General features: G+C 41.7%; 38 protein-coding genes and 3 pseudogenes (1 of these 41 running past the window's edge). 32 read left to right on the forward strand and 9 right to left on the reverse strand.

Annotated elements, in window-relative coordinates; genetic code table 11:
* The 18 genes from G496_RS0111170 to gspN all read left to right on the forward strand — a co-directional run.
* A protein-coding gene (locus G496_RS0111170; RefSeq protein ID WP_156900637.1) for a type II secretion system protein GspK crosses the window boundary here: on the forward strand, positions 1-782 show its 3' portion. The gene continues 253 nt to the left of window position 1, outside the view; only the last 782 of its 1035 coding nucleotides appear in the window; the start codon falls outside the window, past its left edge; the stop codon is at positions 780-782.
* 8 nt (positions 783-790) lie between these two features.
* Entirely contained in the window at positions 791-2308 is a 1518-nt protein-coding gene (locus G496_RS0111175) for a PilN domain-containing protein (protein ID WP_027179370.1), read from the forward strand.
* A 2-nt stretch (positions 2309-2310) separates the two neighbouring features.
* Positions 2311-2853: a hypothetical protein gene (locus G496_RS0111180; protein ID WP_027179371.1), complete on the forward strand. Its 543-nt coding sequence runs from the start codon at positions 2311-2313 to the stop codon at positions 2851-2853.
* Between the two features lie 5 nt (positions 2854-2858).
* Positions 2859-4559 (forward strand): ExeA family protein, encoded by a 1701-nt coding sequence (locus G496_RS0111185; RefSeq protein ID WP_027179372.1) that lies wholly within the window; start codon positions 2859-2861, stop codon positions 4557-4559.
* A gap of 26 nt (positions 4560-4585) precedes the next feature.
* Positions 4586-5038 carry a type II secretion system major pseudopilin GspG gene (gene gspG, locus G496_RS0111190; protein WP_027179373.1) on the forward strand — a complete coding sequence of 151 codons (453 nt, stop codon included), beginning with the start codon at positions 4586-4588 and terminating at the stop codon, positions 5036-5038.
* Positions 5022-5501, forward strand: a complete 480-nt coding sequence (locus tag G496_RS0111195; protein ID WP_027179374.1) for a prepilin-type N-terminal cleavage/methylation domain-containing protein — start codon at positions 5022-5024, stop codon at positions 5499-5501. Before gspG ends, G496_RS0111195 begins: the two co-directional genes overlap by 17 nt.
* A 16-nt stretch (positions 5502-5517) precedes the next feature.
* Complete coding sequence (locus tag G496_RS0111200; RefSeq protein ID WP_027179375.1) at positions 5518-6516, forward strand: tetratricopeptide repeat protein; 999 nt, start codon at positions 5518-5520, stop codon at positions 6514-6516.
* A complete protein-coding gene (locus G496_RS0111205) occupies positions 6517-8745 on the forward strand; it encodes a hypothetical protein (RefSeq protein ID WP_027179376.1) in 2229 nt (742 codons plus the stop codon). It abuts the gene before it with no gap.
* A gap of 84 nt (positions 8746-8829) precedes the next feature.
* Positions 8830-10845: an STT3 domain-containing protein gene (locus G496_RS0111210; protein WP_084407549.1), complete on the forward strand. Its 2016-nt coding sequence runs from the start codon at positions 8830-8832 to the stop codon at positions 10843-10845.
* Positions 10845-11534, forward strand: a complete 690-nt coding sequence (locus G496_RS0111215) for a glycosyltransferase family 2 protein (protein ID WP_027179378.1) — start codon at positions 10845-10847, stop codon at positions 11532-11534. Before G496_RS0111210 ends, G496_RS0111215 begins: the two co-directional genes overlap by 1 nt.
* Complete coding sequence (locus G496_RS19460; RefSeq protein WP_051294988.1) at positions 11531-11890, forward strand: DUF2304 domain-containing protein; 360 nt, start codon at positions 11531-11533, stop codon at positions 11888-11890. Before G496_RS0111215 ends, G496_RS19460 begins: the two co-directional genes overlap by 4 nt.
* A 167-nt stretch (positions 11891-12057) precedes the next feature.
* A complete protein-coding gene (locus G496_RS0111225) occupies positions 12058-13044 on the forward strand; it encodes an ABC transporter permease (RefSeq protein ID WP_051294989.1) in 987 nt (328 codons plus the stop codon).
* Positions 13041-13742 carry an ABC transporter ATP-binding protein gene (locus G496_RS19465; RefSeq protein ID WP_034633069.1) on the forward strand — a complete coding sequence of 234 codons (702 nt, stop codon included), beginning with the start codon at positions 13041-13043 and terminating at the stop codon, positions 13740-13742. The genes G496_RS0111225 and G496_RS19465 overlap by 4 nt, the downstream gene beginning before the upstream one ends.
* 146 nt (positions 13743-13888) lie before the next feature.
* Positions 13889-15121, forward strand: a complete 1233-nt coding sequence (locus G496_RS0111235; protein ID WP_027179380.1) for a type II secretion system F family protein — start codon at positions 13889-13891, stop codon at positions 15119-15121.
* 80 nt (positions 15122-15201) lie between these two features.
* The gene (locus G496_RS0111240) at positions 15202-16026 is read left to right on the forward strand and encodes a PDZ domain-containing protein (protein ID WP_027179381.1); all 825 of its coding nucleotides are present in this window, start codon (positions 15202-15204) and stop codon (positions 16024-16026) included.
* On the forward strand, positions 16019-17950 hold the full coding sequence (gspD, locus tag G496_RS19470) for a type II secretion system secretin GspD (RefSeq protein WP_051294990.1): 1932 nt from the start codon (positions 16019-16021) through the stop codon (positions 17948-17950). The genes G496_RS0111240 and gspD overlap by 8 nt, the downstream gene beginning before the upstream one ends.
* A gap of 17 nt (positions 17951-17967) precedes the next feature.
* The gene (gene gspE, locus G496_RS0111250) at positions 17968-19653 is read left to right on the forward strand and encodes a type II secretion system ATPase GspE (RefSeq protein WP_034633070.1); all 1686 of its coding nucleotides are present in this window, start codon (positions 17968-17970) and stop codon (positions 19651-19653) included.
* A gap of 54 nt (positions 19654-19707) precedes the next feature.
* Positions 19708-20670 carry a type II secretion system protein GspN gene (gene gspN / locus G496_RS0111255; protein WP_027179383.1) on the forward strand — a complete coding sequence of 321 codons (963 nt, stop codon included), beginning with the start codon at positions 19708-19710 and terminating at the stop codon, positions 20668-20670.
* 241 nt (positions 20671-20911) lie between these two features.
* Here the strand turns inward: gspN and G496_RS21570 are convergent, their stop codons facing one another.
* The 6 genes from G496_RS21570 to tnpB form a co-directional block, all read right to left on the reverse strand.
* The gene (locus G496_RS21570) at positions 20912-21145 is read right to left on the reverse strand and encodes an IS66 family transposase (RefSeq protein WP_027179384.1); all 234 of its coding nucleotides are present in this window, start codon (positions 21143-21145) and stop codon (positions 20912-20914) included.
* Between the two features lie 74 nt (positions 21146-21219).
* On the reverse strand, positions 21220-21621 hold the full coding sequence (locus G496_RS21575) for an IS66 family transposase (RefSeq protein ID WP_281171277.1): 402 nt from the start codon (positions 21619-21621) through the stop codon (positions 21220-21222).
* Positions 21504-21947: an IS66 family transposase zinc-finger binding domain-containing protein gene (locus G496_RS21450; RefSeq protein WP_245577908.1), complete on the reverse strand. Its 444-nt coding sequence runs from the start codon at positions 21945-21947 to the stop codon at positions 21504-21506. Before G496_RS21450 ends, G496_RS21575 begins: the two co-directional genes overlap by 118 nt.
* A 10-nt stretch (positions 21948-21957) precedes the next feature.
* Positions 21958-22107, reverse strand: coding sequence for a hypothetical protein (locus G496_RS21455; protein WP_245577909.1), 150 nt, complete (start codon positions 22105-22107; stop codon positions 21958-21960).
* Between the two features lie 27 nt (positions 22108-22134).
* Complete coding sequence (locus G496_RS21460) at positions 22135-22302, reverse strand: hypothetical protein (RefSeq protein ID WP_245577905.1); 168 nt, start codon at positions 22300-22302, stop codon at positions 22135-22137.
* Between the two features lie 168 nt (positions 22303-22470).
* Positions 22471-22572 carry an IS66 family insertion sequence element accessory protein TnpB gene (gene tnpB / locus G496_RS21630; protein ID WP_084407551.1) on the reverse strand — a complete coding sequence of 34 codons (102 nt, stop codon included), beginning with the start codon at positions 22570-22572 and terminating at the stop codon, positions 22471-22473.
* Positions 22573-22844: 272 nt separating this feature from the next.
* Here tnpB and G496_RS21130 point away from each other — a divergent pair.
* From G496_RS21130 to G496_RS0111340, 9 genes and pseudogenes are all read left to right on the forward strand, one after another.
* Positions 22845-23976: pseudogene (locus G496_RS21130) on the forward strand (IS630 family transposase).
* 1442 nt (positions 23977-25418) lie between these two features.
* Positions 25419-26471 carry a glycosyltransferase family protein gene (locus tag G496_RS0111305; RefSeq protein WP_027179390.1) on the forward strand — a complete coding sequence of 351 codons (1053 nt, stop codon included), beginning with the start codon at positions 25419-25421 and terminating at the stop codon, positions 26469-26471.
* Positions 26472-26486: 15 nt separating this feature from the next.
* Positions 26487-29252 (forward strand): glycosyltransferase family protein, encoded by a 2766-nt coding sequence (locus G496_RS0111310; protein WP_027179391.1) that lies wholly within the window; start codon positions 26487-26489, stop codon positions 29250-29252.
* A complete protein-coding gene (locus G496_RS20590; protein ID WP_051294992.1) occupies positions 29243-30883 on the forward strand; it encodes a capsular polysaccharide export protein, LipB/KpsS family in 1641 nt (546 codons plus the stop codon). The genes G496_RS0111310 and G496_RS20590 overlap by 10 nt, the downstream gene beginning before the upstream one ends.
* A 34-nt stretch (positions 30884-30917) precedes the next feature.
* Positions 30918-31943 carry a DUF354 domain-containing protein gene (locus G496_RS0111320; RefSeq protein ID WP_211233843.1) on the forward strand — a complete coding sequence of 342 codons (1026 nt, stop codon included), beginning with the start codon at positions 30918-30920 and terminating at the stop codon, positions 31941-31943.
* Positions 31944-32024: 81 nt separating this feature from the next.
* Positions 32025-34460, forward strand: a complete 2436-nt coding sequence (locus G496_RS0111325; RefSeq protein WP_027179393.1) for a hypothetical protein — start codon at positions 32025-32027, stop codon at positions 34458-34460.
* 91 nt (positions 34461-34551) lie between these two features.
* Positions 34552-36204: a capsular polysaccharide export protein, LipB/KpsS family gene (locus tag G496_RS0111330; protein WP_169725749.1), complete on the forward strand. Its 1653-nt coding sequence runs from the start codon at positions 34552-34554 to the stop codon at positions 36202-36204.
* Entirely contained in the window at positions 36201-37214 is a 1014-nt protein-coding gene (locus G496_RS0111335; protein WP_051294993.1) for a glycosyltransferase family 2 protein, read from the forward strand. The genes G496_RS0111330 and G496_RS0111335 overlap by 4 nt, the downstream gene beginning before the upstream one ends.
* Positions 37215-37412: 198 nt before the next feature.
* Positions 37413-37724 carry a hypothetical protein gene (locus G496_RS0111340; protein WP_027179396.1) on the forward strand — a complete coding sequence of 104 codons (312 nt, stop codon included), beginning with the start codon at positions 37413-37415 and terminating at the stop codon, positions 37722-37724.
* 363 nt (positions 37725-38087) lie between these two features.
* Here the strand turns inward: G496_RS0111340 and G496_RS0111350 are convergent, their stop codons facing one another.
* Positions 38088-38297, reverse strand: a complete 210-nt coding sequence (locus G496_RS0111350) for a hypothetical protein (protein ID WP_027179397.1) — start codon at positions 38295-38297, stop codon at positions 38088-38090.
* 554 nt (positions 38298-38851) lie between these two features.
* On the opposite strand from G496_RS0111350, the gene G496_RS0111355 reads away from it, so the two are divergent.
* Complete coding sequence (locus G496_RS0111355) at positions 38852-39673, forward strand: 3-deoxy-manno-octulosonate cytidylyltransferase (protein WP_027179398.1); 822 nt, start codon at positions 38852-38854, stop codon at positions 39671-39673.
* A 50-nt stretch (positions 39674-39723) separates the two neighbouring features.
* Complete coding sequence (locus tag G496_RS0111360) at positions 39724-40374, forward strand: histidine phosphatase family protein (protein ID WP_027179399.1); 651 nt, start codon at positions 39724-39726, stop codon at positions 40372-40374.
* Between the two features lie 229 nt (positions 40375-40603).
* Here the strand turns inward: G496_RS0111360 and G496_RS21580 are convergent, their stop codons facing one another.
* Both G496_RS21580 and G496_RS0111375 read right to left on the reverse strand, forming a co-directional pair.
* Positions 40604-40738 carry a hypothetical protein gene (locus G496_RS21580; protein WP_281171276.1) on the reverse strand — a complete coding sequence of 45 codons (135 nt, stop codon included), beginning with the start codon at positions 40736-40738 and terminating at the stop codon, positions 40604-40606.
* A gap of 50 nt (positions 40739-40788) precedes the next feature.
* The gene (locus G496_RS0111375) at positions 40789-41751 is read right to left on the reverse strand and encodes a KpsF/GutQ family sugar-phosphate isomerase (RefSeq protein ID WP_027179400.1); all 963 of its coding nucleotides are present in this window, start codon (positions 41749-41751) and stop codon (positions 40789-40791) included.
* A gap of 469 nt (positions 41752-42220) precedes the next feature.
* On the opposite strand from G496_RS0111375, the pseudogene G496_RS21635 reads away from it, so the two are divergent.
* From G496_RS21635 to G496_RS20915, 3 genes and pseudogenes are all read left to right on the forward strand, one after another.
* Positions 42221-43440 (forward strand): annotated as a pseudogene (locus G496_RS21635) (IS5 family transposase); the annotation flags it as partial.
* A 236-nt stretch (positions 43441-43676) separates the two neighbouring features.
* Positions 43677-43863: pseudogene (locus tag G496_RS21640) on the forward strand (IS3 family transposase); the annotation flags it as partial.
* Positions 43864-44204: 341 nt separating this feature from the next.
* On the forward strand, positions 44205-44482 hold a 278-nt coding region (locus tag G496_RS20915; RefSeq protein ID WP_169725751.1), incomplete at its 3' end, for a transposase family protein.

Consider the following 44482-nt stretch of genomic DNA (forward strand, 5'->3'; position numbering starts at 1 on the left):
AATTTCGTAAAAACTACAGTAATATTTTAAAAACAATTTCAGGAGTAATGGATGCAGGAGAGCTTTCAGGAAAGATAGAAGATGAATCCAGTCGTCTGCCGATCAATATGCAAAGTAACAGTAACTCCACAAAGATAAAGAAAGTTCTTGTTTCGCTATTGTTTAACCTTTGTGAGGCGCACGATTTCGGGTCAGGTGATGATACACTGGATAATGCCAATGCATATGCCAACTCTATCTTATGCTGGATTGGTAATGGAACCCTGTGTAATAACGATAGAGATTATTATAGATCTCTCGACCCTGAATACGGGCTGTCAGGAAAGCATATTCAAAGTACAGATGAACTGCTTCTTATAAGGCGACCTGATAACTGGCTTGATGATGACGAGTTTATGGAACTTTATAATGGCTCTGGAAATATTCCCGGTCTTAAAGACCTTGTAACTCCATACAGCAAGGGGCCGATGAATATAAATACGTTGAAAAAAGAAATAGTAATGGCCTTGGTCCCTGTAGATCGTTCTCTGGATGAAAAGTTGGATTTTTATAGCGATTTGAACAGCGCAAGGCAGGGAAATAACAAGGCCGGATGGTTTTCTGTCTTTATGCAGAATCAGCCAGCTGAGTATAAAAAGAATTTGCCTGAACTGAGTTATGGCTCGGATACTGTCAGAGTGACAATTCGGTATAATAAAGGTATTTATAATTCTTCCCTTATGGAAATATTCAATGTTTCTTCATCAAGTAATTCTGTAAAGTATAAAAAGTATGGTTATTAGGTATTTGTATGAGCAATGAACGGCTCGCTGTTGATCTGAGTGATGGTGATCTGGTTATACTCGGGTCTGTAGGCAGTGGAAAAAATAAAGAATACAAGGAATCTTATATAAAAAAAATAGATTCCGATGAACCTTCTGTTATTGCAGACGAAGTTGCTGCATACATAGAGAGGGAAGCGATGCCTTCCCCTCAAATTATAATAGTTCTGGATAGCCGTTCAATTCTTATAAAGAGTTTTTTCTTTCCTTTTAAGGGCTCTGCCAGAATTGAATCCGCGCTGGATTTCGAGTTGGAAAATTCAATACCTGTAGATCTGGAGAGCCTTTATGTCGACTGGGGATATGGTGCGTCCAGAGACCGGGGTGCTTTTGTTGTTGCAGGATGCATTGAGAATGAAGTTGTGGAGAATTTTAAGAGCGCTTTTTTGGAAAAGGGGCTCAAGCTTGAAAATATTTATGAGGGAGCTGCTCCGCTTATCGGCTTTCTGGACAACCCGGATATAGAAAAAAATAAGGTTGTAATTGATTTAGGTAAAGAAAGATCGGCTATTTATTCTTTTGATGGTGAATTGCTGCAACATCGTGATGTGCTGTTACATGGTACCAATCTGGTGCTAAGTGATGCTGAAAATTCTGATGCTGCCAGCCGTCTGCTCTGTTCTTCTGATTTTTCCAGTGAAGAGCTTGGGGAAGAAGAAAAAAAGATAGTTGTATCTCTTAATAAGCTGATCTCCAGAATTAAAAGTTACATATACCTTTATTCCGAGAAAACAGGATTCATGCCTGATGTTGCCCTTATCTGCGGTCAGGGGGCAGAGATTACAGGTATAGAAGAACTTATCGGTAAGAGTCTGAATATTCGAACCGTGAGATTTATGCCGCATGATGTTTTGACTTTTTTTGAAGACAACCATGAAGCAGTAAGCTGTCTGAAGGCTTTCGGACTGTTGCAGAAAATTAAAGGTGATCGTCTGGAATTTTTAAATCTTGATTCTTCAGGTGATGACTCGGTTAAAGTCAGAGCTTTAAAATATTACCTTGGGTGGTGTGCGGTTCTGTTAATCAGCCTTTTTGTGTATTTTTCTGCAAATATTTATTATAAAAGCAGGATAGTAAGTAAAACTGAAGATCGTATAAACGCTATACTTTCTGAAAGTATTCCCGGTATTCAGAAAAATTTTTCGCATACTCAGCGGGTAAGTATTCTTACTTCCAGAATGAATAAATTGGAGCGCAAGCTCAAAAATAATTCAGGAGGTTCAGGGTCAGCTATTGAAGTCCTCAGGGTGGTTAATGCTGCTGTTGCTAAATCGCTCAAGGTGACTCTGGACGAATTGACGCTGGATTCCAAGAGACTCGCTCTCTCTGGTTCTGCTAATAATTTTAAGGACGTAGAATTGCTCAGGAATCAGTTAAACAAAACCGGTTTTTTTGATTCAGTAAGCATCAAAGGTGCCACCGCTGAAAAGAAAACCAAAAAAGTCAGATTTACAATTGAAATGCTGCGTAAAACTCTGGGGGTTTAGCTTTGTTTGATTCCTATCTTTCACTTTTTCGCACATATTATGAAAAAGCTGTTGCTTTTCTTAAAGAGAACAGAGTTGCAGGAATAGCACTGGTCGGCCTTTTCTTGATTCTTATCGTTCGTTTTGCGGTGATCCCGGTAATTCAAATGAATAAGGACATCAATTCGCAGGTTGATATAGTCGGCGGACATCTTGAACAGGTCGTCAAGCTTGCGGCGGAATATAAGAATCTGCAGAAAGCTGCCGGAACAGGAAATAAAGTAACTTCAGTGAACTTGTTTGCCCGGCTGGAAGATATAATAAGAACCCTTAAAATAACCAGAAATGTTGATTTTATGCGTCCATCCTCAAAAACGCTTGATGATGGAAGAATCGAAAAAGAGGTTTACGTTCGGTTCAAATCAATGTTGCAGAAGAGTTTTATCCCTTTTCTTTACAGTGCCGAGGTGGAGGGTGGAGTAGTCTCCGTGAAGCATCTACGAATAAAAAAGGATAAAAAAGGTCTCTTTGATATTGATATAATTTTTACCCAGATCAACGGTTGACGATTGTGCGTAAACTCTCTGAACTATTCAACTCATTCGGGGATTCTTCAACTGTTTTTTCTTTCTTCCCCTCAGAGAGTCATAAAAAAGCTGTCCACCGTATTGTTGTAGGCCTTGACTCCATGTGCGGTCTGGTCATGCTGACCGGCGAAATCGGCACCGGTAAAACAACCCTTTTTCGTTTTATACAGCGCCAGAAGACAGATAAATTTATTTATGCGGAGATAGGTAATCCTTTTCTTTCCCCTGTGGAGCAGGTCAGTCATTTTTGTAAAAGTTTCGGATTGGAATCTCCCAAGAGCCATCGGCACGGTCTTGCTCTGCTGACTGATTTTTTTGAAAAAATGCATAAGGAAGGCAAGCGTGTTGTTCTGATTTTTGATGAATCGCATCTGCTGACCAAAACTCATTGGGGCCAGATTCTTGTTTTTTCAAATCTGCGCGAAAACGATAAACCGCTCGTTCAAATTCTTCTTGTCGGGCAGACTGAGCTTGTTGAACGTTTGCGTGAGCCGGGCCTTGAGGCTCTTAACCAGCGTATCGGTATACGATGCCGGTTGTTGCCTCTAAGCCTTGAAGATACAAGTAATTATGTCCGCTTTAAGCTGGAAAAGTCGCAGGAACATGAAATTGAATTTACAAGCCGTGCGCTGACAGAGGTCTGGAAGTTGAGCGGCGGAGTACCGCGGCTGATTAACCATGCCTGCTCTCATCTTCTGGATCAGATTGTTTTTTCCGGGGATACCAGAATTACCCCTGATATGGTTCAGCAACTGGCCTCTGATGGAATGTACAGTAACCTGTTCAATTCAAAACCAAAAAACGAAGAAGAAAAAAAAGTTTCCCTGCTGCCCTGGATTCTGGCTGCTTTTCTGGCTGCCTGTGCTCTATTTGTATTTGTAGATCACCGAACCATAGAAAAGGCTCTTGATTTTTCAGGTGTAAGGGAAAAAGTTGCCAGTAATGAGATTCGCGGGTCTGTTGTAAATTCATCGCAGGCTGTTTCAAGTGCTGGTTCGGCAAATGGTTCGCAGAAAGAAAACAGAGCTTTTGAGGCGCAACAAAGTCTGAATAAAAATGTATCCGCTACTGCTGATGAGGCTTCCGGTGAAACTGGGAGTCTGAAAAGTCGTTCTACCGGGAATAATCAAAAAACTGGCAACGCTTCAACTGTTGAAAAGAAAGGTACTGCATCGAGTTCTGAACGAACTGATCGTAAATCCGAAGGTAATGATTCCGGAGTAAAAGCAGAAGATGGTTTGTCTGTAAAAAATATAGATACAAATATAAATGACCAGCACCTTAAAAATAACAATACTGACGATATGCAAAAGAGTGTTGCCGGAAAATTAAAAAAAAGTAATAAGGAGTCTGTTGATGCCGTAGAAAAAAATAATTTTGACGGCAGAGACATTTCTTCTGATAAGAACCTAACAAATTTAGATAGTGAAGACGGATATACAGATAGCAAAGGTGAAATTCTTGATGGAGAATCCGTGCCGGCAATAGCTTCAATTGCGATAGGTGCTGTTGCCTTCAGTGATAATCCCGGATCGCGTATTGCTGTATTGAATGATTCTGTAATGCATGAAGGCAGCTCGATTGGAAATATCAGGCTTGACCATATAGGCAAAGACGAGTTGATTTTTAGTCTTGGTAATAATAAATATCGGCGTGTATTTGGTGGTCAGGCTGATGATGAATAAACTGTATAATGTATTGGGGATATGCCGTGAATAAAAAAATAGACAGCTCTAAAAAGGGCGGATCAAGAGGTTTTACCCTGCTTGAGATGATGATTGTTATCGTTATTCTTGGAATTCTGGCCGGACTGGTTGCTCCGCAGCTGATGGACGAACCGCAGAAAGCCAGAGTTGTAAAAGCAAGAATTGAAATGGAAAATATTGAGACTGCACTTAAGAAATTTTATCTTGATAACGGTTACTATCCAAGCACTGAACAGGGACTTAAAGCTCTGGTCAGCAGGCCTTCTGTCGGACGTGTACCTAAAAGTTATCCGCCCAACGGATATTTAAATAAGGTTCCCAACGATCCGTGGCAGGGTGATTATATATACATTTCGCCAGGTGCAAACAGTCCTTTTGAACTGTATTCATACGGTGGAGACGGTAAGGAAGGCGGGTCAGGTAATAATGCGGACATCAAGAGTGAGGGAACAAGATAATTTAAAAGCTCAGGCGGGGTTTACCCTGTTTGAGCTTTTGGTTGTTATTTCCATAATGGCTGTTATGCTTGGGCTAACTGCCCCGGCTTTGAATCTTGATTCGGGCAGGGGCGAGTTTTCTGATTTTAAGAGTGTTATTATGGAAGGAGCTTCAGAAGCCCGTTATCTCGCAATGATTACGGGTAAGATGCAGACTCTTACCTTTGATGAAAATGGCAGAATCAGGGTTCGCCCTGCAGGATCTTTTAATGGTGAAATTCCTGATGATTATAGAATAATTTCTATGCAGACATCGGAAGGTGAGCGTTCGGGAGATTACCGTATACGTTTTTATCCAAGCGGGCTGGCAGAGAGCTGTGTTTTACATGTCGGACGTGATACAAAAGAATATTCTATTTATATTCCACCTGTGTCAGGTATTGAAGGACATATAGGCCGCATTAATTTAGCAGGGTTCCATTAAGGACCAATTAATTATTATGATGAATAGATTTTCAAAAGTTTTTGTGGTTATATGCATGGGAATGGTCCTCTGTGGTTGCGTGCACAAGACTAAAACCCTGCAGACCGGAACAGCTGAAACTCTTAGTGAAAAAGAAATACTCAGTCGTTCTGAATCTCAGAGAATTAAAGGTAATTATTCCGAGGCACTTAAAATAATCGATACTGCGATACAAAAAGGTGTTGAAACTCCTGATGTATTGAATGAAAAAGGTGCTTTGCTTCTTAAACAGAATAATCCTGAAGAGGCTCACAACTATTTTAAAAAGGCTTCTGCTGCTGCTCCTGGGCGAGATAAGTATTTGTATAATCAGGCTTATTCAGAAGTCTTGCTTGGTGAATACGATGAGGCTTTGTCAATTTATGAAACGATTCTGAAACAAAACAGAAAAGATGTTAAGGCATACTTCGGAAAGGGAGTTGTTTATACCTATCAAAAGGATTATGCGACTGCCGTGGCCTGCTTTTCTCAGGCGTTGAAACATAATAAAAATTATTTTCCGGCAGTTTATAACAGAGGCATCGCCAGACAGAGGCTTGGAGATTTTCAAGGCTCTCTAGAAGATTTTATGTATTGTATTAAAGGTGGTTATAAGCGGGCTGACTCGTTTTGCCATCTTGGAGTGAGCAGATATCTTATGGGTGATGATAAGTTGGCAATCACCCTGATATCAAAGGCAATCGATTTAAACAATGATCAATATGAGTTTTATTATAATCTTGGTGTTGTTTTTCTGCATAATTTAGATTATAAGCTAGCCATACAGAATTTCACGAAGGCTTTGGTCTTCAATGGAGATTTTGTTGAAGCTTATGTAAATAGAGGCGACGCATATATGCGTCTTGGATCCTATGATGAGGGTTCTCGGGATTTGCAGGTTGCCTGTAATCTAGGATCATGTGTTAAATTTAATCAATATAAGGCACTGGGTTCTCTCGTCGATTCAACTCTAACTCAGTCTGAAATGGGGGATTAAATGTTAAAACGGCATTTAATTATTGCAATTGTTTTTATGTTCCTGCTGGGCCTCTCCGGGTGTGGTTCCAGCGGTGGTAGCAGTTCTTCTGGAAGTGTCAGTGGTGGTACTGGAGGTCATCCCGTTGCAAATGGTACTATTGATGCCCTTAAATCCATCGATCTTGATCCTGAAATTGATGCAAACTGGATCAAAAATGTTGGAACTACCGGAACTGATGGAACTTATACCTTCTCTAAAAGCCAGCTTTCAGGTGCCACCTTCCCTGTAATGCTCAGGGTCAAAAAGGGTACTGGTTACATTCCTAACGATGGTAACGTAGATCAAATATTTCAAAGTGATCTTTTTGCGGTAATCAAAGAAGATTTTTCATCCAATATTACTGTGAACTTCACTTTGTTCTCCAGTCTGGAAACAAAGCTGCTCAAAAGTAAGGTAGATAGTGGTAAAGCAAATGATGATGCAGCAAAAGAAGCAAAAGATCAGACCTTAAACTTAATGAGTTCTTTGGGACTGGATACATCCAAATTTAACGATCCTCAGAAAGTTACAGTTTCCGATCCAGGTGTAATTCTGTCCCAGTCAACTCTCTGGAAAGGTGATGGTTTAGACCTTGATATGGATAAATCCGGAGCTGAATCTTCAAAAGTCTCCGATATTCTAGATAAGCTGGCTACCAAAATTCAGGATGGCGGCTCATCTTATGACGCTCTTAAAGAACTTGGTGCTCTTAGAGAAGCACTTAATAGTGATCCCACTAAAGAAGCAAATGCATTACAGAACTATATAACTGGTACTGTCGCAGATTCTCCAGATTATAAGGATATTCTTAAAATAGCTTATAATGGCATAGTTGAAGATGCTGATACTGCTATTGATGATGCTAAAGATGAAATCAAAGCTGAAGACAATGCAGCAGATACTATTGGATTATTTAAAATTAATTCTATTACTCCATACAACGCATACAGTAAAACTGACGGTTCAAGCCAGTATATGGTACAGAGTAATATGGATACAAGTGTAACTATCAGTTTTGAAGCTACAGCTGCAGACGGAAGCGGCCTTGAAGCAGCTTCCCTTTTTGTAGATAGTTCTGGTGGTGCTGTGGATAAAATTCCCAGTTCGACGGATATCAACAAAAAATCGTTCTCATTTAAAATAGAATATACTCATGATGTTCTTGAACCCGGCTACAATGAGAATATAGAAATTACTCTTACTAGTAAGAGCGGTAGCACTGCAACTCTGTATGTGCCGATGAGCGTTTACAGCGAAGTAGATAATCTTCCTTATAGCTTATCAATTTCCGCTAAGCATGATGGAAAAGATAAACGTCTGATTGACCTTAACTCTGAGGCCATAGCAGAAAGCTATATGATTGAAGCTGATGTTGAATCTACAGGAAGCTCTATTGACAGCGACTACTTTGTTAACTTCTATGCTCCTTCTGGACTGAAGTTTAAACTTGGCGAAGATAAACAGTCTAACTACATGCGTCCCATTGAGTCCGGAAGAGCTGAGTTGGATACGGTTCAGTTTGTTAATGCTACCACACTTAAAAATGGTAAGCGCGGACCTGTTAGAGCTGTAGTTTACAAATACAACGACAGCACAAAAACTTATGAAGCCTATGCTCCTGCAGTAGAAGCCCAGACACTTAAGGACTTCTACTCCACCAACGAGGGTGAAAATACTCTCGAAAAGATGGTCCTTGAAATTCAGCCGTTGGATAAAGATACGTCTACTAATTACAAGGGTTTCATCACCACCGATGTAAATGATACTGAGCTTGATCTGCACAATGATTACCAACTCAGGCTCACATTTGTCACCTGGGGTGGCGATGGCAGTATCGATGATATCCATGGTGAAACCTTTGACAAAACTACAGCCGGTGTAGATGGTAAGCATTTTTGGCTTGTTACCTCCAGTCTTTTAGGCGGATTCCATAAGGACACCCCTACGGTAACATACGACGGAAATGTTGATCTTGGAAATCTTGTTGCCGTATCTAGTGATGAATATGGTAACGGTGTTGCTGAATTCACCGCTGATAGTTCAACCTTCGATAAACTTGACGATGCCAATGCTCTTAAATACATGTTCAAGACCGGAAAAACATCCAACATTGATGAAATCAATGTTGAAATGTACGAAAGCGGTAGCACTAGCACAACTAACAGCTCCAGCCCTGTTATAATCAGGTATGTTGGAACAAATAGCTAGTTAGCTGTTTACCCCATTTAACTGATAATATATTAAGGGCCACACCCGCATGGATGTGGCCCTTAATTTTTAGAGAAAGCTAAATTGTTGAATAGAACAAAAACCGTATTAACATTGGTTGTGCTGGCTTTTATTTTTTTAGGTATTCACTTTTACGCTCTCCCGGGGTTTGACAATAATATAGTTAACCGTGTTGACAGTTACAGATTACCCACCACAGCGGATTCATTTTATTATCTTAGGTTAAGCAGAGATCTTCAAAACGGAGAATATGGCGCAAGCAAAGATCTTGCACCATCATTTTATCCATCATTCCCTCCACTCATATCAAGTATTACTGTTTTTCTGAGTAATATGCTTGATATCAATATTGAAAGCGTGGCTTTTTTCATGTCTCCGCTTCTTGCCTGTCTGCTGATTCCACTGGCATGGTTTACTACCAGATATTTTTTCCCAGATAGTTTTACAGCGCCAATTGCCGCTTGTCTGGCTGTTGCTGCTAACTTTGTGCTTATACGCCGGACCTGCATTGGATATTATGATACTGATGCGTTGAATCTCGTTCTGCTCTGGTGTTCTTTTATTTTTACATATCTGCTGACTGTAGCAAAGGCTCGCAGGCAATTTTTATGGTTTGGCCTTTTTGCTTTGACCGAAGTTCTCGTCTTCCTCTGGTGGAGACCTGCCGCGGTGCCATTAGCTGGAATCTGTGCTCTTTTCTACGCGTTATCCGTGTTCACAGTGACCGGGCAAACAGGCTATGAAAAGATTTTTAAAGTCTTTATTCTGGTAGCCGGAGCAGCCGTCTGTCTGGCGGTAATTTTCGGAAGCAAAGAGTCTTTTCCGGTAATTTTGCAGCCTTTTTTTGTTACTCTTCAGGAACATTTCGGACTTATTTCAGGAACAATAAAAACTCCATATTTCAATATGGGGGCAACTATTGAGGAGCTGGCCCGGCCGGATTTAAAAACATTTGTTTTAGATTTATTCGGTTCATGGATCGCTTTTGGCTGCTTTCTTATAGGCTTCTACCCTTATTTAAAATTGGGTAAGACAGCTGTTTTATTCATTTTTGGACTATTGTTGCTGTTTGTCGGAAGTGTTTTTGCCGGATCGCGTTTTATGTTGTTTTTGGTGCCTTTCATTGCAATGGGCTGTGCGGGCTTTTGCATTCTTCTCTGTAATCTTCTTAAGCAGATAAAATTGATTAAAAAAGTAGCTCCAGTTTTCAGTTTGGGCCTGACCTGCATACTCTTATTCCCCTCAGCATCTAACAGTATAAAATATCAACCGGTTGCTTCTTTCACAGCGAATACCGCCAATCTGGCAAACGCCATAAGCTATGTTGTCCCGGAAAAAGCTATGCTGTGGAACTGGTGGGGACCTGGATATATGCTTCAGTATTACGGCAAAAGGAAAACTCTGGTCGACGGTGGATCACAGACTCCTGAACTGTCTTACAAATCAGCTGTCCCGCTGGCATCCCTTAATCCGGTCATGTCCAGAAACTGGATTCGCTTTTTTTCTGTGCATCGGACCGGAATTGCTGTAATAAACAAATACATAAATGATTACGCCGCTTCGGTGCAATTTCTAGTAAATATTTTCTGTGTGCCGCAGAACCTAGACAAGGAAATAAAAAGAATCGGACTGCCGAAAGCCAGAAACTGGCAGAAGTTTTTTTTCCCGAAAGCTGATGTTTATCTTGTTCTGTTCAGTGATATGCTGATCAGAAATTCATGGCTTTCCATCGGGCGCACTCTTCCCGGATCAGATTCAACTGTCGCAGCCCCCATCTACAACTTTAAAATAGATGATTGCAAAATCGATCTTGATAAGGGTAGATTCAAATATAATAATGAAGAATTTCCGTATGGAATGATATTTTCTGTAACCCCCAAAAGTCTTAGCCATGAACCGGGGCGGAATTCTGATAAGGTGGCCATCATTATTCCAGATGCTGGCCAGCTGTATTATATGAACCGTGACCAGTTCGACTGTCTTACTTTCAGGCTGCTCTTTGTTAGTCCTGTTGGTACGCCATACTTTAAAAAAGTAGTCTATAATCCGTTTATAGGCGGAATTTGGAAAGTTGAGTAATGGAGAATAAAACCGGTTTAATGAAGGCCCTCGTGGTTATGCCGGCTTATAACGAAGCTCTGTCTGTAGGTCATGTTGTCAGAGACCTGAAAGCTACTCTTGATATAGACGTACTTGTGGTCAATGACCGGAGTACCGATGAAACTGCGGAGGTAGCTGTTGAAGCTGGAGCTGAGGTTCTTGATTTATGCTGTCAGCTTGGAGCTTGGGGGGCTATTCAGGCCGGTATAAGGTACGGGTTGCTGAAAGGCTATGATCTCTGCATTACATGCGATGCGGATGGCCAGCATGATGTCACCGCGATTCCGGTTTTAATCAGGGAATTGCAGAATTGTGAGTGTGATGTGCTTATCGGTTCCTGCGTTTCAAGGGGTAGTATTGCGAGGCATATTGCATGGAAATACTTGAGGTTTATTACCGGGCTATCCATTGACGATCTGACTTCAGGATTCAGGGCTTATAATAGAAAGGCCATGCGTAAAGTCGGCCTTTCCAGAGCTTCACTTGTGGATTATCAGGACGTCAGCCTGTTATTGATTCTTAAAGAGTTAGGAATTACTTTTAAAGAGATAGGAGTATGCATGACTGAAAGAAAATGCGGAAAATCACGTATTTTCAATTCATGGCTTGCAGTGACAAAGTATATGATGCTCAGCTCAATAATCGCGCTATGTCGGATTTCAAAATGATAAGTATCTCAGCAATGAATATTCTAACCGGCGCTGCCGGTATCATCAGTGCTTCAGTAATAATATATCTGGTTAGAAAAAATATTTTATATTCCAAATATACACCATGGTGGATATTTATTTCAGTCGCTTTTCTCGTTTTCGGATTTTTCCCGACACTTTCCGATTCACTGGCGAGGCTTGTAGGCGTTGCATACGGTCCCAGTCTGGTGCTGCTTGGTGCTGTGGTTATGCTCTTTATTAAGAATCTGCTGATGGATATAGACAGATCCCGTCAGGAAGTAATGCTCAGAAGGCTTGTCCAGCGTGTTGCAATTCTTCAAAAGCAGCTGGAAGAGCAGAAAAAAGAAGAATAATACAGCGTATTCTTCCTGATTCCAACCAAATGCTGATTGTAATTAGTGCGTTCGAGGTATAAAAGAGAATTACTTAATTTATCTATTGAAATTTATTCAATTTTGCTGTTTCCATTTTGATTAAGATATAAACTTATTAAATATTTTACCTGATACTGCTGGAAAAAATGTATAAAAAATTATTCCCCCTAGCCTTTATACTTTTTATAGTTCTCGCTGTTTCCAGATTCGATATCTCGCATCTTATTGAAGATCAGTTGAGCATATATCTGCATATTGCAATCATCGCGGCGCTCTTGTTTGTGATTGTTTTTCTTTTTGGCAGACTTTTTTTGTCAAGCGGAAAGAAGCTGTTTTTAAAGATTAACAGCATACAGCATTTAAATATCAAATCAAATTTTTTTGAATTACTTGCTATAAAATCATATGCAAATTTGAGAACTGAGGTATCTCGTTATTATCTGAACTACTTATGGTGGGTCATTGAACCTGTTTTAACTATGCTTACTTTCTACCTCGTATTCGGGATTTTTTTTAATAGAGGGACACATGATTTTATAGCTTTTCTTCTTGTAGGCCTGATTTGCTGGCAATGGTTTGCTAATGTAATAAACCATGCAACAACCAGTGTTACCCACGGTAAAGGATTGATGCTGCAGGTTGATATACCTAAAATTTTTTTCCCCCTTGAAGTCGCTTTGCGAGATACATTTAAACATATTTTTGTGTTTATTCTTCTTTTAGTCTTTCTGTTGGTTTATGGTATCCCGGTAAGTATTACTTGGATATCCATACCTCTGCTTATGGTTATCCAGCTTATTTTTATGATTGGTATCGGAACATTGGCAGCTGCAATTGTACCATTCATGCCTGATTTAGCATTTGTCGTTTCTACAGGTTTAAAATTGATGATGTATGCAAGCGGTATTTTTTATAATATTGACGATGTCATTCTTCCACAGCATAGGGTCTATATATACGCTAATCCTATGGCAGGACTGATCAAAGCTTATCGTGAAGTGCTGATGTTCGGGCGCTGGCCTGACTGGACCTACCTGTTCTATATTACTGTAGCCGGACTTGTTATTCTTGGAATTTCTTTTGTAATCATATTCAAATTAGACCACGTTTATCCTAGGTTGTGTCAAAAATGAATAATGAGCCTATATTGACTCTCAAAAATGTCGGCTGCCGCTACACTGTGCGCAAAGGCTTCATGAAGGTTGGAGCCTATGATGCCTTGAAGGATGTTTCCTTTGAAGTTAAAAGAGGGGAAACTGTAGGCCTTATTGGTCGCAACGGAGCTGGTAAATCAACTCTGCTGCGGATAATCGCCGGTATTATACGACCTGATTTTGGTGAAATAATACGGCATGTGCCGGTTTCTATTTCCCTTTTAACATTGCAGCTTGGTTTTTCTGAAGATCTTTCAGGAAGAGACAATGCAATTATTGGGGCAATGCTCCTTGGGCATAGCTACAGAGACGCTGTGAACAGCCTTGAAGATATAAGAGAGTTCTCAGAACTGGGAGACTGGTTTATGGAACCTTTGAAAACATATTCATCCGGCATGAGAGCAAGGTTAGGCTTTTCCGTAGCTATGAAAATGTCTCCTGACATTTTACTGGTGGATGAGATACTTGGCGTTGGTGATGAGTCGTTTCGTAAAAAATCGACTGAAACTATGAAAGAAAAGATGAAATCAGGGCAGACTATTATTTTTGTCTCCCACAGCGCTCCAATTGTTAAAGAGCTTTGCACCTCGGTAGTCTGGATAGAAAACGGGGTTAACAAAATGATTGGCGAGACAGACGTAGTGTTGAAGGAATATCAGAAATCGTTTGTTAAATAGCTTTATGCCTGAATATAAAATGTAGAAATATAAGGGCTGTCGTTTACATGGTTAAGTTTAATTGATGCATGAAAAAAGGTCTGCAATTAAAAAAACTGTGGAAGTAATAAATTTCTGATTATCAGGAATAAAGAAAAGGAGCCCCTTTGCCAGCGTTTCAATATAAAGCAGTATCTAAAACCGGTAAATCGGTTAAGGGAATTATAGAAGCTGATAATAAGACTGCGGCGCTGCATTCTTTGAAGGTTAAGGGGCTATATACCACTAAACTTGCCAAGATCAGTGGTCGTAAACCCAAAGCCGGTGGTTCCACCCTTCGTTATTTCTATCAGAGGATATTTAACAGAGTTCCTCTCAAAGTGCTCTCTGGAGCTGTAAGGCAGCTGGCAATACTTCTTTCTGCCGGTATGGCTCTTGACTTCGCCTTAGCTGCAATGCTTGACGGTAAAGGAACATCCGAGCTGGATAAAGTCCTTTCAGAAGTTCGTGAGAGAGTGCGCGAAGGTTTATCTCTGGCTGAAGCTCTGGCTGATCATCCGCATATATTTTCAAGCACTTTTATAACAATGGTTCAGGCCGGTGAAGATTCCGGTTCAATTGACCTTGTTCTGGGCAGACTTGCTGATCATCTGGAATCACAGGTCGCACTGCGCAGAAAAGTTCAGTCCGCTCTGGCGTACCCGATACTCATGCTTATTGTCGGTGGCGGAATTTTTGTTTTTCTTATGATGTTCATTGTCCCCAAGGTTACTCAAATTTTTGTCGATATGAAACAGGAGTTGCCTGCACCGACAAGAATACTGATCGGATTCAGTAATTTTATGGGACACTGGTGGGGATTGCTGATTGTTCTGGTTGTCTTACTCATATTTGGGATTATACGTTTTAAAAAGACTGCTCCCGGTAAAAGGATAATGGACAAGGCTAAGTTATCTGCCCCGGTAACCGGTGATCTTTTCCGCTATATTGAAGTCGGTAATTTTACCAGAACTCTGGGGCTTCTTTTAAAAAACGACGTAAGTCTTCTTAAAGGTCTTGGTATTGTGAGATCCGCGTCAACAAATATATATCTTGAAAAGGTAGTTGACCAGATTTCTGTAGATGTTCAGGAAGGTAAGGATCTCACTCTGGCAATGCACGGAAGTTTTCTTTTTGATCCCATGCATGTGCAACTTGTTGCCGCGGGTGAGCGGAGTGGACAGCTTGATAAAATGCTTCTCATCGTTGCTGATGACTGTGATGATGAAGTTGAAAGCAAATTACAGATGATAACATCACTTATCGAACCGTTGATGATTCTCTCTCTGGGAGTGATTGTAGGATTTGTTGTGGTCTCCATAATTATGCCTATCTTCCAGATGAACAGTCTTGTCGGCTGATTCTTTTTTCTGGTAAGCATATGTAATTAAGTTTAATACAAAGAATGTAATGTTATTAATTAAATATTTTGTGGGTAGTAATGCTGGGTAAGTTAAAAATACTTGGGGAATTGCTGATTGTTACTTTTTCAGCATATTATTTGGCAGTAGGTGCATATCTACTGGTAATTCCTGTTAAAATTTTTTCCCCGGACCCTACTGTCGTTGCTACTGCCGGCGACTCATATAAAAAAGTTGATAGAAGTCAGTTTAACATTATCAACAACCGCAATATATTCGGAGCTTTTGACCCTAAAAAAGTTAAAAAGCCTAAAAAGAAGAAAAGAGCACAGTCAGACCTGAACAAGTTACCTATGGCCAATTCCAATTTGCGGCTTTTAGGAACGGTGTATTCATCAAATAAGTCTTTGATGAGAGCTATTATGGTTGTCGGACGTGGGGTAAGAGTTTTTAAAGAAGGTCAAGGTGTTGGTAAAACCAAAATTCTTGAGATTAAAAGAAGGGCGGTTGTTCTTTGGGATGGGAAGAAAAAAAGTCTTCTTATGATAGATAAAGGTGATAAATCTATCGCGGCTAAATCTGATTCTGGGAATGTTCTCATAAATAAAGATGTGTTAAAGGATGTCTTCGCAAATCCGAGGGCGTTTTTAGATAATGTTGATTTTACTCTTGCCAAGAAGGATGGGCGTAAAGGTCTCTTGATAAACAGTCTGGAGAGAAAATCATTACTGGCTAGTGCCGGTATCAGACAGGGTGATCTGATTGTAAGTGTTAACGGGCATAATCTTAATTCTTTAACGGATGTAATGGGAATGGCGAAGTTAAGAATTGAAAATTCTGTTGTAATAAAAGTATGGCGCAATCAGCGTTTTGAAACATTGAGATTGAAGTTTAGCAATGCGTAATATTTTTGTTTTTATACTATTGTGCTTTTTGATTCTTGGGCCTTCCTGCGGGTATCGCGTTGAAATTGCAAATGCCGCACAGGGAACGATCAGCCTTGATTTTAAATCAGTTGATATCCACGTTTTAATCAAATTTATCAGTGAAATTACGGGTAAAAATTTTATTGTTGATAAAGCTGTCGGCGGAAGGGTTACAATCTATTCCCCAACAAAAATATCTGTGCAGGAAGCTTACAGAGTTTTTGAATCTGTCTTGCAGCTTAATGGTTTTGTGATCATCCCAAGCGGTGCGGTCTATAAGATTCTTCCGGTTAATAAGGGCCAGAATCTTGCTGTTCCCACTAAAACCGGGGGAAAGGGAATAAATAAGCTTGGCGATGAGCTTATCACCCAGATTATTCACCTTGAGAGTTCAAGTGCTGTTGATCTTGGAAATGTAGTGAAATCAATGCTTGGAAATACCGGTGGAGTAAGCGTCTACCAGCCTTCCAATACACTCATTGTCACTACTCTAGCTTCAAATATTGACAGAATTTTGAAAATCGTCAGATCAGTGGACAGAAGTCAGTATGCGACAAGGTCAGTCAACATTGTTATTAAGAACGGTGACGCGCAGACAATTTCAGAATCGATTAATAAAGTTATGACAGCCAAGCTGGCTGATATGGCTAAGAAAGGTCGTCAGGGAATTGCTTTAACCGTTTATGATGAAAGGACCAATTCAATATTTGTACTTGCTGATGCCATGAATATGGCCACAATAAAATCAATGATTGCCTCTATGGATCTTCCAACCCCGGAAGGCAAGGGAAGTATCCATCTTTACAGTTTACACAATGCTAAGGCTGAGGATTTGGCAAAAGTACTTACGGATTTAGTAGGTGGTACATCTTCAAGCTCTAAAGATTCTAAAGATAAGGTCGTACGCGGCAAAGTTAAAATAGTTGCGGACAAGGCAACCAATAGTCTGGTTATCACTGCAAGACCTGACGATTATCCACATCTGGAAAAAATTATCGGGCAGCTGGATGTACGGCGTAAACAGGTATTTATTGAAGCATTGATTATGGAAGTTTCGGATACTGCAAATTTCCAATTCGGGGCAAACTGGGTGCTTCCGGCCGCAGGTGGAGATACCGTTGTTTTTGGTTCATCAAATACTGGTGGTGGTAGTTTAACATTAAATGATGGAATGGCTGCCGTGCCTAGCGGTGGAGCCATTGGAGCTCTTTTTACCAACCTTTTTAAAGTGGATGGTGAAGAATATAGTATGCAGGCTCTGATGAGTGCATCCAAATCTTCAGATGATTTTAAGATCCTATCTACACCACAGTTGCTGACTCTGGATAATGAAGAAGCGACAGTTAATGTTGTGGATAACATCCCTTTTTCTACAAAATCAACAACAAATAATGTTGATTCAGACTATAATTCTCAGAGCCTTGAATATAAGGATGTCGGTGTAATGCTCAAAGTTACTCCACAGATAGGTCAGAATGACGATTTGAGGCTTGTGGTCCATCAGGAAGTCAGTCGTGTTGTTCCAACATCTGTAGCTTCTTCAGATAGTAATCTTATCGCACCAACAACCAGAAAGCGTGAGGTTGATACGACTATTCAGGTTAAAGATGGGCAGACTATAGTTATTGCCGGTCTTCTTGGAGAGGATGACACTGTCAATGAAAGCAAAGTCCCATTGCTGGGGGATATACCTGGTCTGGGGTATCTTTTCAGGTATGAGAGCACCGAAAAAACAAAGACTAATCTTTTCGTTTTTCTTACTCCTAAAATTATGAACAGTGTTAGTGATGAAGATGATGTTTACAAAGAAAAAAGAAAGATTATGTACGATATTAATGTCGGTAAGGATGGACTTGGGCAGATTAAAATCGGAAAACCTGTGATGCCGGAAATTGTATTTTAATTTGAGAAGAAACTGATATGTATACCCAATTATTACAGTCGCAGCTTATATCCGAAGGCTTTTTCGTTATGGAAGAGTTGCAGCCCCTGTGTGATCAGGCGGAAGAAGACGGTATTCAATTATCTGATTTTTTACTTAAAAAGAAAAAGATTACTGAAGGTGAACTACTTAAGCTTGAATCAAAGCTTTTTGATATAGAACTGCTTGATTCCATCCCTGATGAATTTATTAATCCCGAACTCGTACAGCGTTTTTCAATCCAGTTTTTGCGTCAGGCTCAATGTGTTCCGCTGCTGGATGACGGCAGACTTATTCTGGCTATCGGGCGGGCCAGAATGATTGAAGCAGTAGAAGAATTTTCATTTGTGCTTAAAGGGGCTCCACATGTTGTTCTTGCTCCTTCAAAAGATATAACCCGTGTAATCAACAATGTTTTCGGCTCGGCTGATATGGAAGTATCGGGTGTTCTTGATGAAGCTGAGGATGAATTCGGTAATGATATCACTGCCGAAACAATAGAAGACCTGCTTGACGACAGCAGCGATGCCCCACTTATCAAGCTTGTAAATATGATTATGGCTCAGGCCGTAAGAGCCAATGCCAGTGATGTTCATATAGAGCCGTTCAAGGATTCTCTCAGAGTCCGTTTCAGGCTCGATGGCGTGCTTTATGATAAGCATTCCCTGCCGCGCAGACTTCATGCGGCCATGGTTTCCAGAATTAAAATCATGGGCCGGATGAATATTGCCGAGAAAAGACTGCCTCAGGATGGACGTATTTCATTGAGTCTGGGTGGGAGACAGGTCGATTTGCGTGTTTCCTGTCTGCCGACATCATACGGCGAGAGAATCGTTCTGCGTCTTCTTGAGAAAAACTCCAAGGTTTTGAGTATTAAAGAACTCGGGCTCGGCAGCAGCAATATTGAGTGCATCAAAGAGCTGGTAACAGTTTCACATGGTATTATACTTGTTACAGGCCCGACTGGTAGCGGTAAAACAACCTCACTGTATGCTATTTTAAATTACATTAATTCACCGGATAAAAATATCCTTACAATTGAAGACCCTGTGGAGTATCAGATTGAAGGAATCGGCCAGATGCAGGTCAATAAAAAAATTAACCTGAATTTTGCTGACGGGCTTAGGTCTATTGTTCGTCAGGACCCCGATGTAATTCTTATTGGTGAGATTCGTGATAAGGAAACTGCTGATATCGCCATTCAGTCAGCCCTTACAGGACATCTGGTTTTTTCAACTCTGCATACCAACGATGCCCCGAGTGCTGTAGCGAGACTTATAGATATGGGCGTTGAGCCTTTTCTACTTTCATCAGTGCTCAGAGCTGTAATCGCCCAGAGGCTTGTGCGTGTGCTTTGTCCTCATTGCAAAGTTCCTTTTGTTCCGGATAAGGCTGCGGTTACAGACTTTGGAGCAATGGCTAAGAAATTGGACGGTAAAAATATTTTCAAAGCCGGAGGGTGTGATGAATGCATGAATACCGGCTATCAGGGACGAAACGCCATTTATGAAGTTATGAATGTTTCCGATGAAATAAAAGGTCTGGTGGTAAGGTCCGCAGACTCCAACCAGATCAGGAAACAGGCTTTGGCTGATGGAATGAAATCTCTGAAAATGGATGGATTCCGCAAGGTGCTTGAGGGTAAGACTACTTTGGCTGAAGTGAAAAGGGTTACAAATCTGTAAGATTGTAAGGCTGCATGTTTTTATATCAGCCATAAGACTGTACATGGATAAAAAATGAATCTGAATTTATCTCAGCTGAGAGAAAAAATTTCAATACCCCTGCCGACAATATTTAGTTCAAAGCGCCGCAAATCATCCGTCAGGAAAAGCCGCCGCAAAATTTATTATTTTTTGTACGGTCTTCTAGTCTTCTCCATGTTTTTTGCCTGCAATTATCTGAGCTCGAGTATCGAGCCTTTAATACGGGCTGAACTGCAAAAGCAAAATCAGTATAATTTTGAAATAGAGCGTATTAATCCTTCTGTTTTTCCCCCAAGAGTCGAGCTTAAAGGAGTCGAGATCAAAGAAAAAAGATCTGGAAAGAGACTTGTTCAATTTAATTCACTTGATATGAGTTTAAATTTGTTCAGCTTGTTCAAAAGCAGGCTGGGGATTGATTTCTCAGCAGGTATATATGGTGCTGTTGTTAAAGGCGTTGTCTCTTCAGGCAGTTTTTTTGATCTTAAAAATTTTTACGCTGATATTGCCTGTCAGAATATTTCTTTAGCTGCAATTCCATACATTGATAAACTTGATCTTGGCTTGAAAGGTCTTGGTTCGATAACTGCTGATGTTAAGGGCACCACTGCCGATCCTGCTTCCTATCGTGGAACTGTGGAAATAGATATACAGAGCCCTGCTTTTAAAGGCGTGCCGCCTTTGTTTATTGTACCTGAAGTTAAAATGGATTCACTGAAGGCCAGTGCAGACTTAGAAAATATGAAACTGAATGTTAATTCGCTTGAGCTTGCAGGCCAGCAGGCCTCAGGGGCATTAAAAGGCTCTGTTACCATCAATCCTAAAAATATAAACAACTCCAAACTTGATCTGAAAGGTCAGGTAAAAGTTGATGTCCGTTTACTAAACACCAGAATAATTGTTCAGAAAAAAGCTCTTGCGTTATTGAAGGCCAAAAAATCTATAGCGATAGAAATAAGTGATACTATCGGGAGTCCGTGGGTTTCTTTTGCCAAGTAAAATACCAAATTGTCGTAAGTTTTATACCTGCATTATTTTCTCATGTTAATATTATGATTTTGTGTAAAATATTATCAATGCGCTTGAGTTTTATGGTATAATTAATTAACTTTAAGCGTCCAAAAGACTAAGCCTGCAAAGTCCAACCATCCTGAAGTATAAAAAGTAGATGTCGTGTCTATTGGGGTTGAGAGTGACCATTCACTTCTCACGACATGAGGGGTTTAAAATCAGCACAGCTTTACGCATGAGGAAGTTCTTCGAAGAGTTGAAAAAGGTAGTCTGCGGGATTGAGCTTGTTGGCTTTGGCGGTTTCGATCAGGCTATAAAGGGTTGCTCTGGCCTGGGCTCCGCACGGGGAGCCGCTGAGCAGCCAGTTTTTCCGGCCCACCGCAAACGGACGGATGGCGTTTTCGGCGAGATTGTTATCGGGAGTTAAAGCCGCATTTTCAAGGTAAACCAGGATTCGCTCCATTGCCTCAAAGTATAGGAAATTGTTTTGCCCAAAAGACTTTTTGAGGGAACCGAGTCCTTGGCACTGACAACGGTTTAATAAATTTTTTCAAGAATCGGGAGCGCCTTTTCCGTCCGCATGTTCAAAATTTCATCCGGAGAAAGCCTCTCCTTGCGAGCTCGACTCTCCAGCCGGTAAAGCTTCGCGATTAGGTCAACCACGGTCGATACGTACCTTTTTTTAGAGCAGGCCTTGAGCTCTTCCATAAATTTTCGGCGCACGTGAACCAGACAACCGGCGTGAGTAATCCCCGTAGATTCACCCAGAGCATTGTATCCGGCGTAGCCGTCGGTCTGCAGAATTCCCATGAAATCACCGACTATTTCGGCAGCGATTTTTCCAGAACGCAGATGCTCGTGCAGCAATTCCATGATAGGCTTACATCGTTCTGCCGCCAGCACGGCCCAATTCGAAATGGTTGAGCGCGAAATATCAATTCCCAAACACTAGAACATCCTGTTTTGACAGTAGAAAGGCAAACAGTCGCAAAACTTGTGGTCAGGATATGCGCCAGCAGCCTCGGAGTGACGATACCCTGTCGAATCAGCTGAGGCGGCATCGAAGCTATTGTGAAGTCCTGCCCGTCATCCTCGGTTCTTTTTCTCTTTTTGCAGGCAAAATTGGGCCGAATGTGCCACAGAACCCGGATTTTGGTGGGCACATAGTCAAGTTTTTCGCTGACAACTTCACCGATACGGCTCAGTTTGCAACCGCAAGCGTAGATTTTTTCCTCATCGGGTGTGTCATGGATGATTTCCCCCACGAGGGATCGCTTAGGAAATAGGCTTGCGGCTCTTTTTAGAACGGAAATAGGCCGGAACCTGTACTGTTTCAAGTTCCAGTTCGGGATCGGGTTGCCTGCAAACAAACTCCGCTTCATCAAAAAAATACTGATATTCGTCTTTAGCGGGCTTATTTTTCATTTCCGATTTTTTGAAAAATGTGATGGCCTAGAGCAATTCTACCTGCTCTGGAAATTCTTCAATGACAGTGTTTTTATCCGCAATATCAATATTCTGCGCGGCAAGCTGAGATTCCAGATCTGCTAGCAGTCGATTCTGCTGCAGAATCAACTCTTCCAACTTTTCGGGATCGTTGGGAAGAAGTGATTTGTCCAATTGGGAAAGAGTACGTTATTTCTCCGCAAACACAATTATTTCATAACATCAAAGAATAGTAGAATAACTCAGTGCGGGATGGCCTCGTGTCTGGACAGGATCAAGCCCTTCCAGCAACTAGAGCAATTTCTGAGAACTGAATTCAAGCTCTTCCTGTTATAATTCGGGTCAGAAGAAATGGTTTTTCTCAAGGCGTTTCTGCCAAAGGCAAAAAAACTTGTTATCCCAATACAAAATTTTGATGATCGTCCACCATGATCGAAAGCCCATTGACAGCTTTGCGCAAATCGGTTGCACCGAGGACAATGAAGACTTGTGTTTTGGAGTCGTCCGGAAGCATTAAACCATTACCTCAAGCAGCCGATTTAATGTTTGCTGACAAAAATCAGGTTCGATTTCGATCTGAATTCCTCTGGGAAGATGAAGTCTGATAGGCTTAAAGCCCCGCGATTTGTCTATTGCGGGGATCTAGTACAATATAAAATTTCAACTTTCGTATTTAGTATTTTGTATGTTAATCTCTCCTCAACAAAGGAGGAGTGATGGCACCGCGTTATCGAGTGACTTTGATAGAAGAGGAACGGAAAGAACTTGAGGCAATCTCATCGAAAGGGGAAAGGGCTGCACGAACGGTGCTTTATGCACGAGCATTATTGCTTCTTGATGCTGGCGAGCACGGCCCGAAATGACTTGTAGTCAAGGTAGCTGAAGCGTTAGGCGTTACCACTCGAAGTCTTGAGCATTTAATAAAACGGTTTGTCGAAGAAGGTTTTGCTGCCGCCATTGAACGCAAGAAGCGAGTCAAACCACCTCGGGAAATTCAGTTTGGTGGAGAATTTGAGGCAAAACTGCTGGCATTGGCATGTTAGCCCGCCCCAGAGGGGCGAAAACGTTGGACGGTAAAACTGCTGGCTGAAAAAATGATTGAATTGGAAATCGTTCCTACAGTCTCACCTATGACCGTATGTAATACTTTAAAAAAATGAACTTAAGCCTCATCTGAGCAAGTATTGGAAAATCCCGCCAAATCAAAACGCAAGTTTTGTAGCGTCCATGGAAGATGTTTTTGAAGTATATGCACGTCCATATGATGCAGATCGTCCGGTTGTCTGCATGGATGAATCAAGCATTCAGTTAATTGGCGAGGTACGCACGCCTATTCCAGCAGCTCCGGGGCATTGTGAGTTGGTGGACGATGAATATGTACGCAAAGGTGTCGCGAGCATTTTTATGGCGGTGGAACCGCTTGGTGGCAAACGGAAAGTCCAAATCACAGGGCGTCGAACAAGAACAGAGTGGGCATATTTTATTAAAAGCTTACTGGAAAAAAACTACCCTGATGCCGAGAAAATTGTCTTGGTCATGGATAACCTCAACACGCACAATACGGCTTCTTTATACGCGACCTTTTCAGCAGAGGAAGCCCACAAACTATCTCAACGCCTTGAAATACATCATACTCCCAAACACGGAAGCTGGTTAAATATTGCAGAGATAGAACTCAGTGTTTTGAAACGCCAATGCCTTGCTGGCCGAATCGATTGTATCGAGAAAATGCGTGCTCAGGTAGCGGCATGGAGTACTGACAGAAATAACCGCCAGCCCAAAGTAGACTGGCAGTTCAAGACAAAGGGTGCACGCATCAAGCTGAAGAGTTTATATCCGAAACTTTAAGGTGTACTCTGTACTAGGTTTCAGGAACGGCTATAATCTTCTGAGGCTTGCTGACTGAACCCATTCTACGTTTGTGGTTGCCGAAAGTTTTAATGGTAAGCCCCTTTTGTCGTCAGTATTCAGCTTGAGAAACACTGCTGCATTCCTATGCTGCGATATGCTTTTTCCAGAAAAACTGTTTCTTTTTAAGCCGTTCCTCCTTGAGTAGGAAAGGAGAATGTCATGTTCTGGAATTAATAGAAGATGTAGGTGCTTGGACGCTTACTATATTCTTTTCCTTGGTCATTTTTTTAAAGGATAGTTTCAAACAGCTTTACGTAACAAAGCTCGTCCTTATTTTTCTCGGACTATACTTAAACGTCTTTGTTATAACATGGTTCTGCTTGCTAGCTTTAATGCTCATCCAGTTTAGCCTTATTGCCGCCTATGCCGTCACCTGCTCAATGATAGTTCACTTTGCACCAGATCTTCGCTTCCTCATATCGAAGGGTCTTTTCTGATGTTTTATACTTCAGGTATATTTTTCGGTATTTCTAAATTTGTTTTCCTTGAGCTCCAGCTCATGGCATTCCTAAATCCTATGGTAGGGAGAGTCCGAGAGTTCCATAATATTTCCATCTACAACACCTGAACAGACAGGACTTATCTGAGCTGAAAAAGATTTTTATCATTATCCTATTAAGAATTTATCCGAGGACACTTTGCAAATCTGACCATGTCTAACTCAGTACCTGCCAACAATGAAAACTCCTCTTATCAGCCTTCACAACGTCTATTGCACATTCTGTGTACGTAACGATTTTTTCAAATTAAAAAAACATGATATTTTGAAAGGAATATCCTTTGATATTTATTGGGTTAAAACTATTGGTATCCTCGGGGAAAACGGAGCAAGAAAATAACAATACTGCGCCGCTCACTAGCATATACAAACCAAACGCAGGCTTAGTAAAATACTACGATGGTATTACCATCTCCATGTTTAATTTTCATATGCGATTTGACCCGAAACTTTCAGGTCTAAACAATACAATGCAGATTTTGAATTAGTTGGAACAAGTGCTCTTTACATAAAGTCAGTAACTCGTATACACCACAAACTCGGAATAAATGTTCGAGTCATAGCTCATAACTGCCGACACAAGATACTTAATTCAACATGCATACTTGACATTCTGAGGGAAGAAGATAAAGTTGTTTTATAAAAAATAATAGCTTAGAGTACGTACTTTAAGGCAACTTTTTTTTAAAGACGGTGAAAATTAAAGAGATGCGCACAATGCTCTATTTGCAGGAAGGCGTCTCGAATTTGATCTGACGATTCAAAAAAAGATAAGACCACTTAACAATTAAAAGGCAATTATCGATAAAACAATCGTAGACTATCTTCACCCCTAAGTATAATACTATAACGGCATCTTGGCGTGACTTTTCCAACAACCATGAAAATACTATTCATCACAACCACGACAAGAGTCGAACGACCTATTCTGGATCCTTCGGTACGCTATCGCTGTTATAACCATGCCGAGAATCTCGCAGCTAAGGGAATTTGTGCGGATGTTATCGCCATCAACCTTTTGACGAATAAGCATATTGATCAATATGATGCCTTCGTCTTTCATCGGCCCCAATATTCAGAAACGATAGTTACAGCACTAGAAATTATAGACTCACAAAATAAAGTTCGTCTAGCTGATTATGATGACCTTATTTTTGGTGAGGAAAATGCAGAATTATCCTCCATATACAAAAACGAAATTCTTCCCAAAGATGCCTGCCACAAAATATTTAAAGAAAATGCCTCGGCCTTAAATTTGTTTGACGTGGTGCAGACTTCCAGCACTCCTCTTGCTGAGCAGGTAGCAAAGCACAACCCCACTGCTTCAGTGAAAGTCGTCCCCAACGGGCTTTCAAAACGTTGGCTTGAGATTGGAGATATTTTTCCCTCACATCGATTCAGAGAGAGGATTTGGATATCCTATCTTAGCGGGACAAAAAGCCATGATCACGATTTTGCGCTCGTATCAGAAGCTCTTTCACGATTTATCAAAGAGGAAAAACGAGCAATGCTTATGGTGGCAGGCCCTCTTGACTATGAGACTGAACGCTTCCCGCCAGCCCAGATAGTACGCGTGAACTACAGGGATTACTGGGACCTTCCTGCCCTTATTAAATCGACAGATATCAACATATCAGCGTTGGAGCCAACGCTTTTCAATAACTGCAAATCCGGTCTCAAATTTTTTGAAAGTGGTGCGTTTGGTGTCCCAACGGTGGCATCACCAATGACAGATTTAGACCGGTTCAGCCACTCGGGACTTGTGTATGCCCGAAACGAAATGGAATGGCTTCAGGCTCTAAAAAGACTTGCGATGTTTAGCCCTGAAGAGCGCACTAGCCTTCGCCAATATTGTCGAGTAAATGCGGGATCAGTCGTTGGTACGGATATACTTCTCAATCGCATTACCGTACTTTACAACCAGCGATCATAAGACGGAAAAAATTACATGACGTTAGTTCTTATCAGTCAAATCGAGAGCACTGCGGAGGCAACTCTCCTGCAGCATTTTTTTTCTCTTTTACTAAAATCAAATATACCTATCTGTTATCTTTACGCAAGATCTCCCAATAGCACAAGAAATTCAAATGTGTTAGCCGTGCATAAATACATCAGTGCCAACTGCGCGATGCAAATACAACTATACCCTACTGCAACTCTGGAAACCCGTGCAACCTGCCAACGGTTCAACACGCAAATTCTCGATGAAATCATTCGGTTCAGCGCACCTCAGAAAATATTTACACCTGCTTCCTGCGAGTTATTTTTCATAGAGAACAGCGCTATATCCTACGAGAGTTACAATATACTTAGCGATGGTTCCGGCATTCGCTTACCTGGCAAATTAACAGTGTTGCCTGCTCAAGAATTTTGCAATACCTCTTCTCTCGAAGTAGGTCTACAGGATTCTAAAATTATCACACCTTTCAATCAGGAAAAAGATACTCCCAAACCATCAACCAATCCAATTGAAAAGACTGTTCAAAAGTCCACCTACACACCACTGAATTGGAAACTGGAAATCCCGACCGCAGGAGTAATGCACCATGATGGTTTAGTACGATTCAAAGGCTGGATTCAACCAGGTGGACGTACTGTCACCAAACTATTGCTATTCATAGCTGGTAAAAAAGTATACCTGCGGACGAATACAATACGCGCTGATATAATTGAACAGTTAAATGACTTTTCCATAATTGCTTTCAATCAAGAAGTTGATGTAACCCAACTACCATGCCGCCTAGAGTGCTCTATTGTCATGGAATGTAAAGATGGTTTCCAGAAGACCTTAAAGGAATTCACTGTCTGGAAAGATAAGTTCAAGCCAGAACCGCAGTTTTCTCTCACAACCGTTCATGTGCATCATGAAACAGAAGGGCTCGAAAATCATGCAGAAATTACTTTATCTGCTGAAAGGTCCGGCAAACAAATAGTAGAAGTATGGGAACGGGGCGAGTGCCTTGCAAGCGGCTCTATTGACGACACCAAAACGTATCTGTTTTGGACAAGCAAAGCAACAGATTGCCTAGCTCATTTGTGGATCAGAGAAGATGACAAAAATATATCTCTTTACTGCGCAACACTAGGTACGCATACCCAGAACATAAATCTCCAATCTCTCGCCCTGAAAGGAGCTGGGGTCTTTTTCAATAAAACCATGAAAATCGAGTGGCCGCAGGATGGCTCCTCACCAAGCGTCTTTTTTGTCAACGGAAAACCCGTTTCCGCATTGACTGTAGATGATGCGAATATGGTCGAATTTTCCCTAAAATCAAATACCTTGCCTGCATATCTCGAATGTCTTGATCATGAAGGTCGCATATTGACAAAATTACTCTGGTCCATGCTTGATAGACAATACCAATTGTTTGAGTTGGCTATTTTAAACAATAAATACGTTGACTGCGTATTTACTGACGGGACAGAAACACGAGTTAAGCCCTATAGAATGGTCCCGGATAACGGTCTCTGGCATTTTGTATTCAGCCCCAAAGGCAGTGATGAGGTTTTACATACTCCTCTTGCCCAAATAAGCACGATGATTCCCTCCAGAGAGCAATTCGTTCCCACAGGAACAGAGCAACGAGAATTTGTAGAATACTACCGAAAAAACATACGCAATGTTCCTGATATGTTCGTAAACGAACAATTGTCTACTGATGCCGTTATCCTTCCATATGTGCATGTACATAAACACATCACCCCAAAAAGAATAGTACTTATCAGACCAGCCCCAGCTCCAACCGATGAACTTTACATAGGATGCGTCCTAAATGAATTAAGTGAGCATTTTAAGCTGGAATACATAATAATCAACACACAAACGGAGGCCCCCGGTTTACAGCATATCTATTCCGGAGATATAATTATTGTCTCACGCTATATTAATGTAGACTGGCTCAGAGAACTTTCTGACAAAAGAGACAGCTGCATCATATACTATATTATGGACGATGATGTAATGACAGCAATTGACTCACGGTCAATTCCTCACGGCTACCGACGCAAAATAGCGGAAGTAACTCTTTCCGACTTCCAGGCCATGCTTCACCTATGTGACAGATTCGTCGTCACAGCTCAATCTCTTGAGCGTAGATACCACTCCGCTAAAACACTCTATCTTGACCCGCCGTGCCTGCGCTGGCCGCACTCCATGGCCCATCATGATGACTACTCCACGGTTCGGATAGCCTACCACGGTACGGATGTTCATAAAGACGACATATCTTTCCTGCTAAACACTATCGAATTCATTGGTAGCAAATATAATAATATAGAATTCGAATACTTTGCCGGTTCGAATGCTCTGATAGAAATCCGTAACAAACATTATGTCCGACATAACCCCCCTCTCAGTTGGAAGGACTATGTCAAGCATGCTCAGGATAACCCCGCCCACATCGTTCTGGCTCCGATGCTCGACTCACCCTATAATCAAGGTAAATCCATCATTAAATTCCATGATGCCGCATCGCTTGGCGCAGTAGGTATCTATTCGGACATACAGCCTTATGACAATTTTGTTACTAACGGTGTTAATGGATTTCTGGTTGCAAATGACCCAGCCATGTGGCTACAGACAATAAGGTATCTCCTTAAAAACACGGATATTATCCGAAAAACAGCCTTTAATTGCCAGGTGACGGCAAAAAAGAAAGGCGACATCACCCATGTAGAAAATTTTTGGGTAAAGGAGATTCAACAATGGATGTAAAACGCATACTGATAATAAATCCGTTAGCCAACTACCATCGTGCCCCTATTTTCTGTGGACTGGCTAAAACTCTTCAAGCGGCAGACCATGAAGTATTCATTATCTACGAACAGAAAGTCTGCATCTTAATCGGAGAGTCTATCAATTTTTGGAACAGCAAGAATTCTTTTCTATATCGAGACGTTCTACCTGACGATCATATTTTCGAATTAGACAGCCAGCCTCACGATTCAGCTCAAGCTTCGCAGGAAATGATTCTAAAGCAGGATGAATCTCGGACCAGAGAATTTACTAAAGTAATAGACAAAATTAAACCTGACTCAGTAATCATGTTCAACGGCAATTTCCATTATCAAAATGTTTACAAAAATGTTCTGGAAGATAAGAAATTGCTCACCAAAACACTCTTCATGGAAGTAGCGTGGTTTACCCAACGTGATGCTGTCTACTTTGACACGAACGGAGTAAACAGGAACAGCTCACTTGTAAACCTTCGTCCCTTAGCACTGTGTACAGCAAAACAAACTCGACTAGATGCCTGGCGCGAACGTTACTTAGAAAGGATGATCGGCAAATTCGATTTTATTCCTAAACGGATAGTAGTTCCACTGCAGGTTGATACTGATACAAATATCAGACAGTTTTCGCCATTCTCAAGCATGCGGGAATTTATTAATTTTCTTGAGAAATGGATACCTGAAGGATATGAAGTAATTTTAAAAATTCATCCAAAGGCACTTTATACCTACCCACTTACAACGTCCCGCCCGGACTTCCACCTGTGCGGGGATGGCAATATTTATGATTACATCGCTCGGGCAGAATACGTCATCGGTATTAACAGCACTGTGTTGCTGGAAAGTGTAGTGCTTGGTAAGAAAGTCCTTGCTTTTGGAGGAGGAGTTTATTCAGGCAACGGTGTGATCCATGAGGCAGATCCTTTGTCTCCATTTCTTGATAACTTTAAGGCTGATCAGGCAAGCATTGATGCGTTCATCTATGAACTTGTTTTCAACAGACAAGTTTCCATTGATGCTCTCGTGTCAGGAAATGCCGCTCATCTTTTTTCTCGTACACCGTTTAACGACTGGGAAATCCCTAAAAAAATCCGCCCTCAACTGACGGCGCTTAACGCTAAGGAAGGGAAAGCTATGATCAAAGTTGGCAAATCCAAAATAAGCAAAACAGCAAGCCTTGATGTCACGGGGGAAGGTAAAATCTTCATCGGTGACAACTGCGAAGTCCGCCATCACGCTGTCCTCGAAGTCATTGGTCGTTACAATGGAACTATCACTATCGGTGACAACAGCGTTATCGGTATCTGCAACTGGCTGCAAGGCTCAGGGGATATCATTATTGGAAACGATGTAATCATCGGTCCTTACACATGCATAGTTTCAACTAATCACACATACAATGATCCAGCCACTCCTGTCGCAAAGCTCCCTCTAACCAGGGACTCCGTGGTCATTGAGGACGATGTCTGGGTTGGCGCACATGTAACTATCGCCTGTGGAGTGACCATTGGAGCCCATTCAATTATCGGGGCTAATTCATTTGTAAATAAAGATGTTCCACCATACAGCATTGTGGCAGGCTCACCAGCCAAAGTTATCAAACGGAGAAAATAACGTGCGCATCCTTTTCACCTCCGGAGTGGGGATATTGCCGGAACAGCGCATCAACCGCTGGAAAATGGTTACAGATCTATACACTTCACTAGGTAAAAGCTTCATGGCTTTAGGGCATCAGGTTTACTTCTATATTCACCCGGAAGCTATGACCGAAAACGCACTTCCTCAGTTAACCTGGAACTGCGTTGACCACGAGCACTTTGACTATGTACTTGACCGATTTGCCCCAGACTTTGTCTTTACGTGGAATGGTTCTTCAATAGGCGACGAAACAACAGCCACGCTGTCTCAAGCCCATGGAGCCAAGATGGTCTTCTCTGAACAGGGCTGGTTTCCTCAAAAGGACACCATGTACTTCGATCTCACGGGATGTAATGGGAAATGCAGTACCAAGAATACAACTTGGGCCATTCCTGAAAAAAATGGAGCATCACAACTTCTCGCAGCTAGGAAAAAATACATCACCCAGGCAGGATTAAATAAGCTCTTCGATGTGGATACATGCGATATTGCTGAACCGAATTTGTCGAAACCAATTTTCGTGCCACTACAGGATGAACACGACCTGAACATCTTGCTGGACTCCCCTTTTAAATGCATGGACTCTTTCGTAAGCTTTCTGTGTAAAACATATCCTCGGCATCGCTTCATAGTTCGGCCACATCCGAAATATCAAAAGCCTAATCTGGATAATTATGATAACGTTGAACTAGTTAATCCTAGAATTCCAATGTTTGAACAACTGTCACGTTGTGGAATAGTTATCGGTCTAAACTCCACAACGCTATTAGAAAGTGCCCTACTTGGATTTCCTGTAATTTCTTATGGAGTGGGGCTCGGCACTGGAACAGGAGTTTTTCATGACGCCATCCCCGAAGCTCCTCCTGCACTTGAAGAGGTACAAATAAATCAAGAGAATGCTACAGGATTTTTGTACCATCTCATTTGCCAAAAACAAATTAAACGGGAACATATGGCAAAACCATTAGAGATATTGAAATCCCAGCTTTTTCGGGACCTCAAACAACAGTTAAACTGGAATGTCCTTAGCAGGTAAAAAAGGAACGAACTAATATCAGCTAATGGTTTGAAGCAGCTACAAAAATACCTAAATCCAGACCCTAAACAGGACTAAATCATGAACGCACGTGTTTTCTTTATGGCAAGCTTCTCCCGTAGCGGGGAAACAGTATTACTCAGACATCTAAATGCTCACCCCGAAATTGTAGTACCCTATAATATCAAAGCACAGGAAACAGAAAGAAGCCTACAGCTTTTCGACTATGTAAGAAATAACAACGTTTCTTCACTTTCCGACAAAGAATGCGCACAATTCGGCATAAAAAAACCAGTTGTCCTGCTTAAACAAATCTGGGAACATATTCATAGCTTTAACGGATTTATTCTGGTCCGCAATCCAGCTTCGGTCGTTTCAAGCATTCTTAGACAGGCAAAGGATGGTGATATACATAAAGTCATAAGTAACGTCCGTCGATGGGCAGGTATGATTGATGAATCACTATCGCTGCCCATTTCTGACAACATTGATCGAAAGAACATGATTGCTGCGATAGCAAGTACATGGGCTCGCAGGATGCAGGGGCTCTATAACACTGAAAAACAGGTCTTTTACTATGAAGATTTCGTATGTAATCCTGAGATAAACCTCCGCAGGATATGCAAACATCTCAACATTAATTTTGCTGAAGAAATGCTTCATGCTCACAAGAACTATAAAGAAGGTATTATTGGTCATGGCGGTATCCAGCTTTCTTCCAAAATACATACTAGGAGCCTGTATTCCTATCAAGATGAACTTACCCAAGAAGAATTTGATCTCATCCGCATTATTACACTGCCTATAGCAAATGCGTTTGGTTATTCATTGAAATGGAATAAAGTCACAATCACGCCTGTGCAACTTCAAATACCAGAAAATTCCCTGAATCCTAAACATGCTTGGAATGTGCTCCAAAAACGACTCGTGTCTGAAAACCTCACACTTGAGCAGGTCAACCGTCTACGAACTCTCATGGAAAATGTAATAAAAACTCTCCATAAGCAGAGTTTTGAGAATAAAGAACAGACAAGTCTCCATCAAGCCAACATGAAGCAGACAACCGCTGCTTTCCAAGCTTTAGAGCAACAACTTACCGAGCTGCAACTTAACCAGGAAAAACAAACCGCTGGTACTGTCAAGACTCTGGAACAACAGCTTGCCAAGGCACAACACAACCAGAAAGAACAAGCCTCCTCGATATTCAACGCCCTAGAACAACTCCTTAATAAGGTGCAGCAAAATCAAAGAGAACAGATAAAGCGTCTGGATTCGAATAAGGTGGCAATCAGTGAGCATAGCCAAAAAAAACTTCAGGAAATCAATGCCCAAGCAAAAGTTCTCGGCAATATTAATTTTTCTGTTCAAGAACTCCTCGGTGCGTCAGAATCACAAGGAAGAGCTACAGGCAAGATTACTAGTGCTTTGAACATCTTTAGAAGCAACATCGAAAAACAGGGAAATGCTGTAGGTACACTTGATAAAAACATCAGGGAGTTTGCAATTGCAGTCGAAAAGCAAACCGAAAAGATAGATGCCATAGGTCAGGTACAAGCTACAACAGAAACAACGATCCAGACTCTTGTCGATGCTGTCCACAAACAAAGCTCCGAGACTGAAACCATAAATAAGTCTCAGGAATATGTTGAAGAAATAATTCAAAATTTTGCTGAAGCCATAGAAAAGCAAATGGCAGAAACCGAAACCATAAACAATTTCCAGGCATCAATGGGGGCAACAATTCAGGCTCTTGTCGATGCGGTAGAAAAACAAGCTGTAGAAACAGGTCGCGTCAAACGTTCGCAGGCACCCATGGAGGTAGCATTACAAACACTGGCTGAAAGTGTTAAAAAGCAAAAAACTGACACCAGCAATGAAAAGTTGTCGCAGGCAATTGAAGCCAAAATCAAAATCCTAGACGCAAAGGTTAGCAAGAGTATCAACAGCATTAATTCTGTGAAGAGCATGGTCAATACCTATCAATCTTCCCAACCCAAGAATGATTTGCTGGATACCCAGCAAAAGTTGCTTGATCTCGCCCAGCAACAGAACATCGAATTGTTGGAAAAAATTTCATCCCTGCATTCTACTCAATATTTCATGCTGAGAAACCGTTTTGACAATGCGACGAAAACGGTATTCTCTTTAGACCTCAAGAAAATGTATGCTCACAATGACCTTGAAATAATTCAAACTCACGAAGGACTTGAATTAAAAAGCACTGGTGGTGACCCTCAGCTTCTAGCAGCTACCCTTTGGTCCACTTTCTTTAATTATCGCTATGTTCTAAAGATTGTCATCGACAGCGAAAGACAGACAATGCTGGAACTGTTTTATAAAACCGCTGATGATCTTTCCTACAGTAGGGGAAAAAAATTACAAGCTCCTATAATAGAAGGTACAAACACTATATATCTGGACTTGGACATCCATAAAATTCGCGAACAATTGCGACTTGACCCTGGATCCTGCTCAGGCAAATTTCTTCTGCGTGAATTTGAAATTCGTCGAGTTTAAAAACAAACCGCTTCATTTCGGAAAAATCAACTAACAAAACTATACAATGAACATACTCTTCTATCTTGAACCGCACCCCATTCGAGAACGAATGGATTCCTTTAACTGGATCGGGCGAACGCTTATAAAAATGATTGAAGATCAGTTTTTTATTGGTGGAGCACAAAATGCCGAAATCAAAATTCTGGCATCAAAAGATGCCCAGAAAGGTTTGCTCAAAGAATTTCCCGGTTGCGACTGCCTGCTTAGCCTTAGTCCCGAGGATGAAAATTATGTTAGAAAATTGAATAAAAAATGGAATGATGATGCCATCGATATCTGGCGCCAACTTATGCGTGGAGAAGGTGATATCTCAAACCGCTACAGGGCAATCCTTGAACATATAAAATATTCTACCTTCGACTTTCAGTACATCGTCTACTGGGGTACCAACGGCGCGGTTCAAGCTTTTGCCAAGGAACATGGGATAGTACCCATTGCCATGGAGCAGGGCGTAACCCGGACGCCATTCATAGAATCTATCTGCATGGATCCTCTAGGTGTTAACGGCGAAAGCTTTACACCTCTTACAGATCTGGACAGTGTGGAACCTCTGCCTCTTTCCGTTCTACAGCGTTGTGCAATAGCCGATGTAAGCCACGGACAGGAATTCGATGCCCTTTACCGCCCACTGACCACCAAACATGCCGAAGACATAATGGACGGAGTAGGCCGAAATATTCTCATCCCGCTCCAACTTGACGATGACGCAAATATTCTTGAGCACTCTGATGTCGGAAATATGTTGGATTTCCTACAACAAGTGATTCCGCAACTTGTTAAGGTCGGCTACCGCTGCCTTGTTAAACCTCATCCTGGGGCTCTTTTCCGGGACTACAATGTGGTGCGGCATGAAATGTGCCGTACATATGTAGAAAATCAAAAGGGAGCCTTCTGGATAGATGGTATCGATAACCGCGAGGACTATCTTTGCCTGATCGGCAAATCTGAAGCAGTTGTGGTTGTTAACAGCTCGCTTGGATTTGAGGCTATGCTTATGGGCTGTCCTGTCATCCCTTTCGGAAAAGCTCCGTACGTATTTAAAAATTCTCCGCTGACATTCAGTGATGTCCTGTCCAAAAAAATTAACTACGAATCGTGGCAATTGCATGCGGAGAAGGTCGGGACATTACTGCTCTTCAACTATCTCATTCCAAAAAGCAAAGCCTTCAGCTACCAATTTTTCTGTGCTTCAGTCGCACGTTGCGAACGGATTTACAACTCTCGCATAACCGTGGACGAAGAAATCACCGGTGTTGGGCATACGGAGCCCATTAACTCTATCAATGAACTTTACGCCTGTAATAATGGTCTACCCAAGGTAAAAGCAATTCTTGAAGGAGAGAAAACGAAACGTATAGATCCAGGCATCCCTAAAGCTCTGTTAGAGCTGGTCTTTCCACGTAAAAACAATGAAGAACTAAGCATATCCCATTTATTGAAGCTAAAAGGTAAGGAACTTGTTGTCAGCGGTTACTGGCACATCCTCAACAGGTACCCTGATCCTGATGGCATGGCCAACTACCTGCCACAGGTGAGGAGCGGGGCTTTGGCACCAGCATCTTTCCTACTGCGCCTACGCCTTTCACCTGAAGGTAGAGTCTTTAGAAAGAACTGTCGTGGATTGCTCTCCGCTTTTATAACTTCTGCTCTATGCCACACTTTTTGCAGGGCTAAAAAAGATAAAGAATCCGAAAACTTATGAATTCCACAGTCCGACCATTCGAGGATTCCATCGTCTATGCCATAGTGTTAAACTATAATGGCCTGCACCTGAACAGTATTTGCCTTAAGTCCCTTATCGCCAGTCATTACAACAATCTGCACATCTTATTCATAGACAATGGATCTTCAGATGGTTCAGTACAGGCGGTACGTGATGAGTTTCCCGATGTGGAAGTTTTGGAAAATGGAGAGAACCTTTATTTTGCAGCAGGAAACAACCGCGGAATTGAATATGCTATCAAAAACGCTGCTGACTATATTTTCATCCTAAACAACGACACTAAAATCGTCCCTTCCTGCATTACACAGCTTGTAAGCTTCATGGAATCCTCCCCACAAACAGCAGCCTGCCAACCGCTACTCTGCTTTATGGATGACCATGACATTATCGCTTCGACAGGCTGTCGTATTGCCGGAAGCGGCAAAGCTTGGGACGCTATGTGCGGCATGCCAGCTGAAGATGCTGGAGAGAATCCCTTTCCAATGCCGGGAGTAACCGGTGGAGCCATGTTTGTCCGTACCAATGTAATCTCCACAGTTGGAATGTTTGACGAAAATTTCGGAATGTATTTTGAAGATGTTGACCTCAGTTTGCGCATGCGCAAACACGGATTTGAATTATTTTGCATACCGAGTGCCAGAGTATATCACGAGGTTTCTGCCAGCACAAAATTATCGAAAAAATGGAGAATAGGATACTTCTGTGAACGCAATAGCTATAAAGTCATGGTGAAAAATTTTCCATTACCCCAAATTTTACTCGGCTTTCTCAGGGGTGTTCCAATGGCTTGTATTGCCGCAAGCGCCAATCTTATCAGGGGGAACTTCAAATATGGCTTCTCCATTCTTTTTGCCGTACTTTATGGGCTGGGATATTTTTTCAAACACTGGCCGTCACTCCACGAAGATACTGCTAAACGTGAACGAATTTCACAATATATTGACTATCAGATAATATACCCGCCCAGATGTACGAAAATTACCAGATAATGCCTCAAAGCAGACTAAAAAATTTTATCTATTTATTTAAGCAAGATACACAAAAAACAGCACCTTAATCTGTTACAGCTTGGACATACTTATTTTAGATTTAAAACCCCTTGACTCCTAACTTTCAGGCATGTATGAAATTATATCTTTGATAATAAATAGATATGTAAACCTAAAATTATTTCAACTGGAGGGATTATGAAAAGGTTAACAACTCTTGTTCTATGTACACTCGCTTCTATCCTACTATTTAGCAGCATAGCCTCTGCTGAAACATGGCTAGGCTTTCAGTGCAATAATGTTTTTGTTGCAAGTGATGGAGTGATCAGCATTCAAGGCAAAAACTTGTATAACTCTCATGACTACATTTTTACTTATGAAGGAACAGCAGACAAACAGGTTCTCGCTGTTGTCCTGACAGCCATGACTTCTGCAAAACTTCTCAAATTAAAATATATTGGCAACTTAAAATTTGATTCTATTCAGCTTACAAGTGAAAGTAATCCTTAATCAGCCAATAGTAAAATTCAGCTAAAATAGTTATTCAAGCATTACAGAACGTAATAACTCTTTATCTGGATAAAGCATATTAACACCTATATAGTTAAAAGCATTCTTTAGAAGCCTTTCTTGGTAGAGACTGTACCTTGCGGATCGGGAACATAAAATTTGGCCCAGAAATCATGAAAGGCATGACAAAAAAAAGTCAGATCATAAAAAATGAAGCCTCTTACCATTCAAAAACGTACCTTTCCCGTAGCTAAAAGATTATCCTTCTGGGGTAGGTCTAGACGAATTTTGAAGCAGAGAAATACCGTTCTCACAGCTCTTTAAAACATAAGTTGTAAGGATTCCATGGCGAAAGCTGTAATCCTAAGCACGGTTCTGCTTGCTTGAGAAACAATTTTCACTGGAAACTATGGTTTCAAGCTTGAAATCAAGCCCAGCATCTCTCAGTTGCTGGGCGATCGTCCCTACCGAGATTGAAATAGGCAATTGTACCGGGCCGCGTTTTGAGGTTTGATCATTGTTCATGACCATGGTGTCAATGATTAGCTTTACCACTTCGGGACTGATTATCATAAGTCTCCAGAAGAAAAGTTGTAAATGAGTAGTCGGAAAAGGTAGATCAGATGAGGAGAAAAAGGTCGGTAGAACCTTTTTACTGTATGCGAAGAAACCATACCTTTTATGTCTGTTACAATGGTTGGAGCATAGAAATGCGGTAGATGGTGGTTTGTTTCGTCAAAGAGGAAGCAAAACTCCTGTTTAAAATGGCATCCATCAGTATACTTGTATGTGGAACCGAATAGACGATAAATGTGTGGAAAAAATCAATCTCACGGAAATAGCAACTGAAAGGTTAAGTCCTGGCCCAGTCAGGCTGTTATTCGTTGTCGATGATTTTTGATCTGTTGCAGTAGCGTTTGGATACTCAGCTCTCCTCCACTGGTTGAAATTATTTTGGTTGTTGTCTTGATAAAATGTCAATAAAAATGAGATGATACGCTAGGATCGGTACTGTCTTAGGCAGGTTGACCGTTCAGAGGAGGTCAACGATATTGATCGAAACAAATTATCAATAATGAATGATCGTTATCCTGCGAGAACTATAAACAATTTATGAGGGTATCTAAATGCAATCAGCGAAAGTACTAATTGTTATACCAGCCAGATATGCTTCCACACGGCTTCCTGGAAAACCTCTTGAACGTATTGCAGGCAAAGAAATGATCCTCCGCGTTGCGCTAATTGCTCAGAGTGTTGTAAGCAAACGTAAAGACAGTACATATGTAGTTGCGACTGATGACTCACGGATAAGCGATTTTTGCCAAAGCAATTCCATTCCGGTTGTAATGGCATCAGAACAATGCAATTCCGGCACAGAGCGAGCCTATAATGTAGCCAAAAACTTACCAACCCGACCAGAATTAGTAATTAATCTTCAGGGGGACAATCCTCTATGCCCACCATGGTTCATTGAAGAGCTTATTGATTCTTGGAAAAATGACCCCAGATCGCAGGTCGTTACACCATATGTTCAGTTATCATGGGAAGAGCTCGATGCATTGCGCAAAGCTAAAGAAGTCACTCCCTTCTCGGGAACCAGTGTAATGGTCGACAAAGATGAGCACGCCTTATGCTTCAGTAAATGCATACTGCCCGCTATACGGAAAGAAGAAAAAGTACGTACCAATCAGTCTCTGTCACCGGTAAAAAGACATATAGGCCTTTATGCCTACACTTATCCGGCATTAGAAGAATACTTTTCACTCTCTCGCTCCCCCTATGAAGACTTTGAAGGACTTGAGCAGATGCGTTTTCTACATAACAATATTAAAGTAAAAATGGTGCAGGTGGACTATAGGGGCTTTGCCCCGATGTCTGGCGTAGATTCTCCTGAAGACATCGAGCGGGTTGAAACCATCATAAAAAAAATCGGAGAACTGCCATTGTAGGCTGTTAATGCTCAACGCCTTTTAAGCCAATCGATAAGAAAAAATATCCCATGAAAAGACTGATCATTGCGCGACATGGAAACACCTTTCTCTCTGGAGAAACTCCTACCAGAGTTGGAGCCAGAACCGACCTTCCGCTTGTTGAGACATTGCGGGGACAGGCAATAGGTCGTTACATCAGGGAACATAACCTGATGCCCGACAGCGTATACGCAGCCCCACTCAAAAGGACCATGCAAACAGCTCAGCTGGCCTTGGACGAACTGCAATCGGATTTGATAATTGAACCGCTGAGTGATTTTATTGAAATTGACTATGGTCCAGATGAAAACAAGCCTGAAGCTGAGGTGCTCCTGCGTCTCGGCACAGGATCTACAGAAGTAGGTAAACAGGTCCTCGATGCCTGGAATGAACGTACAGAGGTCCCTGAAGGCTGGAAGGTAGAACCTGAAAAGATCATCTACGCATGGCGCACCTTCGCTGATAAGATTTACTCACATCCAGACAAGGATCATACAGGATTGGTTGTGACCTCCAACGGCATTATCCGCTTCGCTCCGCACTTGACGGGCGATTTTCCCCAATTTGCCCAAAATAATAAACTCAAGGTCGCTACTGGCGGAGTCTGTATTTTTGAAAAAGATGCTGCTGCCACGGACTGGCGTTGCACGGCCTGGAACGTCAAACCTTTTAATCAATAGAGGCTCATAAGAATCTAACGTTTCATATTGTCTTTTTTTACAATATAATTCCCCAACAAAAAAACATTTTCAGAAGGAACCTGATCCGTGGTGTGGATGTCGGAAATGACAGGCATATTCACATCTTTTGATACACGATTTAAAATAGTCAGTCCTTTTCAATGTCGAGGCGCGTAATGATTTAATTGAGCTGCGGTTAGCTGTGTCAAAAGAACTTTTAAAAACAAGGTTAAAACCTACCTGTTATGCTATTTTTTAGTTCCGTAGCCATGAAAAGGATATGCTTTTTGTTTTCAATGGCACAGGGATCTGCAATAATGGTCAATTCATCACGATTAGTGAATTTTTCAAAAAGAGTACTCATTATAAATCCAAGTGATCCAAGTCTTTCTATGAGTGTTGTAAAAAGGGTGGTTAAGCGAAGCCTTTATTGAGCAGTCTGTGGAGTTGTAGGCAACCAAGGACATTCCCCTTATCATTCACTACGGGCAAAATTGTGATGCGAAATTTTTCCATGATGGAAAATGCCTGAGCTGCCAATAGATTCGGACCTATGGTCCGCGGGGCAGCTGTCATAACTTCGTTTATTGGGGAATCCAATTTAGTGCAATTTCCCTTTTCAAGTATGCGGCGCAGGTCTCCATCTGTGAAAATTCCAAGGAGTTTGTTGTTTTTAATAATGAGCACAACACCGAGTCCTTTGCTCGACATTTGAAAAATCGCTTCACGGACAGTTTGTCCTGAATTGACAACAGGCGTTTCTTCGAAAGGAGGCATAACGTCTTTAACTTTGGTAAGCAGGCGAAAGCCGAGGCTGCCGCCAGGGTGGAAGCGTGCGAAATCCGCTTTTGTAAATCCTTTTGCTTTAATCAAGGCGCATGCCAGAGCATCCCCCATAACCAGTGCCGTTGTTGTGCTTGAAGTCGGGGCGCAATTTAAAGGGCAAGCTTCACGTTCAACTCCCGTATCCAGTACAATATCACTGTTTTTTGCGAGGGTGGATTGAGTGTTGCCAGTAAGTGCAATGCATTTAATTCCGAATTGGAGGAAGCATGGAATCAGCTTTACGACTTCGTCTGTTTCGCCGCTGTTGGATAGGATTATAGCTAGATCACTACTGGTAATGACACCAAGGTCTCCATGATAGGCTTCACCAGGATGCATAAAAATGGATGGTGTTCCAGTGCTTGAGAAAGTTGCAGCAATTTTCCTGGCTATGTGTCCTGCCTTGCCCATACCAGTAAAAATTACTCGACCTCGGCAGGAGAGTAAGAGGCTTACAGCGGCGACAACTTCTTCGTCAAGTCGACTCTGCATCTGTCTTAACGCTTGGATTTCATTTTCTAACGCTTTATTTACATCATTAAGAATACTCATTTTGAACATATTCCTTTTTAATTTGAGTGGTCAACCATCCTGACTTAATATCAAGTCTAGCGTATCAACTCGTTTTTATTTATATTTTAATCAAGGCAACCACCAAATTATTCACCAATTTGGTGGTTGTCTTGATATTCAAGTGCAAATGCAAACGCAAACGCAATAGATCAAAAATCATCGACGATGTCCAGACAACGAATGCCTGCCAGATGGGCTGACAGGACTTAATTTCTTCTTCGAGATATCCGTGGCATTGATATTTTCCCGCACGTTAATCTTCTATTCTGTTCCATGTGCAAGAATCTTAAGGCCTCTACCATTTAAGAATTATTTAGTCAGTCCTGAAAAACGCACAGCAGCCTGAAATGAATTAACAAATACTTCCAAGTGATGTAGTATTTTCGACCAGTAAATGTTTTTTTCTACGAAAATCAGGTCGAATTGATGCAGCATAAGGCGGGCAAAAATGAAGGCAAAACCGAAGAAGCAACCGCAGGGAACTTTCCTCTATCCAGACCTTCTGGATCAACTCAACCCGAATCATCCACTTCTTCGGCTTGCGTCGGAGATTTCGTGGAGTCGCTTTGAAGAGGAGTTTGCAGGACTTTACAGCGTCAATGGTTGTCCGGCCAAGACCACGAGGCTAATGGTCGGTTTGATGTTGCTCAAGCAGCTGGAAAACCTGAGTGACGAGCGGGTTATAGAAGTATGGGCGCAGGACCCGTATTATCAGGCATTTTGCGGCATGACTGAATTTCAATGGAGCCTGCCCTGCGACCCAACAGATTTGGTTTATTTTCGCAAACGCATCGGTGAAGACGGTACTCGTTTGTTCTTTGAAATTTCAGTGAAGTTGCATGTCGATGATGCCATGGAGCGCGAGGTCACGGTGGACACCACCGTGCAGGAAAAGAATATAACTTTTCCTACTGACCTGAAACTTTTGGAGAAGATCATCAAGACCTGCCGCAAGATTGCAGACCGCGAGCAGGTCAAACTGCGTCGCAGTTTCAGGCGGACACTACCAAGCTTAGTTTGAAACGGATGAAGATGGTCAAAAAGGCAAAGAAGATGCGGACTATGGCCAGCGCATTGATCTGTGAGCTTCAGCGCAAAATGCAAGCCCAGACTCTGAAGCGTTATCAGAAGCAGTTTGATCTGTTTGAACGCGTCAGAAACCAAAAGCGCAGCGACAAGGACAAGGTCTACAGCCTGCATGAACCAAATGTACTGTGTATCTCCAAAGGCAAGGCGCATAAACAATACGAATTCAGGCGCAAGGCTTCAGTCGTCGTGACGAAAATCACTGGCATCATTGTCGGCGCGATGAGTTTCGATAAAAACATTTACGACGGACACACATTGCCACAAGTGCTGACCCAATGCGGGGCGATCACTGGAACCTGTCCATCGGTAGCCATCTGTGACCGTGGCTACAGAGGCTTGAAGCAAGTTGGCGATGTGCAAATACTGATTCCAGGTCGACCCAAGAAAAGCGACTTATAGTATCAACGGCAGAAGTCACGGCAACCTTTTCGTCGCCGAGCCACCATCGAACCAATCATAGGCCATCTCAAACACGACCATAGAATGGCCCGGTGCTACCTCAAAGGTGCAGTTGGCGATGCCATAAATTTGTTTATGGCAAGTGCCGCGTTCAACTTCAAGAAATGGATACGGCAGTTGGGAGAGTTTTTTGCTCTCTTTTCGCTCGTCATCGTATTTGGAAGTTCAAGGTAGCGACTTGCTGCAAATTTTTGATAACTGCTGAAACGGCTTTTTCAGGATTGACTATTTAAGCAGATGCTTTTCCTTTATTATGGTATAACTGTCACGTCCTGCAATAGGTTTACGTTCAAAGAATCTATTTTATAAAAAAGGATGAGAATCAACAAGTAAAGCGTACTCAGCGCGATTACACAATGTGCTTCAAGTTAGCGATTGTAGCTCAAGTTGAAAAGGCGAGCTAACATACAAACAGGCCCAAAAACGTATGATATTCAATGGCGTAGTATCGTTTTGATCTGGTTAAGAAAGCACGAAAATCTTGACTGGGGTAGGCCTATGGTACATCAGAAAAGAAAGCCAAAATCTAAAGAGACTCCAGCATAAAAGATCAAACGCCTTGAAAAAAAGTTACAGGAAGAGAAACTAAAAACGATACTTATTAATGAAATAATTGACATTTTTTATATGAGATTTGGTACGTTAATAAGAAAAAAAATATCACCGAGCTGTCTACAGCAAGCAGAAAAGCGTAATGATACACGGGAAAACAATTCCAAAAAGTAAAGGAACTTGTATTGACCCTGCGTGCCAGAATGCCTCGTCTGGGAACGCGAAAGCTATACTTTTTGGTTAATCCGGCCCAAGCGTACTTTTGACAAAATGAAAGGACATGGCGTCCAATCGATATTCACGCCAATGAACGTCTAGAAGGAAGAATCGCCATGTCCACGAGTTTCGTCTACCACGCCTTGGGGCTGTCCGGCTATGACTATGTCCGGCAGGATTTCGTTTCCGGAAACGTGCTTATTTATGTGAAGCCGAAAGCAAAGCTTGTAAGGTGTTCACGGTGCAAGCACCGCCATGTGATCCATAAAGGAAGAAGTGAGCGTTGGTTACGCACTGTCCCTGTTGGTATCAAGCCGATTTGGATCATTGTCGATGTGCCTCGTGTCCAGTGCCGTAAATGTGGCTGTATCAGACGTATCAAGCTTTCCATAGT

The sequence above is a fragment of the Maridesulfovibrio bastinii DSM 16055 genome, assembly GCF_000429985.1.
Taxonomy (GTDB): domain Bacteria; phylum Desulfobacterota; class Desulfovibrionia; order Desulfovibrionales; family Desulfovibrionaceae; genus Maridesulfovibrio; species Maridesulfovibrio bastinii.

Bases quoted from the DNA above. Each gene is read 5' to 3' on its own strand.
- G496_RS0111175 (WP_027179370.1), top strand. From the start codon at position 791: ATGAGCAATGAACGGCTCGCTGTTGATCTGAGTGATGGTGATCTGGTT.
- G496_RS0111200 (WP_027179375.1), top strand. From the start codon at position 5,518: ATGATGAATAGATTTTCAAAAGTTTTTGTGGTTATATGCATGGGAATG.
- G496_RS0111205 (WP_027179376.1), top strand. From the start codon at position 6,517: ATGTTAAAACGGCATTTAATTATTGCAATTGTTTTTATGTTCCTGCTG.
- G496_RS0111215 (WP_027179378.1), top strand. From the start codon at position 10,845: ATGGAGAATAAAACCGGTTTAATGAAGGCCCTCGTGGTTATGCCGGCT.
- G496_RS19460 (WP_051294988.1), top strand. From the start codon at position 11,531: ATGATAAGTATCTCAGCAATGAATATTCTAACCGGCGCTGCCGGTATC.
- G496_RS0111225 (WP_051294989.1), top strand. From the start codon at position 12,058: ATGTATAAAAAATTATTCCCCCTAGCCTTTATACTTTTTATAGTTCTC.
- G496_RS19465 (WP_034633069.1), top strand. From the start codon at position 13,041: ATGAATAATGAGCCTATATTGACTCTCAAAAATGTCGGCTGCCGCTAC.
- G496_RS0111240 (WP_027179381.1), top strand. From the start codon at position 15,202: ATGCTGGGTAAGTTAAAAATACTTGGGGAATTGCTGATTGTTACTTTT.
- gspD (WP_051294990.1), top strand. From the start codon at position 16,019: ATGCGTAATATTTTTGTTTTTATACTATTGTGCTTTTTGATTCTTGGG.
- gspE (WP_034633070.1), top strand. From the start codon at position 17,968: ATGTATACCCAATTATTACAGTCGCAGCTTATATCCGAAGGCTTTTTC.
- gspN (WP_027179383.1), top strand. From the start codon at position 19,708: ATGAATCTGAATTTATCTCAGCTGAGAGAAAAAATTTCAATACCCCTG.
- G496_RS21570 (WP_027179384.1), bottom strand. From the start codon at position 21,145: ATGGAGCGAATCCTGGTTTACCTTGAAAATGCGGCTTTAACTCCCGAT.
- G496_RS21455 (WP_245577909.1), bottom strand. From the start codon at position 22,107: ATGAAAAATAAGCCCGCTAAAGACGAATATCAGTATTTTTTTGATGAA.
- tnpB (WP_084407551.1), bottom strand. From the start codon at position 22,572: ATGGGCTTTCGATCATGGTGGACGATCATCAAAATTTTGTATTGGGAT.
- G496_RS0111305 (WP_027179390.1), top strand. From the start codon at position 25,419: ATGAAAATACTATTCATCACAACCACGACAAGAGTCGAACGACCTATT.
- G496_RS0111310 (WP_027179391.1), top strand. From the start codon at position 26,487: ATGACGTTAGTTCTTATCAGTCAAATCGAGAGCACTGCGGAGGCAACT.
- G496_RS20590 (WP_051294992.1), top strand. From the start codon at position 29,243: ATGGATGTAAAACGCATACTGATAATAAATCCGTTAGCCAACTACCAT.
- G496_RS0111325 (WP_027179393.1), top strand. From the start codon at position 32,025: ATGAACGCACGTGTTTTCTTTATGGCAAGCTTCTCCCGTAGCGGGGAA.
- G496_RS0111330 (WP_169725749.1), top strand. From the start codon at position 34,552: ATGGATTCCTTTAACTGGATCGGGCGAACGCTTATAAAAATGATTGAA.
- G496_RS0111335 (WP_051294993.1), top strand. From the start codon at position 36,201: ATGAATTCCACAGTCCGACCATTCGAGGATTCCATCGTCTATGCCATA.
- G496_RS0111340 (WP_027179396.1), top strand. From the start codon at position 37,413: ATGAAAAGGTTAACAACTCTTGTTCTATGTACACTCGCTTCTATCCTA.
- G496_RS0111350 (WP_027179397.1), bottom strand. From the start codon at position 38,297: ATGATAATCAGTCCCGAAGTGGTAAAGCTAATCATTGACACCATGGTC.
- G496_RS0111355 (WP_027179398.1), top strand. From the start codon at position 38,852: ATGCAATCAGCGAAAGTACTAATTGTTATACCAGCCAGATATGCTTCC.
- G496_RS0111360 (WP_027179399.1), top strand. From the start codon at position 39,724: ATGAAAAGACTGATCATTGCGCGACATGGAAACACCTTTCTCTCTGGA.
- G496_RS21580 (WP_281171276.1), bottom strand. From the start codon at position 40,738: ATGAGTACTCTTTTTGAAAAATTCACTAATCGTGATGAATTGACCATT.
- G496_RS0111375 (WP_027179400.1), bottom strand. From the start codon at position 41,751: ATGAGTATTCTTAATGATGTAAATAAAGCGTTAGAAAATGAAATCCAA.